This window comes from Stenotrophomonas sp. STEN009 (assembly GCF_056760395.1).
On sequence record NZ_JBRRES010000036.1, the window covers coordinates 1 to 42,153 of the forward strand.

A 42,153-nucleotide genomic window follows, 5' to 3' on the forward strand; every position below is an offset into this window, starting at 1 on the left:
TTAAAATTTTTTTTTTGGGGGTTAAAATGTTTTGGTTTAGGGGGTATTTGCTGGAAATTGCCCCCGCGGTCATGGCCCTGCGTTACCCGTGGGGTTTCGTACCCGGTTTGGGGGGGGCATTGCCCGGCGGACGCGGTGGCCCGCAAAGCAGAACCCCCGGCCGGGCCGGGGGTTCGAGGTCATACGCTTTACCAGTCGCCGGCGCCCGGCACGTGGTGGTCGCGCGCGCGACGGCGCATCAGCAGGTTCAACCATTCCACCAGCACCGAGAAGCCCATCGCGGCGTAGATGTACGGCTTGGGCACGTGCACGTCGAGGCCGTCCAGGATCAGCACCGCGCCGATCAGCAGGATGAAGGCCAGCGCCAGCATCTTCACCGTCGGGTTGGCGTCGATGAAGCGCCCCAGCGGATTGGCCGCCAGCAGCATGACCAGCACCGACAGCAGGATGGCAGCGACCATCACCGGGATGTGGTCGGCGATGCCGACGGCCGTGATCACCGAGTCCAGCGAGAACACGATATCGATGATGGCGATCTGCAGGATAACCATGCCGAACACGCCCGACGCCTTGCTGGTCGCCGGATTCTCGTCTTCGCCACCGGTGATCAGTTCCTTGATCTCCATGTAACCCTTGATGATCAGGAACAGGCCACCCACGATCAGCACCAGGTCGCGGATCGAGATGCCCATGCCGGCCACGGTGAACAGGTTGGCGGACATGTGGGCCAGGTAGGCCAGCGACACCAGCAGTGCGATACGGGTGATGCAGGCCACGGCGATGCCGAGCTTGCGCGCAAAGGGACGGCGCTCTTCCGGCAGCTTGCTGACCGCGATGGAGATGAACACCAGATTGTCGATGCCGAGCACGATTTCCAGCGCGCTCAGGGTGAACAGGGTCACCCAGGCGTTGGGGTCGGCGAGGAACTCAAAGGACATGGAAACTCTTCAAGGCAGTGGGGGAATGGGGGTTCAGCCGTAGCGGCCGGCCAGTGCATGCGGGACCACGACCAGGGCCCAGCACAGCAGTACGTTCATCATCAGCACGAACACGGCGGCCGAACCCATGTCCTTGGCGCGCCCGGCCAGCTCGTGGATCTCGCTGCCGTAGCGCTCGATCACGGCCTCGATGGCGGAGTTGGCCAGTTCCATCGCCAGCACCAGCAGCATCGAGCCGATCAGCAGCGCGCGCTCCACCGGGGTCTGGCCGAGCCAGATCGCCACCGGGGTCAGCAGGACCAGCAGGTAGACCTCCAGCCGGAACGAGGACTCATGCAGCCAGGCAGCCCGCAGGCCCTGCCAGGACCAGCGCGCGGCCTGGAAGATGCGGCGCGGGCCGCGCGGCATGTGGCCGAACTGGTCAGCCACGGGTGGAGCATCCAGCAACGGGGGCGCGGCGCAGCGACCGCTCAGACGCACGGCAGGGAATCATGGGTGCACAGGGATGGGCAGACAGTCGCCATTTTGCCACAAGGCCGCCGGCCATACTCCGCGCGGCCGGGCCGAATGGCCTGCCGGGGACAAGCGCGGGCCGCGCCCGCCTCCTATGATGGCTCCCTCCTTCCTGCCTGGAGTGCACGATGTCCCACCGCCGTCCCGCTCTGCTGATGCTGGGCCTGCTGACCCTTGCGCCGCTGGCGCTGGCACGCGTTCCCTCGCCGTCGCCCCGCGTTCCCGAGCAGGTCTCCAACGTGGCCTGGGCCGCCGACATGGCCACCTTCGCCGCCGCCGACAAGGTCGCCCCGCCGCCTCGTGGTGGCATCGAGTTCATTGGCAGTTCGTCATTCCGGATGTGGGACAGCCTGGCGGCCGATTTCGCCGGCCAGCCGGTGTTCAACCGGGGCTTCGGCGGCTCGGAAGTCCGGGACAGCACCTGGTATGCCGGACAGATCGTGATCCCGTACGCGCCGTGCAAGGTCTTCCTGTACGCCGGCGACAACGACCTCAACAGCGGCCGCAGCGCCGTGCAGGTGCGCGACGATGTGGTCGCCTTCGTGCAGCGCGTGCATCGCGACCTGCCCAAGACCCGGGTGGAATACGTGTCGATCAAGCCCAGCCCGTCACGGGCGCACCTGCTGCCGGCGATCAACGAGGCCAACACGCTGGTCAAGGCGGCGCTGGCCAGGCTGCCCAACACCGGCTTCACCGACATCTACACGCCGATGCTGGGCGCCGACGGCCAGCCTGATCGCGCGCTGTTCCGTGAGGACATGCTGCACATGACGCCCGCCGGATATGCCATCTGGACCCGCGCGCTGGCACCGAAGGTGACCTGCGACTGAGACACTGCGCACGCCGGGCATGGCCCGGCGCTACCCCCGCCATTCCGCGGAGTGCCCGCTTCTGATCCGGCAAGAGCCCTCTAGCGGAAAATCACGGTGGCTTCGGTTCCCTGCCCGGGTTCACTGGAGAGGCTGACCTTCCAGCCGAAGCGATCGCACAGCCGGCGCACGATCGACAGGCCCAGTCCGGTGCCCTGCGGGCGACTGGGTTCGGCGCGGTAGAACGGCTCGAACGCGCGCGACAGGGCTTCGGCAGACATGCCGATGCCGGTGTCGCGCACCACCACCCGGTCGTCGCGCACATGCACGTCGATGCGGCCTTCGTCGGTATAGCTGCAGGCGTTGCGCACCAGGTTGCTGACCACCACCTGCAGCACCCGCGGCGGCGCATGCAGATTCACCGGTCCGTCGCTGTGCAGGTGCACCACGACCGGGCGCGTACCCAGCAGTTCGTTGGCGTTGTCCACCTCGTGACGGACGATGTCGTTGACATCGAACAGCTCGACCTGCGGCTCGACATCCGCCTCGCGGGCAAGGATCAGGAAGGCGTCGATCACCGCTTCCATGTCACGCCCTGCACGCTGGATGCGCTGCAGGCTGCGGCGCAGGCGCGGCTGCAGGGAATCATCCCCCAGCGCCATGTCGCTGGCCACGCGGATCACCGTCAACGGCGTGCGCAGTTCATGGCTGGCATCGCGGGTGAAGTTGCGTTCGCGGGCGACATGCGCGCTGACCCGGTTGGCCAGCGAATGCAGGGCCGCGGCGAGCTGCCGGGTCTCGCCCTGCATGTCCGCCGGCAGTTTGTTCGGTTCCAGATCGGCTGCCTCGGGGTGACCGGGATCCCAGCGCGACACGCGCCGCGCCAGCCAGTTCACCGGCGATACCAGACGCTTGGACGCGCGATAGGTGATCCAGCTGGCGCCATACACCGCCAGCAGGGTCAGCAGCACCGGCACGATGCCGAACCAGAACGCCAGCATTTCCGCGCGTGAGCGCAGGAATACCAGATACAGGCGGCCGGCCGGCCGCACATCGACCAGGACCAGCTGGTCATCCGCCGGCAGTTCGTGGAAACCGGGCTCCAGGTCGCGCAGGTTGGCCGGCAGCGACAACGCGGACTGGCCGCTTTCCAGCAGGTAGCCGCGGATGTTCTGCGTATTGGGGGGGGGCTGTGCGGGGGACGCGTCGTGCAGCGTCCAGTAATACGCCGCTTCCTCGCGCAGCGCTGCACCGACCAGGCTGTGCTTGATGACCAGCGACACCAGCCATGCGCCCAGCAGGATGCCCAGGCTGGCCAGCACTGCCTGCAGGATGAAGGCGATACGGATCTTGCGCGGCAGGCCGTGCGGCATTGCGGGGTCCCGGTCAGAGCGCTGCGATTATAGGCAGCGCACCGCGCCGTGGTCGTGCAGGGATGATGACCGCCGACACTGCCGGTCGGTCATCCCCTGCCCTGTTGCCCGTCCGCTACCGCACCGGGCCTGCAGCTGCACCGGCACGGTCCCTGCTCAGGCCATCGGCTGGGCGATGTCGGCAATGCGATAGCCGGCGCTCTGCACGGTATGCAGCAGCGGGCGATCGAACGGCTTGTCGATGATCTTGCGCAGGTTGTACAGATGGCTGCGCAGGGTGTCCGAATCCGGCAACCCGTTGCCCCAGATCTCGCGCTCGATTTCCTGGCGGGTGACAACCCGCGGCGATTCGCGCATCAGAATCGTCAACAGGCGCAGGCCGATCGGCGACAGCTGCAGTTCGGTGCCGGCGCGGGTGGCGCGCATGCTGACCGGATCGAGCACCAGGTCGGCGACCTTGAGCACTTCCGAACCCACCTGGCGGCGTTCGCGGCGGATCAGCGCGCGCAGGCGTGCTTCCAGTTCCTGGATCGCGAACGGCTTGGTCAGGTAGTCATCGGCACCGAAACCCAGGCCGGTGAGCTTGTCGTCCAGCGTATCGCGCGCGGTCAGCATCAGCACCGGCGTCGATTTGCGCGCATCGTTGCGCAGCCGCCGGCAGACTTCGATGCCATCCAGCCGCGGCAGCATCAGGTCCAGCACCACCACGTCATAGCTGTTCTCCGCCGCAAGCCGGTAGCCGTCCAGGCCATCCTGTGCATAGTCGACTTCGAAGCCACGACCTTCCAGGTATTCGCCGATCATCTCGGAGATGTTGCGGTTGTCTTCGACCACCAGCACCAAGCCGGAAGTCTCCTTCGTCTGACGCATGTGATTCCCTCTAACTTCAGCTTTGTGAAACATGCCGGATCGACGGTGGAGGCAATGTGAAGTTCCGTCAAGAGGTCCGATCCGCTGCTCAGAGCAGCGGCTTGAGCAGGGGCCAGACGTTGTCGAGCACCTTCGGCTGGGCCTGGGCGGTGGGGTGCAGACCGTCGGCCTGCATCATCCCCGGCTGCAGGGCCACCCCCTCCAGCAGGAACGGCAGCAGCGGCACAGCGTAGCGGTCGGCCAGCGCGCGGTAGGCGGCCGCCAGCCGCTGGCGGTACGCCGGGCCGTAATTCGGTGGCACATCGATGCCCAGCAGCAGCACCTTGGCGCCCGCCTTCTGGCTGGCCTGCACCATCTTTTCCAGATTGCCCTGCACCTGCGCCGGGGTCAGCCCGCGCAGGGCGTCGTTGCCCCCCAGAGCGATCACCACCACGTCCGGCTTCTCCTTCGCCAGCAGGCCCGGCAGCCGGGTCAGGGCGCCGGCGGTGGTCTCGCCGCTCATGCTGGCGTTGACGATCCGCGCCGGCGTTTTCGACTGCTGCCTGACCCGCTGCTGCAGCAGGCTGACCCAGCCGGCATCGGCAGGGATATTGTGGGCAGCACTGAGGCTGTCGCCGAGCACCAGGACGGTACCGGCCGGACCTTTGGCACAGGCCAGCCCGGGCAACAGCAGGAACCCTAGCAACAGCACCATCATCATGCCGGCTCGCCGGCTCCATCCCGTCTTGCGCATTGGAGTCTCCTCATCGACAGCCTGTCCCCCCGCAGCGCGCCCGTCGCCATCGCCGTCGACCAGGTCGGCAAATCCGTGCATGGCCCGGAGGGTGAAGTCCACATACTGGACAACATCACTTTGACGGTCCATGAAGGCACCAGCGTGGCCATCGTCGGCGCCTCCGGCTCCGGCAAGACCACCCTGCTCGGCCTGCTCGCCGGGCTGGACCTGCCCAGCCGCGGTCGCATCGCTCTGGCCGGGCACGACCTGTCCAGCCTGGATGAGGAAGCCCGCGCGCAGCTGCGTGCTCGCGAGGTCGGCTTCGTCTTCCAGAGCTTCCACCTGCTGCCGGCGCTGACCGCCGCCGAGAACGTCGCCCTGCCGCTGGAGCTGGGCGGGCGCGAGGATCGCGCGCGGGTGGACGCCGTGCTGGACCAGGTCGGGCTGGCCCATCGCCCCCGCCATTACCCGCGCCAGCTGTCCGGCGGCGAACAGCAGCGCGTGGCATTGGCGCGTGCCTTCGTCACCCGGCCGCGCATCCTGTTCGCCGACGAGCCGACCGGCTCGCTAGACCAGAGCACCGGCCAGCACATCAGCGACCTGCTGTTCGAGCTCAACGCCGGCAGCGGCACCACGCTGGTGCTGGTCACCCACGATCTGCGCCTGGCCCAGCGCTGCCAGCACATCCACCGCATCGACAACGGCCGCCTGCAGGCGGTCGCGCACGAGGCCCGCGCATGAACCTGCTGCGGCATGCGTGGCGCGCGCTGCGCCGCGAAGCCCTGGCCGGCGACCTGCTGACCGTGTTCGCCGCGCTGGTGCTGGGCGTGGCGGTGATGACCGCGGTCGGCACGCTGGTGAACCGGGTCAACCTGGCACTGACCGGCAGCGCTGCGGAGATGCTCGGCGGCGACCTCGGCGTCGCCGGTCGTGACGACCCGCCGGCCGCCTTCGCCGAAGAGGCCAGGCAGCGGGGACTGGCATCCACCCGCATGGCCAGTTTCGGCACCGTGCTGTTCCAGGGCGATGCCAGCCAGATGGCCAGCATCAAGGCGGTACAGGCCGGCTATCCGCTGCGGGGGACGCTGCGGGTACGCAGCACGCCCGGTGGTGCGCTGATCGACGATGCCGGCATGCCGCCGCAGGGCCAGGCCTATGCCGATCCCCGCCTGCTGCATGCGCTGGGGTTGAAGGCCGGCGATGACCTCGAGTTCGGCGCCGGTACGCTGCGCATCGCCGGCATCATCGAGGCCGAACCGGATGCCGGCGGCGACCTCCTCACGCTGTCGCCGACGTTGCTGGTCAATCGCGCTGATGTCGACGGCACCGGCCTGCTCGGTCCCGGCAGCCGCATCAGCTACCGGCTGATGTTCGCCGGGCCGGCCGACCGGATCGCGGCGTTCCGGCAATGGCTGCAGCCACAGGTGAAGGGCATGCGCCTGCTCAGCGTGGATGACACCCAGCGCGGCGTGCGCCAGGCGTTCGATCTGGCCGGGCGCTTCCTCGGCCTGAGCGCGCTGCTGGCGGTGCTGCTGGCCGGCGTTGCCACCGCGCTGGCCGCCAACCGCTTCGCCCTGCGCCGCATCGACCAGGTGGCGATCCTGCGTTGCCTGGGAGCACGCCAGCGCGACATCCTGCTGGGCCTGGCACTGCAGCTGCTGATGCTGGCCGTTCCGGCCTGCCTGCTCGGCATTGGACTGGGCATGGCCGCGCAGGAAAGCCTGGTACAGGTGCTGGGCAGCCTGATACCGCAGCGCCTGCCGCTGCCACAGGCAACACCGGCGCTGACCGGTGCAGGCATCGGTCTGTTGCTGCTGTTCGGCTTCGGCCTGCCGCCGCTGCTGCGCCTGCGCGGAGTGCCGCCGATGCGCGTACTCAACCGCTCCTTCGCTGCACTGCCGCCCGCCTCGCTGCTGGCCTACGTCGCCGCCCTGCTGGCCAGCCTGGTGCTGGCCGTGCAGGTGACCGGCGACCTGAAGCTGGCCCTGTGGGTGCTGGGTGGCCTGGCCGCTCTCGCCGCAGCGGCGGGCCTGGGCGGCTTTGTGCTGCTGCAGGTGCTGCGCAGCCTGCAGCACCGCCTGCACGGCAACTGGCGGCTGGGATTGGCCGCCCTGACCCGCCGCCGGATGCTGGCGGTGATGCAACTGGTGGGCCTGTCGCTGTCGCTGTGCGCGCTGCTGCTGCTGGCCGTGACCGGGCCGGGGCTGCTGCAGCAGTGGCGCGAGCGCCTGCCGGAGAACACGCCGAACTACTTCCTGATCAACATCCAGCCCGAACAACGCGACGGCGTGCTGGCAGCATTGCGCGCGCTGGGTGCTGCCGATGCCAGCATCGAACCGATGGCCACCGGCCGCCTGATCGCGATCAACGGCAAGCCCCCGGTGCGCGTGGACCAGGCGCAGGACGGCCAGGGGCGGGAAAACGGCCCGCGCGAGGACGACGACGAGAACCGGCCACTGAACTTCAGCTGGCGCAGCACCTTCCCGCCGGCCAATACGCTGCTTGAGGGCCACTTCTGGAAGGCGGACAGCACTGCGCCTGAAGCCTCGGTGGAAACCGGCTGGGCCAAACGCTACGGCGTCTCGACCGGCGACCGTATCGGCATTTCCGTGGGCGAGCAGCAGCGCGAGTTCACCGTGACCAGCGTGCGCAAGGCGGACTGGAACACGTTCCGGCCGAACTTCTTCGTGCTGTTGAATCCGAACGCCGTGGGCGACACCCCGCACAACCTGCTGTCGGCGTTCCACCTGCCGGCCGGCCAGGCAGCCGGGCTGGGCGAACTGGTGCGTGCACAGCCGAACCTGTCGCTGCTGGACGTGGATGCGGTGATCTCGCAGGTGCGCGACGTGATGGAACGGGTGGCACAGGCGGTGCAGCTGGTGATGGTGTTCAGCCTGCTGGCCGGCGTGCTGGTCCTGCTGGCTGCCCTGCAGGCCACGGCCGGCGAGCGCCGCTACGACAGCGCGGTACTGCGCACGCTGGGCGCGACCCGGCGCCAGCTGCGCGGTGCGGTGCTGGTCGAGTTCGGGGCACTGGGCACGCTCGCCGCGCTGCTGGCGGTGGGCGCCACGGCCGTGATCGGGCTGGTGGTGTCGCAGAAGGTGTTCGAGCTGCCGCTGCTGCCGCCGTGGCCGGGCCTGCTGCTGGGCGGCGTGGTCGGCATCGGGCTGAGCCTGCTGGCGGGCTGGTGGGGCACCCGGCGCATCCTGCATACCCCGCCCGCCCTGGCCCTGCGCGAAACCTGACGCAGGCGCGCCCCGGAAGGCGTGCCGGGCAAGCCCGGCACCCTTCCTTGCGGTAGATCCACGCCATGCGTGGATCCGGCTGTGGCCTCGAGCATGGCTCGACCCTACTGGGCCTTTTCCACGTACCTGACGAACACTTCGTCGATCTGCGCGTCCTTCACCTGCTTGCCGTCCTGCAGGTCCTGCGCCTGGGTGAACAGCGGAATGATCATCGCCATCCCATCCAGCTTGGTCTTCAGGTGCACGCCCGGAGCCTGGGTCAGGAAACCGTCCCAGCGCTGGCGGACCTTGGCCCAGTAGCCGGCGGTGGCCTTCCAGTAGTCGCGCGCCGGGGTGAAGTCGATCTCGGTGGTCTTCACGTAGTCGTTGAAGCCGAACTCACGCGCGATCTCCACCTGGCTGCCGTCGGCGTTGCGCTGCACCTTGGTGTTGAACTGCTCGTGGGTCCAGCCGTTCGGGGTGAGCGTGTGGCGGTTGACCACCGCCAGCGCGTTGTAGTCGCTGCGCTTGGTGTACTCACGGCGCGGCAGCGGGCGCCAGCTCAGGTCGCTGGTCCAGCTCGGCACGTTGTTGGTGTAGGTCCATTTGCCGGTGCCGCAGTAGCGCGGTGCATCGCTCACTTCATACACGCACTGGGTCCAGGCGCCCTGGTTCACCGCCGCCGGAATGCTGCGCACCCGCCAGGTCTGGTCGGCACTGAACTCGAAGCGGTTCGGGGCCTCGTAGACCCAGTCCTGGCGCCAGTGCTTGGTGATGTGGCCGCTCTTCTCGTCCAGCAGCAGGTGTTGCAGCACGATGCGCTTCGGGGTGTCCTCGACCACGATGACCATTTCATTGCCGCCGCTACGCATCGCCGGCGCGCGCTCGTAGCCCGGCTTCAGCAGCACGGTTTCGTCGAAGGCGAAATCCACGGTGTACTCGCCCTGCATGGCCAGGATGCTGTCGTGGTCGCGGGCGATGTCGGAGGGCTGCGCGCTGGCCACGCCGCTGCCTGCGAGCAACAGCAGGACGCTGGCTGTCTGGAATTTCATCGGGGTCTTCCTTCGGGGTTGCAGGTTCGTTGAGAGGCCATCCGTGGCCGTCGGGCGTTCCATCAGGAACAGATCAGAGGCGGATCAGCGGCTGGTCGCCGGGAATCCGTGGTGGCGGCCGGCGCGCGGCGTCGGCACAGCAGCAGTCGTCGATGGCCAGCTCGCCCTCTGCGCCTTCCAGGCGCGCGATGCGGCGTGCGGTGGCCGCGCCCAGCGACGACAGCGTCGACAGGCTGGCCGCCAGGGTGCGGCCGTCATCGGCGGCATGCAGGCGCAGCGCACACAGGCGCCAACGCTGGCCGCCGAGATGACCGGCCAGGCGCCGCCACAGGCGTTCACCGACACTGCCGTCGCTGTCGTGCTGTGGGCCCGGCGGCAGCGCGGCCACCAACCGGTCCCAGGCCAAGAAATCGCTGTCCGGCAGCAGGTACAGGCGCCACACGCAGCGGCCACGGCCGTCAAGGAAGCACAGGCTTTCGCGCAGGCCCTCGCTGTCCACGCCCTGGCAAGCATGCACGCGCACCGCCTGGCGCCAGCCGCCAAGCTCGTTGCCGTCGGCGTGGTAGAGACACAACACGGTGCCAAGCGTGGCCAGCTGTGCCGGGGTCGGCCATGCCGCGCGGTGTGGAGCGGCGATGGAGTCATTCCTGCGTGCGGACAAGGCTCGGCTCATGAGGTCACCAGGACACGGCAAGGCTGGCGGAGAAGGTACGACCCGGGCTGGTGTAGCGATCCAGCACGCGGCTGGTCGGCGACAGCGTCGTACCCACGTTGGACCAATCGATGTAGCGTTTGTCGCCCAGGTTGAACACGCCTACGTTGAAGGTCGCACCCGGGGCGAAGTTCCAATGTGCCATCAGGTCGGCCACGCCATAGCCGGCCGGGCGGTACACCGTGGCCGAGGCGACGCGGTCCTTGCGCTTGACGAACGTGCCGGCCAGTTCGACACCCCAGGCATCGGTGTCGTACATCAGGCCGACGGTGCCGCGCAGCGGGTCGACCGAATCCAGCGGGGTGTCCTCGGTCTTGTTGTCGCCGCGCGACCAGGCCACGGAACTGCGCAGTGCCCAGCCCTGCAGGGTCGGGCTGATCTGGCCGAAGTCGACGCCGGCCTTCAGTTCAGCGCCGTAGATGCGGGCGTCGGCGATGTTGCGCGACTGGAACACCATCAGGCCCTGCGCATTGGTGCCGACCAGCGACTGCGACTCGATGAAGTCCTTGTACTCGTTGTAGTAGCCGCTGACGCTGACGTAGGCAGCCGGCGACAGGAAGCGCAGGCCCAGTTCCATGCCATCACTGGTTTCCGGCTTCAGGTCCGGATTGGGAATGGCCGTGTAGCCGAAGGCGAAGTTGGTGAAGCCGAGATTGACGTCGTTGTACGGCGGCGAGCGGAAGCCGTGCGAGTAACCGGCAAACAGCGACCATTCGTCGGTGAAGCGATAGACCATGCCAAGCTTGGGCGAGACGCTGGTCTTGGTCAGCTTCGCCACCGCCACGCCGGGATTGTCCTCGGCGAAGATGTTGTCCACTTCCGGCTTCAGCTCGTAGCGGTCCACGCGCACGCCCGGCACCAACGACAGCTTGCCGCCAGCCATGCGCATTTCATCCTGCGCATACAGGCCCAGCTCGGTGGTCTTGCTGATCGGGAAATCGCGTACCGGGAACGCATCGGGCAGGATGGTGGTGCTGGTCTGGCCGTTGGCCAGTACCTGAAAACCATCGCGCTTCTGGCGGATCTCGGTGCGTGCACCCTCCAAGCCATAGGTCAGCGCGTGCTCGACGCTGCCGGTGCTGAAGGCCTTGTTGAACTGCGCCTGCAGGCCGTACACACGCTGGTCGAAGTTGAACTCGCGGTGGCGACGGCTGCGGTTGGCACGGTCCTCATCGGTGATCTGGGTGGTTTCGCTGTGCTGGGTATACAGCTGCCAGTGCAGGCTGTCGGCGAAGCCTTTGTCCAGCGCATCCATTTCATGCGCGAACGACACGCGGGTGCGGTTCTGCTTGTCGCGCGCCTTCATGCCGGTGGTGGTGGTACGGTCGATCGAAGACAGCACGTTGGTCTCGGTCTTGTCTTCGTTGCCTTCCACGGTCAGGCGGAAGCGCTGGTCCTCGCTCGGTGCATAGACCAGCTTGGCCAGGCCGCTGCGACCGTCGCGGTCCTGCGGGTTGGGGGCGGTGCGGGTGTTGTCGTTGCTGCGCACGTCACCCTTGTTGTCGGTTTCCTGGCCCTGGCGATGGTTGATGTTGACCATGCCGCTCCAGTGTTCGCCGCCGAACGCCGTGGTGACACCGCCGAGCAGGCCCTTCCATTCACCGTCGTAGCCGAACTTCAGGCCGACGTAGCTGTCCTTGCCATCCTTCAGGTAATCGGCCGGATCCTTGGTGACGAAGGCGACCACGCCGCCCAGCGCATCGGAACCGTACAGCGAGCTGGCCGGGCCGCGCACGATCTCCACGCGCTTGAGCGTGTCCAGATCGGTGAAGTTGCGGTTGGCGTTGGAGAACGAACCAATGTTGAAGCTGGTCGGCATCGCGATGCCATCGGTCTGCACCCGCACACGGTTGCCGTCCAGGCCACGGATACGGATGCTGCCCAGGCCGAAGCGCGCGGCGCTGCGGCTGACCGACAGGCCCGGCTCGTAGCGCAGCAGATCCTTGATGTCCTGGACCAGGTGCCGGTCCATCTGCTCACGGTCGATCACGTCCACCGTCGCGGCGACGTCACTCACTGCGCGCTCGGTGCGCGTGGCGGTGACCTGCACGCGATCGAATTCGCGCGCATCGGGCGCGGCGCTGGCGGCGGTGGCAGCGTGGGCGGACAGCGGGAGCGCCATCCAGACAGCAAGGCAAAGGGCGGTATGGCGGGTCATCGGGTTCGTTCGGTCAGGCAGGGGAACCCCCGGCCACCGGCACGCCGGAGCGTACGCGGTAGACCGAGGGGGAGAGAGCGGGAGCGGTCGGGTCGCCCACCCTGCGGGCGGCGCCCGGCAGGAGGGAGGGAGGCGGGCGACCAGGCCGCGTTACTTGGTCAGGATCAGCTTGTCGTTGCTGGTGTGCCGCAGGCGATAGAAGCGATCGCCGTGCTGGATCAGGATTTCACGACGGCCCTTGAGCAGGGCTTCGCTGTCGATGACCTCTTCCGGCGGAACGACGCGAACCGGACGATCGCGGAGGGTCAGTGTTTCAGGGCGCAGCAGTACAGGTTGAGCGTTCATGAGCATCTGGACTCGTGCGAGGGACGAGTTAAATGATAATGATTCTCAGTTGACAATCAACAACCATTCTCAATTTGATTGATGAGATTAATGATCGAAATCCAAAATTCGATAGATTTTGTGAATCGAATGGTGGGTGGCGGCGACCCTGGGGTCGAGCACAGCTCGACTCACCGGCGGGAAAATGCTGCGGGTCAGACGAAGGCGGCTTCGATCCGGGCCCAGCCGGCGGCGTCGATCTGCTCCAGCACTTCCAGGGCCTGCAGGTTCTGCAGCAGCTGCTCGACCCGGCTGGCGCCCAGGATCACGCTGGACACCTGTGGATTGCGCAGGCACCAGGCGATGGCCACGCTGGCCGGGGCGTGGCCAAGCTCGCGTGCCACCGCGCTGAAATGACGGACCTGGGCCAGGCGCGCCTGTGCATCGGCGCCCAGAACGAGATCCTGCAGCCACTCCATGCCCTCGCGGCCCAGCCGGGCGTCGGCCGGAATGCCACGGTCGTACTTGCCACTGAGCAGGCCGGACGCCAACGGCGAGAAGATGGTGGTGCCCAGGCCGGCCCCCGCGTACAGCGGGGCGTATTCGGTTTCCACCCGCTCGCGGTGCAGCAGGTTGTACTGCGGCTGCTCCATCGACGGCCCCTGCAGGTGGTGCCGCGCGGCGATGTCCAGCGCCTGCTGGATCTGTGCCGCCGACCACTCGGACGTGCCCCAGTAGAGCACCTTGCCCTGCCGGATCAGGGTATCCATCGCGTGCACGGTCTCGGCGATCGGCGCGTCGGGATCCGGGCGGTGGCAGTAATAAAGGTCCAGATAGTCCACCCGCAGGCGCTTGAGCGCGGCATGGCAGGCATCGGTGACGTGCTTGCGCGACAGGCCGCGCTGGGTCGGTCGCGGATCCTTGGCACTGCCGAAGAACACCTTGCTGGACACGCAGAACCCATCGCGCGGCAGGCGCAGGTCGGCGATCACATCGCCCATCACCTGCTCGGCGCGGCCATTGGCATACCCCTCGGCATTGTCGAAGAAGTTGATGCCATGGTCCCAGGCCGCGGCAACCAGGTTGCGGGCCTCGTCGCGCGGAATCTGGTCACCGAAGGTCACCCAGGCTCCGAAGGACAGGGCGGATATCGGCAGGCCGGTGGAGCCCAGGCGGCGGTAATGCATGCAAATCTCCTGCTGCGGGCCCGCATCCGGGCCGGAATCGAGCCCCATTCTACCCGTCGTGCCGACCGCAACCCCTTGCCGTTGCTGGCCCGATCGGTGCCGATGGCCGCGCGCACGCTGCTTTTCCTTGCCCCGGCCCCTGCCCTGCACTAGGCTTCCCGTTTTTCGCGACGCCCCAGGGGAGTCACTCACATGGTCGAAGGTTTGGGCAGGATCGGCTTCGGCCTGTTCGGGTTGGCGGTGCTGATCGGCATCACCTGGTTGTTTTCCAACAACAAGCGCGCGGTGGACTGGAAGCTCGTCGCCACCGGCATCACCCTGCAGATCGCCTTTGCGGCGCTGGTGATCCTGGTCCCCGGCGGCCGCGACGTGTTCGATGCGCTCGGCCACGGCTTCGTGAAGGTCCTGAGCTTCGTCAACGAGGGCTCGAAGTTCATCTTCGGCTCGCTGATGGACGTCCAGAACTACGGCTTCATCTTCGCCTTCCAGGTGCTGCCGACCATCATCTTCTTCTCCGCGCTGATGGGCGTGATGTACCACCTGAACGTCATGCAGGCGATCGTCCGGGTGATGGCGTGGGCGATCACCAAGGTGATGCGCGTGTCCGGTGCCGAAACCACCAGCGTCTGCGCCAGCGTCTTCATCGGCCAGACCGAGGCGCCGCTGACCGTGCGCCCATACATCGCCAAGATGACCCAGTCCGAGCTGCTGACCATGATGATCGGTGGCATGGCCCACATCGCTGGCGGCGTGCTGGCGGCCTACGTGGGCATGCTCGGCGGGGGCGACCCGACCCAGCAGGCGTTCTACGCCAAGCATCTGCTGGCGGCCAGCATCATGGCCGCACCGGCCACGCTGGTGGTGGCCAAGCTGCTGATCCCGGAAACCGGCACCCCGCTGACCCGCGGCACGGTGAAGATGGAAGTGGAGAAGACCTCCAGCAACATCATCGACGCGGCGGCGGCCGGCGCCGGCGACGGCCTGAAGCTGGCGCTGAACATCGGCGCGATGCTGCTGGCCTTCATCGCCCTGATCGCCCTGCTGAACGCCCCGCTGACCTGGCTCGGCGAAGTGACCGGCCTGGCCGCACAGATCGGCAAGCCGACCAACCTGTCGACCATCTTCGGCTACCTGCTGGCACCGATCGCCTGGGTGATCGGCACCCCGTGGGCCGACGCCACCACCGTGGGGTCGCTGATCGGACAGAAGGTCGTGATCAACGAATTCGTCGCCTATACCGAGCTGTCGCAGATCGTGAACGGCCAGGTCGCCGGCGTGACCCTGTCCAATGAAGGTCGCCTGATCGCCACCTATGCGCTGTGCGGCTTCGCCAACTTCAGCTCGATCGCGATCCAGATCGGCGGCATCGGTGGCCTGGCCCCGGAACGTCGCCACGACCTGGCCAAGTTCGGCCTGCGCGCGGTACTGGGCGGTACCATCGCCACCTTCATGACGGCGACCATCGCCGGCGTGCTGACGCATTTCAGTTGAACCCTAGTTCGAGAAAAGATTCCCTATGAGCAGCAGTGTCGTTGTCGTCGGTTCCTTCAATGTCGATCACGTGTGGCGGTGCGAGTCGCTGCCGGCACCGGGCGCGACCATTGCCGGCCGCTACAGCACCGGCCCCGGTGGCAAGGGCTTCAACCAGGCCGTGGCCGCATGCCGCGCGGGCGCCGACACCCACTTCGTGTGCGCCCTGGGTGATGACGCCGGCGGTGCCACCGCCCGCGACCTCGCCGGCCAGGACGGTTTCGCGCTGATCGCCGAAGCCAGCAGCGAACCGACCGGCACCGCCGGCATCTATGTCGATGCACGGGGTCGCAACACCATCGTGATTGGCCCGGGCGCCAATGCCGCCCTGAGCACCGATTTCCTGCAGCAGCAACAGGCGCTGCTGACCGGTGCCCGGGTGGTGCTGGTGCAGCTGGAGTCGCCGGTGCAGACCATCGAGGCGGCACTGGCTGCCGCCCGCGAGGCCGGTGTCACCACCGTGCTCAACACCGCACCGGCCGACGCCCCCTCGACCATCGGCCTGCTCAAGCTGGCCGATGTGATCACCCCGAACGAGACCGAGTTCGCCGCCCTGCTGGGCCGCCATGTCGGCGAGCGCGTGGATGCCAACGACGTGGCCGCGCTGGATGGTGCCAGCCTGCATGCGCTGTGCCGCAAGCTGGTCGGCAACGGTACCGTGGTGGTGACCTTGGGCTCGGTGGGCGTGTTCGTTTCGCACGCCGATGAGAACCTGCGCGGCGACACCCAGCCGTACTACCGCGTGGGTGCCGAGCAGGTGCAGGCGATCGATACCACCGGTGCCGGCGACGCCTTCAACGGCGCGCTGGCCGCCTCCCTTGCCCAGCTGCCGGAGGCGCCGTTCGCACGCCATGTGCGCTTCGCCAACCAGTTCGCGGGCCGCTCGACCGAGAAGGAAGGCGCCGCAGCGGCGATGCCACGGCTGACCCCGGCCGACGTGGAAATCCGGTAGGTCCACGCCGCAGCTGCATGAACCGGCCCGGGCGCGCAGGTGCCCGGGCCTTTTTCTGCCTGCGCCCATGCAGGGCACGCAGCCCTGCCCCAGCCGCCCAGGATGACCCGCCACTGGGGGCGGCGGAAGCAACCGTCAAGCATCTGCTGATGCCCGTACGGCATGAGGTCGGTCCGGATCGGCCTGAACCGGCGCCTCGCCGACCCGGCCATGTGACCGCCTGCGGCCTACAATGGGCGTATGCAGATCGGCCCCTACACCATTGCTCCCAACGTCGTGCTGGCGCCCATGGCCGGCGTCACCGACAAGCCGTTCCGCCTGCTGTGCAAACGGCTGGGCGCGGGCCTGGCCGCCTCCGAGATGACCATCAGCGACCCGCGCTTCTGGAACACGCGCAAGTCGATCCACCGCATGGACCATGAGGGTGAACCGGCACCGATCAGCGTGCAGATCGCCGGCACCGAGCCGCAGCAGCTGGCCGAGGCGGCGCGTTACAACGTCGACCATGGTGCGCAGATCATCGACATCAACATGGGCTGCCCGGCCAAGAAGGTCTGCAATGCCTGGGCCGGTTCGGCGCTGATGCGTGATGAATCGCTGGTGGCGCGCATCCTTGCTGCCGTGGTCAACGCGATCGATGTGCCGGTCACGCTGAAGATCCGCACCGGCTGGGACTGCGACCACCGCAATGGGCCGCTGATCGCGCGCATCGCCGAGGACAGCGGCATCGCCGCCCTGGCTGTGCACGGCCGCACCCGCGACCAGCACTACACCGGCCAGGCCGAGTACGCCACGATCGGCGAGATCAAGGCCGCGCTGCGCATTCCGGTGATCGCCAATGGAGACATCGATTCGCCGCGCAAGGCCGCCTTCGTCCTGCAGCAGACCGGCGTGGACGCAGTGATGATCGGTCGCGCGGCGCAGGGCCGGCCGTGGATCTTCCGCGAGGTGGCGCACTACCTGGCCACCGGCGAGGAACTGGCCCCGCCGTCACTGGCCGAAGTGCGCGATATCCTGCTTGGCCACCTGCACGCCCTGCATGCCTTCTACGGCGAGCCGCAGGGCGTGCGCATCGCGCGCAAGCACCTGGGCTGGTACGCCAAGGACCGGCCCGAGAATGCGGCGTTCCGCGCCGTGGTCAACCGCGCCGAAGATCCGCAGAGCCAGATCACGCTGACCACCGAGTACTTCGACCGACTGATCGCCGGGCAACCGGCGCTGCCGTCGGCTGCCTGACCCCGCACGCCCCGCAGTCGACCCTGCACGACGCACCACGAGCCCGCGACCATGACACCGCCGATTTCCTCCCCCACCTACCTGCACGGATTTTCCGGCACCGAACAGCAGCGCCTGATGACCCAGGCCCGTCTGCTGGAATCGAGCATCTTCGGCCAGATCGACTACGGCAGCGCACGACGCCTGCTGGAAGTCGGCAGCGGCGTGGGCGCGCAGACCGAGATCCTGCTGCGCCGCTTCCCGGACCTGCACGTGACCGGCGTGGACCTGAGCGAAACGCAGCTGGCGACCGCCCGCGAGAACCTCGCGCGCACGCCGTGGTGCAGCGATCGCTACACCCTGCAGCAGGCCGATGCAGGCGAGCTGCCGTTCGAGGCACGCAGCTTCGATTCGGCATTCCTGTGCTGGGTGCTGGAGCATGTACCTTCGCCGGCCCGCGTGCTCAGCGAAGTGCGCCGCGTACTCGCACCGGGATCGCCGGTCTACATCACCGAAGTGATGAACGCATCGTTCCTGCTCGATCCGTATTCGCCGCACATCTGGCGTTACTGGATGGCATTCAATGATTTCCAGTACGACCACGGCGGCGATCCCTTCGTCGGCGCCAAGCTCGGCAACCTGCTGCTGGCCGGTGGTTTCCGCGATGTGCATACCGAGATCAAGACGATCCACCTGGACAACCGCGAGCCGGCGCGGCGCAAGACGATGATCGCGTTCTGGGAGCAGCTGCTGCTGTCGGCCGCCGAGCAGCTGCTGCAGGCCGGCACCGTGGACGAGGATACGGTGGAGGGCATGCGTCGCGAGTTCCGGTTGGTGCAGAACGATCCCAATGCCGTGTTCTTCTTCTCGTTCGTGCAGGGCCGCGCGACGGTGTATTGACCGGCGCCTGCACCGCTGCGCTGCGGCAGTGCCACGCGCCGCATGGCTGGCAACCCGCTAGAATCGTCGCGGGCTGGCGTCGAGGACGGGCGCGCGCTGGACCCGGCCCCTTCCGCGTGTGCGGCAACGGGACCACCGAGCTCCGCGCCTGAAGGGCTTCCTGATGACAGCACGCGCAACGACTCCGGGTAGCACGCTGCCCCTCGCCGCCCGGGAAGGCGGCCTGCTGGATGGCCTCGACTCCCGCCAGGCCCGTCTGTGCCTGGGCATCGTGGCGGTGCTGTGCCTGCTGTATGTCGCATTTGCACTGACGCCCTCGTCGTATGCGATGGCCAGCCAGTACCTGGGGCTGGCGCCGATCGAGCCCCTGCTCGGCAAGGCGCGGGGCATCCGCATGGACGAGTGGATGGTCTACACCCCTTACGTGCAGATCGCGGTGGCCAACGACTTCGGCGCGACCAACGCGTTTTCGCCGTACCACGAGACGCTGCGCTCGTTCCAGGCGCTTCCGCTGCTGGACTGGGGCCTGCTGTTCAAGCCGTACCACTGGGCCTTCTTCATCCTGCCACCGGCCAACGCCTACTCGTTCTTCTTCATGTTCATGGCGATGGCGTTCCTGTGCGGCTGGGCGCTGTTCCTGCGCCAACTGCGGGTTCCGCCGCTGGCGGCCGTGCTGGTCGCGCTGACCCTGTACTTCTCGCCCTACGTGCAGGTGTGGTGGACGACCAACTGGGGCGCGTTCGCGCTGGCACCGTGGGTAGCCGTGGCCTGGCTGCGGATCGACAACCGCTGGCTGCGCATCCTCGCCAGCGCCTACGCACTGGTGGTCTGGCTGCTGGCCGTGGCCTACCCGCCCTTCATCATTTCAGCGCTGCTGGCCATGGGCGTGCTGGTGCTGGCCTTCCGCCGCGATGCGTTGACAGTGGCACGCCTGCTCGATGCGGCGGTCGCCGGCGGCCTGGCGTTGCTGGCGTTCCTGGGCTATTTCCACGAAGCGATCGAGATCGTCCGCAACACCGTCTATCCCGGCCAGCGCGAGAGCGCCGGCGGCGGGGTCAGCCCGGTCGCGCTGCTCACCCACGGGTTCCCCAACCTGATGACGCGCGGGTTCTATCCGCTGCCTGCGTTCGAGCCGTCCAACGCCTGCGAGATCGCAGTGTTCAGCAGCCTGCTGCCGCTGTTCACCGCCATCCTCGCCGACTGGACGCAGGTGCTGCGCTGGGCGCGCGGCCACCGGCTGTCGCTGGCGGTGCTGGCCGCCGGCATCGCGCTGGTCGCCTGCTGGATCTTCCTGCCGGTGCCGCTGCGGATCGGCCAGCTGACCGGACTGTCGATGGTGCCGCCCACCCGTGCGTTGCTGGCATTGGGCCTGCTGCTGAACATCGGCTGCGCGATCGTGCTGGTGCGCGGCGGGGTGCGCCTGGGCCGCGGCCGCCTGCTGCTGCTCGCGGCCCTGCTGCTGGCGGGATGCCTGCTCAAGTTCGCCTTCGGCCAGGGCAGTTTCAGCCGGCTGCATGCCACGGCCGATGCATGGCCACTGCTGTGCGTGGGCGTGCTGGCCTTCGCCGCGCGCCGCCCGCGGTTCGCCGCGCATCCGGTGGCGCTGGTGCTGGCGGTGGCCGCGCTCGGCAACGTGCTGACCAACGGGCTGTTCAATCCGGTGCAGTCGGCCCGGCCGATCTTCGACATGGACCGCAGCGCCGTGCTGGCGTCGATGCAGGCGCGCGGTGCACGGCAGGCTGCGGACGGAGCGCTGGTGGTCGAAGGGCGCTACGGTGCGCTGCTGTCCGGCGTCGGTATCCCGGCAGTCAACCACACGCTGTATTTCCCGCAGCTGGCGTACTTCCGCGCGCGCTTCCCGGACATGCCCGAAGACCGCTTCAACACCACGTTCAACCGCTATCACCATGTGATGGTCAGCGACGTCGCCGAACCCCGTTCGATGTACGCCGACCTGGTGGAAGTGCCCGCAGCCGCGATGCTGGCCGCGCCCGCGCAGCCGCCGGCGACGCCGCAGCCCTGAGGACGATGCAGATGAACGCCTACGCGCGCCCGGCCACGCCACCGAAGATCGCCGTCATCATTCCCTGCTACCGGGTGACCCGCCACGTGCTCGGCGTGCTCGCAGCGATCGACGATGCGGTCACCGCGATCTACTGCGTTGATGATGCCTGCCCGGATGGCAGCGGCCGGATGGTCCAGGACAGCACGCGCGATCCCCGGGTCAGGGTGCTGTTCCATGCGCAGAACCGCGGCGTCGGTGGTGCGATCAAGACCGGCTACCGCGCGGCCATCGCCGAGGGCATGGACATCCTGGTGAAGGTCGATGGCGACGGCCAGATGGATCCCACACTGCTGATGGACTTCGTCGCTCCCATCGTCGAGGGCAACGCCGACTACACCAAGGGCAACCGCTTCTGGAACCTCAGCCACATCCGTCGCATGCCGCTGCTGCGGCGGATCGGCAACCTCGCGCTGTCGTTCATGAGCAAGGCGTCTTCCGGCTACTGGCAGGTGTTCGACCCGACCAACGGCTACACCGCCATCCACGCCCGCGTTGCCAGCCACCTGCCCCTGGATGCGATCAGCGACCGCTACTTCTTCGAGACCGACATGCTGTTCCGCCTCAACACGGTGCGTGCCGTGGTGCAGGACGTGGCGATGGACGCGCGCTATGCCGACGAGACCAGCAACCTGCGCATCAGCCGGGTACTGGGCGAGTTCGCCTTCAAGCACGTGCGCAACACGCTCAAGCGTGTCGGCTACAACTATTTCCTGCGCGACCTGACCATCGCCTCGCTGGAGCTGATCGCCGGGCTGGGACTGCTTGCCTTCGGTGGCGTGTTCGGCGCGTACCACTGGATCGCATCGGCATCGGCGGAGGTTGCGACGCCGGTCGGTACGCTCGTGATCGTCATGGTTTCGCTGATTTCAGGTCTGCAGTTCCTGCTGGCATTCGTCGGCTTCGACATCGCCAATGCGCCGCGCCAGGTCCTGCATCGCTCGATCCAGCTCAACCGCACAGCACCGCCGGCCTGACGCCGGCACAGCATCCCCGCCTGCCGATCAATCGCCCGCGTGCACCGGGGCACTCCCGCCGGTGGCGCCCGTCGCTGCCGGCGCATGCCAGATCCGCTGCCACATCGCGGCCAGCCTGACGCCGACATCGGCGCGCGCCGCTGGGCTGCTGTAATCCGTGCGCCGCTGCTCGGGCACGATCGCCTGCCAGCGCCCATCGACCTGCCGTGCCACCGCGAAGTTGAAGGTGTAATCCGGCTCCAGGCCCATGCGCAGATCACTCAGCACCAGCATTCCGTCCACTATCTGCGCACGCATGAAGCCACGGTTGAACCACTGCAGGCGTTGAACCGCCGGAATCGACTGCGCTTCACGCAGGGCCTGCACATTGGACGGGTGGCCTTCAAACTGCATCGGGCCGCGGTCGGCCACCAGCGAGCGATCGCCGACCACGTAACCGTTCGGGGTCATCGCCACCACCCGCCACAGCAGGGTGTTGAACGGCATCGGCACCGAGAATCGTGGTGCATCGCCCAGCCCCATGGCCGCAAGGCTCTGCTGGGCGGCACGGTCGACCTGAGCCTTGGCCAGCAGGCCCCATCCCAGGTAGCCGGTACTGAGCACCAGGGCGAGCCCGAGCACCTTGCCGGCCCACGGCCGCGCGCGCCCGAACCACGCCAACACGCAGCCCAGCAGCAGCCACACCGTGTACGCCGGATCGATGATGAAAACACTCGAGCCCATGGTCGGGTGTGGCCGCAGTGGCCACCACAGCTGGGTGCCGTAGACGGTGAGCGCATCCAGCAGCGGATGGGTGACCAGCGCCAGCTGGATGGCCCAGAACCAGCGCAGCGGCGACTGCGCCACCCGCCCCCCGCCGTAGCGCTTGAACAGCCACCAGATCAGCGCCGCCACCCAGGGCAGCACCAGCAGCGAATGGCTGAAGCTGCGGTGGTCGACCATCACCGCTACGGGATCCTCGGCAGTGAAGCCCAGCCACAAGGCATCCAGATCCGGCAGGGTGCCGAGTGCGGCACCGGCCAGCAGGGCCGCGCGGCGATGTCCGGGCGGGGCGATGGCAGCGGCTACGGCGCCGCCGAGAACGATCTGGGTCAAGGAATCCATGGCCCGATGCTAACGGCTTTGCAGGGCGACGGAAGAGCCAGGACGGTGGCCGGTGTCGCTGGGCTCAGGCAGCCGCCGCGCGCCGGGCTGCGCCGGGCAGCTCCACCAGCGTCCGCCCATGGTGATCGAGCAGGCGCAGCGCGCCGTCATGATCTTCGGCCAGCGCGGTCAGGCTCTCCACCCAGTCGCCGTCGTTGGCATAGACCAGGCCGTCGCGCTCGACCAGCGCCGCACGGTGGATGTGCCCGCAGATGATGCCGTCCAGGCCGCGCCGGCGCACGTCGTCCAGCCCGGCCTGCACGAAGCGCTCGATGTAGCGCTCGGCCGCACCACTGCGCTTCTTGAGGAATTCCGACAGCGACCAGTAGCGCATGCCCAGCCGACGGCGTACCGCGTTGAGCGCCTGGTTGCCGGTCAGGATGCGGTAGTACAGCCAGTCGCCGAACTTTTCCTGCAGGCCGCCGAAATGGGTGACACCGTCGTAGTCGTCACCATGGGCGACCAGCAACCGTCGCCCGTCGGCGGTCACGTGGATCGCGCGACGGCGCACCTGCATCGCCGGCAGCATCAACCCGCAGACATGGCGCAGCGAGGCATCGTGATTGCCGGGGATGTAGATGATCTCGGTACCGTTGCGACGCAGTGCATGCAGCGCCTGGATGACGTCGCTGTGCGACTGCCGCCAGTTGGCGCGGTGATGCGCCATCCACCACAGGTCGATGATGTCACCGACCAGGTACAACCGTTCACAGCGAAGCTGGGCGAGAAACACGGCCAGTTCGGCCGCGTGGCAGTGACGCGACCCCAGATGCACGTCGGAGACGAACACGGCGCGACGGTGTGGCGACAACGTCGCCAGCGCGCTCATGCCTGCGCTCCGGCATCGCGCAGGTAGCGCTTGCGCTTGTGCGGTCGGATCGCGCACAGGTCCACCTCGATCAGACCGTCGATCGAGTCGCTGAACGCCGGGTCGACACCGAACGCAAGGAAGCGCGCGCCACCGGGCTCGCACAGGTCGGTGTACTGGCGGTACAGGGTCGGCACGCCGGTCCCGAGTGCGGCCAGGTTGGCCTTCAGGACATCGAAGGCTGCGCCCGCATCCAGTTCGCCGAAACTGGGCGGTGCCGCGAAGTACTGGAAGGGCCGGTTCGACTCGGCCAGGCCGGCGATGCCGCCGTAGTAGCGCTGGTAGTAGGCCACCAGTTGTTCGCGCGCATCGCGCGGCAGCGCCGCACTGATCGATACCGCACCAAACAGGTAGCGGATACCGGGCCGGCACTGCAGGTAGGCGCCGATTCCCTGCCACAGATAGTCCAGGCTGCGGCTGCCCCAGTAATCGGGCACCACGAAGCTGCGGCCCAGCTCCAGCCCCTCGGCGATATGGGTGATGGCATCATCGGAATAGCGGAACAGCGACGCGCTGTAGAGCCCTGCCAGCCCGCGCCGGGCCAGCGCGTGCGCGCCCCGCATGATGCGGTACGCGCCCGCGATGCGCTGCGCGGCAGCGTCCCAGATCACGATGTGCTCGTACTGCGGATCGAAGGCGTCCAGGTCGCGGCTGTGGCCGGTACCCTCGCCCACCTGGCGGAACGTCAGCTCGCGCAGGCGTCCCAGTTCCAGCAGCAGCGGCGAGTCGGCGCTGCAGCTGGCCAGCAGGATCTGCTTGCCGTCGGCGGTCTGTCCGAGCCGGACAGCGCCAGCGATGGCGGCCGCCACCTGCGACGGCGGCACCGGTGCGGCCAGTGGTTCGGGGCCGGCGCTGGCAGTCTCGCCGGGGCGCAGGTCGCGGCCCAGCGCATACACCGCGCGCCGTACCGCCAGCAGCTGCTCGCCCGGGTCGCCCTGTCCCAGCTGCATCGGTTCACCGACGCGCAACCGCAGCGGCCGACCACGCCGCGCGAACATCTCGCGCGCCAGCAGCGCGGTGCCGGCTGGCTTGAACAGGGTCGAGGCGCCGTAGAACAGGGCCGAATTGCGTGCCTCCACCCTCACCGGCAACACCGGGGCGCCGGCGGCCCGGGCGAACCTGACGAACCCGCGCTGCCAGCGACCATCACGGATGCCGCGCAACGACAGCCGGGATACCTCGCCGGCCGGAAACACGATCACGCACTGCTCGGCGGCCAGCGCCTGCTCCACCGCCTGCAGGCTGCCGCGCTGGACCTTGCCGCCGAGGATGCGGACCGGCAGCAGCAGGTCCTGCAGGGGACCGATGGCGCCCAGCAGATCGTTGGCCACGATCCGCACATCGCGGCGGATGCGGCCGACCGCGTCCAGCAGCGCCAGCGCGTCGAGTGCACCGGACGGATGATTGGCCACGATCAGCAGACGGCCCGTGGCCGGAATGCGGGCCAGGGCGGCCGGATCCACCTGGTACTGGCCGTCCAGGAACTCCAGTCCGGCGGCCACGAAGCCGAATCCGCGCACGTCCGCGTTGCGCCGCAGGAAGTCCTCCACCCGGTCCAGCCGCGACCAGCGACCCACACTGCGCAGCAGTGGCCGCGCGAGCTGGCCGCGGCGGCCGTGGAACCACTCCGGAAAGCGTTGCTGCAGACGCTGTTCGAGTTCCTGCATGGCGTGCTCACTGATACCCGGCGGCCGGATTGGCCGACAGCCTGCGCCTGGCACGCGGCAAGCAGATGGCGGTTTCGGGGCAGAACGATGACGGCCGGTCCCGCTCCGGCAACGCCGGAACCGCCCCTTCCCCCCCGCAACACGGCCTTGCGGCAATGGTCACGCCAGTGGAACACTGCCTGCGCACCGTGTCCTGCAGACGCCCGCCAGGCCTTGTGCCAGAGGGCACGTCACCTTAACCACCGGCAACCCGTACGGGTTCACAATGCACAGGCGGCGCACCCCGTGTATGATGCGCGCCCATCTTTCCATCCGAATCAAGGGATATTAAGCCTGATGTCCAGCTACCTGTTCACCTCCGAATCGGTCTCCGAAGGCCATCCGGACAAGATTGCCGACCAGATCTCCGACGCGGTGCTGGACGCGATCCTGACCCAGGACCAGCGCGCCCGCGTGGCCTGCGAGACCATGGTCAAGACCGGTGTGGCCATTGTTGCCGGTGAGATCACCACCAGCGCCTGGATCGACCTCGAAGCGCTGACCCGCAAGGTCATCCTGGACATCGGCTATGACAGCTCCGACGTCGGCTTCGACGGCGCCACCTGCGGCGTGCTGAACCTGATCGGCAAGCAGTCGCCGCACATCGCCCAGGGCGTGGACCGCAAGAAGCCGGAAGAAATGGGCGCGGGCGACCAGGGCCTGATGTTCGGCTACGCCACCAACGAGACCGACAGCTACATGCCGGCCGCGATCCACCTGTCGCACCGCCTGGTCGAGCAGCAGGCCAAGATCCGCAAGAAGAAGAACTCGCCGCTGTCGTGGCTGCGCCCAGACGCCAAGAGCCAGGTCACCCTGCGCTACGAGAACGGCGAAGTGGCCGCCATCGACGCGGTGGTGCTGTCCACCCAGCACGCCCCGGGCATCAAGCAGAAGGACCTGATCGAGGCCGTCCGCGAAGAGATCATCAAGCCGGTGCTGCCGGCCAAGTGGCTGCACAAGGGCACCAAGTTCCACATCAACCCGACCGGCAAGTTCGAGATCGGCGGCCCGGTGGGCGACTGCGGCCTGACCGGCCGCAAGATCATCGTCGACACCTACGGCGGCTGGGCCCGTCACGGTGGCGGCGCGTTCTCCGGCAAGGATCCGTCCAAGGTTGACCGCTCGGCCGCCTACGCTGCCCGCTACGTCGCCAAGAACGTGGTCGCCGCCGGCCTGGCCGACCGCTGCGAAGTGCAGGTCTCCTACGCCATCGGCGTGGCCGAGCCGACCTCGATCTCGGTCACCACCTTCGGCACGGGCAAGATCAGCGACGACAAGATCGAGAAGCTGATCCGCAAGCACTTCGACCTGCGCCCGTACGGCATCATCAAGATGCTGGACCTGATCCACCCGATGTACCAGCAGACTGCGGCCTACGGCCACTTCGGCCGCAAGCCGAAGGAGTTCAGCTACCTCAACGGTGCCGGCGAGACGGTCAACGCCACGGCCTTCTCCTGGGAGAAGACCGATCGTGCCGCCGCCCTGCGCGCCGATGCGAAGCTGAAGTAAGACAGACGAAGGGCCGCGCAAGCGGCCCTTCTGCTTTGTGGAGCCGAGCCCATGCTCGGCTTTCTTTTGCCTGCGCCGAGAGCAGCCGAGCACGGCCCGGCTCTACACGAGCTGCGCCACGCCGATACAATCGGTGCATGTCGACCGAACTCAAAACCCACCAGCTGTCCATGACCGTGCTGATGTCGCCGGAGATGGCCAACTTCTCCGGCAAGGTCCACGGCGGCGCCATCCTGCGCCTGCTCGACCAAGTTGCCTACGCCTGCGCCAGCCGCTACGCCGGCAGCTACGTGGTCACCCTGTCGGTGGACCAGGTGATGTTCCGGCAGCCGATCGCGGTGGGCGAACTGGTGACGTTCCTGGCCTCGGTGAACTACACCGGCACCTCGTCGATGGAGATCGGCATCAAGGTGGTGGCCGAGGACATTCTCAAGCGCAGCGTGCGCCACGCCAACAGCTGTTTCTTCACCATGGTGGCGGTGGACGAAGAGGGGCGGCCAACGCCAGTCCCCCCGCTGCAGCCCGCCAGTTCGGACGAGAAGCGCCGGCAGGCCGCCGCGCTGATCCGGCGCCAGCTGCGGCAGGAAATGGAGCAACGGCACCTGGAACTGCTGGCGTCCAATCCGCCTTCGCCTGAAGAGTGAGAGCGTGCGGGGCAAGCCCCGCACCCACCGAGGCGGGTAGCGCCGGGCCATGCCCGGCGGATGCGGATCACCCGGTGTTCTGCACGCCCTGCGAAACACCATTCACGCAGGCCACCAGCGCGCGCAGCAGTTCTTCGTCCTCCCGCCCGCTTTCGCGCCAGCGCTGCAGCAGGTCCACCTGCAGCACGCTGATCGGATCGACGTAGGGATTGCGCAGGCGGATCGACAGCGCCAGTCGCGCATCGTGCTCCAGCAAGGTCTGCTGGTCCATCAGTGCCAGCAGCCAGCGGCGGGTCAGCGCCAGTTCGTGCTGGATCTGCGGGAAAAAGCGCCCGTGCAGGTCACCGGAGAGACGCGAGAACTGTTCGGCGATGGTGATATCGCCCTTGGACAGCACCATTGCGATGTCGTCCAGGAAGGTGCGGAAGAACGGCCAGTCGCGCGCCATGTCGCGCAGGACAGGTTCATGGCCGGCATCCACCGCCGCCTGCAGGCCGCTGCCCACGCCATACCAGCCGGGAATCACCGCGCGGGCCTGGCTCCAGGCGAATACCCACGGGATCGCACGCAGGTTGCCCAGTGCCGCATCCTGGCCGAGACGACGCGACGGCCGTGAACCCAGCGTCATCCGCTCGATCACATCGATCGGCGTCGCCGTACGGAAGTAATCCATGAAACCGGCCTGGCCGACGAAGGCGCGATAGACCTCGCTGCTGGCGGCGGCGACCACGTCCATCACCGGTCGCCAGCCCTCCTCGCGAGGTTCCGCGGCACGCGGACGCAGACTGGCCCGCAGCACCGCACCGGTGGCCTGCTCGAGCGATCGCAGCGCCAGCGCGCGGATGCCGTACTTGCGGTGGATCACCTCGCCCTGCTCGGTCACGCGCAGGCGACCATCGATGCTGCCACGTGGCGACGCGTCCACCGCGTGCGTGGTCTTGCCACCGCCCCGGCTGATCGAACCACCACGGCCGTGGAAGAAGGTCAGGCGGATGCCGGCCTCCGCCGCCACGTCCAGCAGTTCCACCTGCGCACGCTGCAGGCCCCAGCGCGAAGCGGCGATGCCGCCGTCCTTGCTGCTGTCGGAATAACCCAGCATCACCATCTGCACATCACCGCGTGCCCGCAGATGAGCGCGATAGACCGGATCGGCCAGCAGGTCACGCAGCGTCGCAGTACCGCGCTTGAGATCGTCCACCGTCTCGAACAGCGGTGCGATGTCCAGCGGCACCGCGCCGTCCTCGTCAGCCAATCCGCCACGGCGCGCCAGCGCCAGCACGGCCAGCACATCGCTGCGATCATGTGCCATCGAGATGATGTAGCTGCCCAGCGCCTCGCTGCCATGCCGCGCGCGCGCGTCGGCCAGCGCCGCGAACACCGCATCCAGTCGCTGGTTGCCCTCGTCGTCACCCACCGGCAGCGGCTGCTCGCCGCTGGCGTGTGGGCCGAGCAGGCCGGCGCGGGCCAATGGATCCAATCCTTCCCAGGCCGCTTCGCCGCCCAGCACCGCCGCCAGCGCGCGCGCATGCACGCTCGATTCCTGCCGCACGTCCAGCCGCGCCAGATGGAAGCCGAACGTCTTCACCCGCCACAACAGTCGCTGCACGGCGAATCCGCCGGCATGCTCGCCACGGTTGGCACGCAGGCTGTCGAGGATCAGCTGCAGATCGTCGATCAGCTCGTCCGGGCCTGCATAGGCTCCCTCTGCATCGTCCAGGGTGGCCTGCAGGCGCGCACGCATGCGGTCGTTGAGCAGCCGGTACGGCATGTCGGCGTGCCGCGGGCGCGACTGCACCTTCGGCAACAGCTGCTGGTAGTGCGACACGCGCGCCTGCAGCGCATCGCTCACGCCCACCCGCTCGGTGGACTGGCTGAGCAGGCTGGCCAGCTGCAGCAGTTCCTTCTGGTAGCGCCCCAGCACTGCCTGTCGCTGGGCATCGAGCGTGCTGCGGATGGTGCGGGCGTCCACGTTCGGGTTGCCGTCCATGTCGCCGCCCACCCATGTGCCGAAACGCAGCAGGCGCGGCAGCGCCAGTTCTTCGCCATAGGTATCACGCAGCGCCTGCTGCAGGGATTCGTACAGCACGGGTATCACCCGGTACAGCACCTGCACCAGATAGAAGCCGACATGCTCGCGCTCGTCATCGACCGTCGGCCGCACCGGCGAGGAGTCGGTGGTCTGCCAGGAAGCGGTCAGCGCCATGCGGAAGCGTGCAGCATCCGCTGCCGCCTCGCCCGGCGTGCGCTGGCCGTCGAGGTTGTCGACCAGGCTGGCCACCATCAGCTGCTCTTTCTCCAGCAGTGCGCGGCGCACGGCTTCGGTCGGATGCGCAGTGAACACCGGTTCGATATCGATGCGCGGCAGCCACTGCGCCAACTCATCCAGCGTCACGCCCTGCGCCTTCAGGTGCTGCAGCGCATCCTGCAGGCCATCCGGCTGCGGCGCGGCAGTACCGGCGCGCTGGTAGTCGCGGCGGCGGCGGATGCGGTGCACGCGCTCGGCAATGTTGACCACCTGGAAGTAGGTGCTGAATGCCCGCACCATCGTCTCGGCCTGCTGCGGCGTACGACCGGCCAGGCCATTGGCCAGCTCCGACAGCGGGGCCTGGTTTTCGCGGCGGGCGATGGCCCGCGTGCGCACATCCTCGACGTCGTCGAGGAAGGTTGCCGAAACCTGCTCGACCAGCAGGTCGCCGACCAGCGCGCCGAGCCGGCGCACGTCATCGCGGAGCGGAAGATCGGGAGAAGCAAACTCGATGCTGCTGCGGTACTCGTTCATCGGCGACGCACGGGCCTCGGTCAACGGATCCTGGATCCAAGCCTATCCCAGATCGGGGGCTGTGCTGCGATGCAGAAATGGTTTCATCTGCATGCAACGCCAGCGCTGCCGATGTGGAATGCAACCGCGTCGGGGGGGCCCCCTCGCAGGGGCCGCCGGCATGCACGTGTCAGCGCTTCTTCTTCGCCTTGCCCGAGGCTGCCGGGCCGATGGTCTGCTCCAGCCAGCGCTCGCTCTCGGCCAGCATGGTCATGATCGATTCGCGTGCACGATAGGCGTGCGATTCGTTCGGCAGCATCACCAGGCGCGCCGTCCCTCCGAGTCCCTTCACCGCAGCGAACATGCGCTCGCTCTGCATCGGGAAGGTGCCGGAATTGTTGTCATCCACGCCGTGAATGAACAGGATCGGATCCTTGATCCGGTCCGCATAGTTGAACGGCGCCATCTTCTGATACACGTCCTGCGCCTGCCAGTAGTTGCGCTCTTCGGCCTGGAAGCCGAACGGCGTCAGCGTACGGTTGTAGGCGCCACTGCGGGCGATGCCGGCCTTGAACAGGCGCGTATGCGCAAGCAGGTTCGCGGTCATGAACGCACCGTAGGAATGGCCGCCGATGGCGATATGGTCGCGGTCGGTCACGCCACGGCGCACCACTTCGTCCACCGCAGCCTGGGCATTGGCCACCAGCTGTTCGATATAGGTGTCGTTGGGTTCCTTGTCGCCCTCGCCGATGATCGGCATCGAAGGACTTGCCAGCACCACATAGCCCTTGGCCAGGAAGGCCTGCGGGCCCCAGTAGCTGATCGCGTTGAAACGGTACGGCGAATCGGTGACCTGGCTGGCGGCCGCGGCGCTCTTGAACTCGCCCGGGTAGGCCCACATCAGCAGCGGGCGCGGGCCGTCGCGCGTGGGATCGTAGCCCGGCGGCAGCAGCAGCGTGGCCGTGAGGTCCACGCCGTCGGCACGCTTGTAGCGGATCTGCTCCTTCTGCACGCCTTTGAGCTGCGGCAGCGGATGCGGGAAGTGGGTCAGCGCGCGCGGTGCCGCGCCGGCATCGGTGAGCGACTGCACATGGAAGTTGGTCGGCTCGTCCGGGCTTTCACGGCTCAGCAGCAGCGAGCTGCCCTGATTGTCCAGCAATGCCACCGGCACCGAATAGTTCGGCGCCTGCGAGTGGAACAGGCGGGAGGCCTTTCCGCTGGCGATGTCGAAGCGGTCCACGAACGGACGGTCACCTTCCGGCGAAGCACCGGCACCGACCAGATACAGGCTGCCACCATCGGGGCTGGTCTGCAGCAGCGAGCGGCCGCGATCGTCGCTGGACAGCTGGGGCCGGCCCGGATCGGAATAGCGGTCCTGCGCATCACGATCCCACAGCAGGCGCGGCTCGGTACCGGCGTTGTCCGGGGCAATCAACCAGGTCTTGGTCCTGCGGGTCTTCCACCACGACTCGGTGAGCAGGGCCAGGTCGCCACGGCCCCAGCTGATGCCGGCCAGACGGCTGCCGAGCTGGGCCAGCGTCACCGGCGGCCTGTCGAACGGGGCGGCCTGCATCAGCACGGCGTCGCGCACCTTGGCGTCGCGGTTCGGATCACCACCGTCCTGGGCCTCGGCCCAGACCAGCGTGGCATCGGCATCGCCGCGCCAGATGATGTCGCGTACGCCGGTCACTTCGGCGTCGTTGCCGGTCGGCAGGCCTTCCACCAGCGGGCGCACGGCCACGGTGTGCACCAGTTGGCCGCTGGCACGGTCGATCACTTCAATGCGGCGCGGGAAGCTGCTGACCGGCACCACATAGGAGTAAGGCCGCTGCACCGGCTGGCGCAGCACGAAGCGGCCATCCGGCGATACCGAGAAGCCCATGAAGATGCCCGCCGCGCCGATCGCGCGGGTGCGGCCATCCAGGCTGACTTCCATCGGCTGGGTGGTGGCGTAGTAGTCGAACTGGCGCGCGTCGGCCTCGTTCTTCAGCAGGTCCTGATAGGTACGGATCGACACCACGCCGCCGCCCTGGCTGGTCTGCTGCACGGCGGGGCCGGTGGGAATGCCGTCGGCGGCCGGGGCGGCGCCGAGGTTGGCCGGGCGGGTGAACACCACCAGACCACGGCTGTCCGGCAGCCACTGGTAGCCGCTGCCGATCACCGTGTTCAGGCCGGCGACCAGGCGACGGGCGCTGCCGGCGGCCACATCCACCAGCCACAGTTCATTGGCGCCACTGGCGGCGTCGACCTGATTGAAGGCCAGCCACTTCTGGTCCGGCGACCATGCCAGGCTGGCAATCGACAGCGTGCCCGGCAGGCCGCTGATCTGCCGCTCCCTGCCGTCGGCCACGCTCATCAGCCACAGCTTCTCGCCGAAGCTGAAACGGCTGTCGGAGAACGTGCGCGGGTTGATGCGCAGCCCTGCCAGCTTCAGTTCCGGCTGGGCCACCACCTGGATCGACGGCAGCGACGGCATCTGCATCAGCGCGGCCACATCGCGGCGCGGCGACAGGTACAGCGAGGGCGCACGCGGGGCGTCGACCACCGCCTGCAGCTCGGCCGAGGGCAGCTCGTAGCCGTTTGCCCCCTGGGCCTGGGCCGCCGCAGGCTGCGGCGCTGCCGCCCAGGCCAGCGGGGCCACCGCCAACAGGGCCATGGACAGGACCAGGCCGGTCAAGCGCCGGTTGCGGCGTACATGCGTGCTCATCGTTCCACCTGAGGGTGCGTTAAAACCCGACCTTAACAGTCCGTGCACAGGCGCCCATCTGCCGATGGTTGGGTCACGCCGATGAAACACCGGGCGCGCGATATAATGGCCGTTCTCCCCTCCCGAGGGGCGCTGCGACCGGACCCCCATGAGGCCGGCCAGGCTCGGTGAGGTGGCTCTGTAACAACGGCGCCCGGCTAGATGCGAGCACCCGCTCGCCCACAACCGGAGCTACTGCATGAACGCTGTTGCCAAGACCTTCTCCACCGAAGGCGATTACAAGATCCGCGACATCACCCTGGCCGACTGGGGCCGCAAGGAACTGGACATCGCCGAGCATGAAATGCCGGGCCTGATGTCGATCCGCCGCAAGTACCAGGCCGAGCTGCCGCTGAAGGGCGTGCGTGTGACCGGCTCGCTGCACATGACCATCCAGACCGCGGTGCTGATCGAAACGCTGAAGGACATCGGCGCCGACGTGCGCTGGGCCTCGTGCAACATCTTCTCGACCCAGGACCATGCGGCTGCGGCCATCGCCGCCACCGGCACCCCGGTGTTCGCCTGGAAGGGCGAGACCCTGGAAGAGTACTGGGACTGCACCCTGGACGCGCTCACCTTCACCCTGGCCGACGGCACCCTGACCGGTCCGGAGCTGGTGGTCGATGACGGTGGCGACGTCACCCTGCTGATCCACAAGGGCTACGAGCTGGAAAACGGCAGTGACTGGGTCAACACCGCCTCCTCCTCGCACGAGGAACAGGTCATCAAGAACCTGCTCAAGCGTGTGGCCAAGGAGCGCCCGGGTTACTGGGGCCGCGTGGTCAAGGACTGGAAGGGCGTCTCCGAAGAGACCACCACCGGCGTGCACCGCCTGTACCAGCTGGCCCAGGCCGGCACCCTGCTGATTCCGGCGATCAACGTCAACGATTCGGTCACCAAGAGCAAGTTCGACAACCTGTACGGCTGCCGCGAGTCGCTGGCCGATGGCCTGAAGCGTGCCATGGACGTGATGCTGGCCGGCAAGCTGGCCGTGGTCTGCGGTTACGGTGACGTCGGCAAGGGCTGCGCCGCCTCGCTGCGTGCCTACGGCGCACGCGTGGTCGTGACCGAAATCGATCCGATCTGCGCCCTGCAGGCAGCGATGGAAGGCTATGAAGTCAACACCATCGAATCGACCCTGGGCCGCGCCGACCTGTACGTCACCACCACCGGCAACAAGGACATCATCCGCATCGAGCACCTGAGCGCGATGAAGGACCAGGCCATCGTCTGCAACATCGGCCACTTCGACAACGAGATCCAGGTCGATGCGCTGGTGTCCTACCCGGGCATCAAGCACGTCAACATCAAGCCGCAGGTCGACAAGTACGTCTTCCCGAACGGCAATGCGATCTTCCTGCTGGCCGAAGGCCGCCTGGTGAATCTGGGCTGCGCCACCGGCCACCCGAGCTTCGTGATGTCCAACAGCTTCGCCAACCAGACCCTGGCACAGATCGACCTGTGGGCGAACAAGGACAGCTACGAGAAGAAGGTCTACCTGCTGCCGAAGAAGCTGGACGAGGAAGTGGCACGCCTGCACCTGGAGAAGATCGGCGTGAAGCTGACCACCCTGACCCAGGAACAGGCCGACTACATCGGCGTGCCGGTGGAAGGCCCGTTCAAGCCGGACCACTACCGCTACTGATGCCGCGCCCGGGGTGTCGATTCCCTTTCCGCAGGAAAGGGCCCCGGCCCCAGCAGCGGAAGCAGAAAGAACGGGCGCCTTCGGGCGCCCGTTCTGCATTCGGCACGCCGGTAGCGCCGGCCCATGAGCATCCCGGTAGCGCCGGGCCATGCCCGGCGGGTGCAGGGTGCCTGCTCATCGACACGCAGGCAATACGATCTCCACGCCACCGGGCGTGGTCCGGCGCTACCAGATCATGGCAACAGCCTCGGTCAAGGCAGCCGCGTCGCCCCACGCTACGATGCGCCCATGACTCCGGCCATCACCCTGCTCAAGCGCGAGAAGATCGCCCACACCGTACGCAGCTACGTGCACGATGCCCACGCCGAGTCGTATGGTGGCGAAGCCGTCGACAAGCTGGGCCTCGATCCGGCACAGGTATTCAAGACCCTGCTGGCCAGCACCGAAACCCACGAGCTGCTGGTGGCGATCGTGCCGGTGGCCGGCCAGTTGGACCTGAAGGCGTTGGCGGAAGCAGCCGGCTGCCGGAAGTGTGAGATGGCCGCTGCCGACGCCGCCCAGCGCGCCACCGGCTACGTGGTCGGTGGCATCAGCCCGCTCGGGCAGAAGAAGCGCCTGCGCACGTTCCTGGATGCCAGTGCGCAGGTGTTGCCCAGCCTGCATGTCAGCGCCGGGCGTCGTGGACTGGAAGTGGAACTGGCGCCGGCCGACCTGCTGCGCCTTACGGCCGGCCATTACGCCGCCATCGGCAAGGCCCGCTGATGCGCTGGCCGTGGTCCGCAGCGCCGATGCCCCGGCTCGACGATGCACAGGCCGACGTGCTGCTGCAGGATCTGCTGTCGCCCGACGCCAGCCGCATCACCGACGCCGCGCGCACGGTTGCGCGGTTGTTCACCCCCTCCTCGCTGGAGGCCCTGGCATCGCACGCCGACCTGATCGAGCGACGCTGCCAGCCCATCGAACTCGGCGGCATGCTGGTCAGCAACCAGGCGCACCTGAAGGCGGCGCTGCGGCGATTGCGCTACTGGCAGGCGCGCGAGGGTTGCCTGTGCGCGCTCAACCCCACCTACCCGTTCTTCGATCCCCGGCGCCTGATCGAACAGGGCCACATGCAGCTGCTCTCGTTGCAGGAGGCCGAGGATGGTTGGGGCGATTGCCACATGGTCGCCTGTGCACACTGCGGCCAGCACTGGCAGGCAATCGACCGCGAATACCATTACCCGTGGTGGGAATGGCTTTCCGGCTGAGCGCGGCCGGACGCACGTGACCGGGCTTACGGCCGCCAGTTGGCGTTGTTCTCCCAGAACGCCACCGAACGCTGGTAGGCCTCACGGTCCAGCGGCACGCCGGAACCCCCCTCCTCCACACCGAGCGCATTGCGCATCATCGTGATCGGCGCCATCGGCACTTCTTCCGGTTCGGCGGTGTAGATGCAACCGACGATGCCCCAGTCCGCATCGATCGGTGAGCCCTCTTTGGCCAGCTGCTCGGCGCTGTACAGGATCACCACCAGGTAGTTCGCACGCGGCGATTCGACGCCTTCGAACCAACGCACCAGCACCGGCAGCTCATCGCGGTTGCGCGCTTCGTAGCCGCTGCGCAGCAGGTGGCGGTTGGCATCGGTGACCGGCACGGTCAGGCAGCGCGTGCTGGTCCAGTTCTCGTAGACGAACAGCTTGCAGAACGGCGCGTAGCCGTCGAGCACCTTCAGCGGTGCGTGTGCGTTGAGATACGCCTCGAACTGCTCGGCAGTGCAGTCCTGGATGGTGTTGCCGCGCGGCACGCGCGGGAACAGGCGGGGACGGGCGAAATCGGTAAGGACGATGGACATGGTGTGCGGCGTGATCAGGAATTCAGTGGCACAGGGTACCCGCCCTTCCCCCTTCGCGGCAGGCGCTTCACACATTCATTGCACATCCATCTTGATGAAGCGATATACTGGTTCGCACCCGCCGCCATCGCCCGTGCCATGACCGCCATCAGCTTCGAGTTCTATCCGCCCAAGACCGACGAACAGCGCAGCCAGCTCGACCGTGCCGCGGCGAAGCTGAAGGACTACGCGCCCGAGTACGTGTCCTGTACGTTCGGCGCCGGTGGCTCGACCCTGAGCTACACCTCCGAGACCGTGCGCCATCTCAACCAGCACCACGGCTTCGAGGCGGCGCCTCATCTCTCCTGTGTCGGCGGCACCCGCCAGGAAATCCGCGAGCTGCTCAAGCTGTACCGCGCGATCGGCTGCCGCCGGCTGGTCGCACTGCGCGGTGACCTGCCCTCGGGCATGGGCTTTCCTGGCGACCTGCGCTACGCCGCCGAACTGATCGCCTTCATCCGTGCCGAACATGGCAATGCCTTCCGCATCGAGGTCGGTGCCTACCCCGAAACACATCCGCAGGCCTCCGATGCCCTGGCCGACCTGAAGCACTTCAAGGCCAAGATCGATGCCGGCGCCGACGCGGCGATCACCCAGTACTTCTTCAACCCCGACGCCTACTTCCACTTCGTGGATGAAGTGCGCCGGCTTGGCGTGGACGTGCCGATCACGCCCGGCATCATGCCGATCGCCAACTTCAGCCAGCTGCGCCGCTTCTCCGAGCAATGCGGTGCCGAGATCCCGCGCTGGATCGGCCGCAAGATGCAGGCCTACGGCGATGACGCGGCATCGGTGCGTGCATTCGGCGCCGAAGTGGTGGCCAAGCTGTGCCAGCGCCTGATCGAAGGCGGCGCGCCGGGCCTGCACTTCTACACACTGAACCTGGCCAAGCCGACAACGGCCGTGTTGAAACTGCTGCAGGGCTGAAAGCACGCTGCACGCGTGCATTCGGCGCTACCCTGCGTCGATGAGATCCATTTCACTCCTGCTGCTGCCGCTGCTGCTGTCCGCTGCGCCCGGCGTTGCCCACGGCCAGGCCTCGCGCCTGAACCGCTGCACCGATGCACAAGGCCAGAGCGTCTACACCGACCGGCCCTGCGACAGCATCGGCGCGCGATCACGGCTGCCACCTCCCGCTCCTGCCGGCAACCACCTGCCGCAGGACTCGCTGGGGGCGCGCTGCCCGCGCCGCCTGAGCGAGCTGGTACAGGCCCTGCGCACCGGCATTACCGGCAACGACGTGAACCGCTTGTCCTCACTCTATCTCTGGGGGGCGGTGTCCGACGCGGGCGCGCAGCGCATCCTCGGCCAGCTGGAGTCGCTGGCGCGGCGGCCACTGGTGGACGTCGTGCCGGTCTATCCGCAGCAGGCACAGGCCGTTCTCCAGGACGAGGATCCTGCACTGGCCGGATCCGCGACCGAGCCCTCCGCATCGCGCCATCCCGTAGGCCTGCGGCTTGAGCAGACGCTGCCTGGCAGCGCCACCCGCGCCGCGACGGTGCTGGGACTGCGACGTCAGTACGGCTGTTTCTGGATCACATTGTGATCGCTAGGGGTCCGATCCCGGCAATGGGGTCAGAGCCCGGCTGCGCGGGGATCTGACCCGCGAGCGTGCTCTACTCCGGCCACAGGCTGCGGATGGCGGCGATGCCCTGCCCACCATGGCGGCGCGCCTCAGCGACCTGGCCGCGTGCCATCCCACCCAGCGCGTAGATGGGCAGCGATACCTGTGCACGCAGGGCGGCAAACGCATCCCAGCCCAGCGGCGTTGCCTCGGGATGGCTGGCGGTCGCCTGCACCGGCCCAAGCACGGCGAAGTCGCATCCCAGCCGTTGTGCGGCCTGCAGCTGCTCAAGATCGTGGCAGGAGGCTCCCACCAGCTGCCCATCCGGCAACGGTCGCGCCTGCAGGGACAACAGCTGTTCGCTGCCCAGATGCACGCCGACACCCAGCGAGCGCGCCAGTTCGATATCGCGGTTCAGCAGCCACTGCACCCCGCGCCGGTGCGCGCGCAGCGCCTGCTCGATCAGGGCCTGACGGCGAGGATGCTGCAGCGGCAGGCGCAGCTGGATGCGCTGCTGGCCGCCACTGACCGCGCGCTGCAGCCGTTCCTGCCACTGCCGTTGACCGGCATCGTCCTCACCCGGTGCAGGGGTGACCAGGTAGCAGTCGGGCTCGCGCAGTGCCGCCACCACCGGCAGGTCGGCCGGCGGCATCGAGTAGCGTCCGAGCTTGTCCTGCGCGACCCAGGTGATGGCCTGGCCTTCGCGACCGCGCGGTGTGCCCTTCCAGCTGCGGACGTGCCGCACTTCCAGCGTCAGGTGCTTGTCCGGGTACCGCTGTGGCACGTCCATGATCCAGTCGCCGACCTCGGCTTCGATGCCCAGTTCCTCGCGCAGTTCACGCACCAGGGCCTGCGCGGAGGTTTCGCCCGCTTCGCGCTTGCCGCCGGGGAACTCCCACAGGCCGGCCATGTCGCGGTTCTCGGTACGACGGTTGAGCAGCACGCGGCCACGGGCGTCGGTGATGACGGCCGCCACGACATGGATCGATCGGGTGGGGGAAGGCATGCAGGGAGCATGCCTACAACAGGGGGACCGGCGCAATCGCGGATCGCGTACTTTCCTGCCCCAGAACGGGAGAGCCCCGCTTTCGCGGGGCTCTCTGGCCGGTCAGCTCAGCTGGCCGTGGCAGTGCTTGTACTTCTTGCCACTGCCGCACGGGCACGGATCGTTGCGGCCGATCTTGGCTTCTTCGCGCTGCACCTGGGCCACGCCCTGCTGCGCGGCCTGCACCTGCGCCGCTTCCTCGTCGGCGCTGTAGCCGCCGGCGTCCTGGTGCTGGAACTGCGACTGGCGCAGGCGTGCCTCGACCTGCTGGCGCTCGGCCGCTTCCAGTGCCTGCACTTCCTCGTCGCTGCGGATGCGCACGCGGGCGAGCAGGGTCACCACTTCGCGCTTGACGTTCTCCAGCATGTCCGAGAACAGCTCGAAGGCTTCCTTCTTGTACTCCTGCTTCGGCTGCTTCTGCGCGTAACCCCGCAGGTAGATGCCCTGGCGCAGGTAGTCCATGCGTGCCAGGTGCTCCTTCCAGCTCTGGTCCAGCACGGTCAGCATCACATGCTTTTCCAGCGCGCGCATGGTCTCGTCGCCGACGCTGGCTTCCTTCTCGGCGAAGTGCTGGTTGACGCGCTCCTGCACCTTGGCGGCGATGGTTTCGGCGTCCAGTTCCTCGTGCGACTTGACCAGGTCGGTCAGCGACATCTGCAGGCCGAACTCCGACTCCAGGGTCGCTTCCAGGCCACGCAGGTCCCACTGCTCGTCTACCGAGTTCGGCGGCACGAAGCGCGCAACGATGTCGAAGACGACGTCGTCGCGGATGCCATCGACGTTCTCCTTCACCGATTCGGCGTCCAGCAGTTCATCGCGCTGGGCGTAGATGACCTTGCGCTGGTCGTTGTTGACGTCGTCGAAGTCCAGCAGGTTCTTGCGGATGTCGAAGTTGTGGGCCTCGACTTTGCGCTGCGCCTTCTCGATCTGGCGGCTGACCAGGCGGTCTTCGATGACGTCGTCTTCCTTCATGCCCATCATGCGCATGGCCTTCTGCACCCAGTCGGAGGCGAAGATGCGCATCAGGTTGTCTTCCAGCGACAGGTAGAAGCGGGACGAACCCGGGTCGCCCTGGCGGCCCGAACGGCCACGCAGCTGGTTGTCGATACGACGCGATTCATGGCGCTCGGTGCCGACGATGTGCAGGCCGCCTGCCGCCTTCACTGCTTCGTGGCGCTGCTGCCAGTCGGCCTTGATCGCCGCCTTCTGTTCATCGGTGGCATCTTCGCCCAGCGCATGCAGCTCGGCTTCCAGCGAACCACCGAGCACGATGTCGGTACCACGACCGGCCATGTTGGTGGCGATGGTCACCGCGCCGGGACGACCGGCATTGGCGACGATGGTCGCTTCGCGGTCATGCTGCTTGGCGTTGAGCACTTCGTGCTTCACGCCCGCCTTGCGCAGGTGCTCGGACAGCATTTCCGAGGTTTCGATCGAGGTGGTACCGACCAGCACCGGCTGGCCGCGCTTGGCGCATTCCTCGATGTCGGCCAGCACCGCGTTGAACTTGCCCTTGCGGTTGAGGAACACCTGGTCCGGGCTGTCCTTGCGGATGGTCGGGCGGTTGGTCGGGATCACCACCACTTCCAGGCCGTAGATGCTCTGGAACTCGAATGCTTCGGTATCGGCCGTACCGGTCATGCCGGACAGCTTCTTGTACATGCGGAACAGGTTCTGGAAGGTAATGCTGGCCAGCGTCTGGTTCTCACGCTGCACCGGCACGCCTTCCTTCGCCTCCACCGCCTGGTGCAGGCCGTCGGACCAGCGGCGACCGGCCAGGGTACGGCCGGTGAACTCGTCCACGATCACCACTTCACCATCGCGCACGATGTAGTCCACGTCACGCTGGTAGATGGCATGCGCGCGCAGGGCGGCGTTGAGGTGGTGGACCACGGTCAGGTTCTGCGCCGCGTACAGGCCTTCGGTGTCGCCGTTGAGGATGCCGGCCTCGACCAGCAGCTGTTCGGCGTGCTCCATGCCCGCTTCGGACAGGTGCACCTGCTTGCCCTTCTCGTCGACCCAGAAGTCGCCCTCGCCGTCTTCCACTTCCTGCTTGACCAGGTTCGGCACGATGCGGTTGACGCGGATGTACAGCTCCGGGGAATCGTCGGCCGGGCCGGAGATGATCAGCGGGGTGCGTGCTTCGTCGATCAGGATGGAGTCGACTTCGTCGACGATGGCGTAGTGCAGGCCGCGCTGATAGCGATCGGCCTTGGACAGCGCCATGTTGTCGCGCAGGTAGTCGAAACCGAATTCGTTGTTGGTGCCGTAGGTGATGTCGGCGGAATAGGCTTCGCGCTTGTCGCTGTGCGGCATGCCCGGATACACCACGCCCACGCTCAGGCCCAGCCAGTTGTACAGCTTGCCCATCTGCGCGGCATCGCGGCGGGCCAGGTAGTCGTTCACGGTGACCACGTGCACGCCCTTGCCTTCCAGCGCGTTGAGGTACACCGGCAGCGTGGCCACCAGGGTCTTGCCTTCACCGGTACGCATTTCGGCGATCTTGCCCAGGTGCAGGACCATGCCGCCGATCAGCTGCACGTCGTAGTGGCGCATGCCGAGCACGCGGCGACCGGCTTCGCGGCAGACCGCGAATGCTTCCGGCAGGACCTTGTCCAGGGCCTCACCGCCGGCGATGCGCTGCTTGAACTCCGGCGTCTTGGCCTGCAGCTGCTCGTCGGAAAGCTTCTCGATCTCCGGCTCCAGCGCATTGATCTTGGCGACGATGCGGTTGAGCTGGCGCAGCTGTCGTTCGTTACGACTGCCAAATACGCGGGTAAGCAGGCTGTTGATCATTGAAGGAACCGGGTTGGATGGACACGACGCCCGGCCTTCCCTGGGGAATCCGTCCGCCGCAAACGAAACAGGGCGCTTGGCGCCCTGTCGATGGCAACACCCATTGTAGCTTGGGACGGCCGGGAGGGGTTTCAAGCGTCCCGTGCGGCGTGATCGGCCCGGATCCGGCAGACCGGGGTTGAGCAAAGGGGTCAGATCCCTTTCGCCGTGGCGAAAGGATCTGACCCCAAGGAGGGTGGCGGGGGGGCCAGGCCCCCCCCGGGAAAACACCCCGCGGGTTAAACCCCCCCCCCGGGGGGGCCCCGCCCCCCGGGGCCGGGGCGGGGGGGGCCACCAAGGCGGTTTAGA

34 protein-coding genes and 1 riboswitch are annotated in these 42,153 nt (G+C 67.6%); of the genes, 16 read left to right on the plus strand and 18 right to left on the minus strand.

Annotation, left to right across the window (positions count from 1 at the left end; genetic code table 11):
• Window positions 1-188: 188 nt before the first annotated feature.
• Window positions 189-938: a TerC family protein gene (locus ACVOMM_RS15420; protein ID WP_004144462.1), complete on the minus strand. Its 750-nt coding sequence runs from the start codon at window positions 936-938 to the stop codon at window positions 189-191.
• Window positions 939-971: 33 nt separating this feature from the next.
• Entirely contained in the window at window positions 972-1,367 is a 396-nt protein-coding gene (locus tag ACVOMM_RS15425; protein ID WP_053516413.1) for a diacylglycerol kinase, read from the minus strand.
• Between the two features lie 212 nt (window positions 1,368-1,579).
• Here ACVOMM_RS15425 and ACVOMM_RS15430 point away from each other — a divergent pair, with 212 nt between their 5' ends.
• Window positions 1,580-2,281 (plus strand): SGNH/GDSL hydrolase family protein, encoded by a 702-nt coding sequence (locus ACVOMM_RS15430; RefSeq protein ID WP_180875720.1) that lies wholly within the window; start codon window positions 1,580-1,582, stop codon window positions 2,279-2,281.
• 80 nt (window positions 2,282-2,361) lie between these two features.
• On the opposite strand, the gene ACVOMM_RS15435 is transcribed toward ACVOMM_RS15430, so the two are convergent.
• The 3 genes from ACVOMM_RS15435 to ACVOMM_RS15445 all read right to left on the minus strand — a co-directional run bounded on the left by ACVOMM_RS15435 (window position 2,362) and on the right by ACVOMM_RS15445 (window position 5,236).
• Window positions 2,362-3,633: a sensor histidine kinase gene (locus ACVOMM_RS15435; RefSeq protein WP_053516416.1), complete on the minus strand. Its 1,272-nt coding sequence runs from the start codon at window positions 3,631-3,633 to the stop codon at window positions 2,362-2,364.
• A gap of 156 nt (window positions 3,634-3,789) precedes the next feature.
• The gene (locus ACVOMM_RS15440) at window positions 3,790-4,503 is read right to left on the minus strand and encodes a response regulator transcription factor (protein WP_002811889.1); all 714 of its coding nucleotides are present in this window, start codon (window positions 4,501-4,503) and stop codon (window positions 3,790-3,792) included.
• An 88-nt stretch (window positions 4,504-4,591) separates the two neighbouring features.
• Window positions 4,592-5,236, minus strand: coding sequence for an arylesterase (locus ACVOMM_RS15445; RefSeq protein ID WP_053516417.1), 645 nt, complete (start codon window positions 5,234-5,236; stop codon window positions 4,592-4,594).
• Between the two features lie 75 nt (window positions 5,237-5,311).
• Between ACVOMM_RS15445 and ACVOMM_RS15450 the strand changes: the two genes are divergently transcribed.
• Both ACVOMM_RS15450 and ACVOMM_RS15455 read left to right on the plus strand, forming a co-directional pair.
• Window positions 5,312-5,959 (plus strand): ABC transporter ATP-binding protein, encoded by a 648-nt coding sequence (locus ACVOMM_RS15450; RefSeq protein WP_481526472.1) that lies wholly within the window; start codon window positions 5,312-5,314, stop codon window positions 5,957-5,959.
• Entirely contained in the window at window positions 5,956-8,463 is a 2,508-nt protein-coding gene (locus ACVOMM_RS15455; protein WP_481526473.1) for an ABC transporter permease, read from the plus strand. The genes ACVOMM_RS15450 and ACVOMM_RS15455 overlap by 4 nt, the downstream gene beginning before the upstream one ends.
• A 104-nt stretch (window positions 8,464-8,567) precedes the next feature.
• Here ACVOMM_RS15455 and ACVOMM_RS15460 read toward each other — a convergent pair whose 3' ends face one another.
• The 5 genes from ACVOMM_RS15460 to ACVOMM_RS15480 form a co-directional block, all read right to left on the minus strand.
• A complete protein-coding gene (locus ACVOMM_RS15460; protein WP_180875716.1) occupies window positions 8,568-9,494 on the minus strand; it encodes a DUF6607 family protein in 927 nt (308 codons plus the stop codon).
• A 73-nt stretch (window positions 9,495-9,567) separates the two neighbouring features.
• Window positions 9,568-10,167 (minus strand): ChuX/HutX family heme-like substrate-binding protein, encoded by a 600-nt coding sequence (locus tag ACVOMM_RS15465; RefSeq protein WP_065175798.1) that lies wholly within the window; start codon window positions 10,165-10,167, stop codon window positions 9,568-9,570.
• Window positions 10,168-10,171: 4 nt separating this feature from the next.
• Window positions 10,172-12,364, minus strand: coding sequence for a TonB-dependent hemoglobin/transferrin/lactoferrin family receptor (locus tag ACVOMM_RS15470; RefSeq protein WP_481526474.1), 2,193 nt, complete (start codon window positions 12,362-12,364; stop codon window positions 10,172-10,174).
• A 150-nt stretch (window positions 12,365-12,514) separates the two neighbouring features.
• A complete protein-coding gene (gene hemP, locus ACVOMM_RS15475; protein ID WP_005412278.1) occupies window positions 12,515-12,709 on the minus strand; it encodes a hemin uptake protein HemP in 195 nt (64 codons plus the stop codon).
• Between the two features lie 194 nt (window positions 12,710-12,903).
• Window positions 12,904-13,875 (minus strand): potassium channel beta subunit family protein, encoded by a 972-nt coding sequence (locus ACVOMM_RS15480; protein ID WP_111186340.1) that lies wholly within the window; start codon window positions 13,873-13,875, stop codon window positions 12,904-12,906.
• 192 nt (window positions 13,876-14,067) lie between these two features.
• On the opposite strand from ACVOMM_RS15480, the gene ACVOMM_RS15485 reads away from it, so the two are divergent.
• From ACVOMM_RS15485 to ACVOMM_RS15510, 6 genes are all read left to right on the plus strand, one after another.
• A complete protein-coding gene (locus ACVOMM_RS15485; RefSeq protein ID WP_053516424.1) occupies window positions 14,068-15,366 on the plus strand; it encodes a NupC/NupG family nucleoside CNT transporter in 1,299 nt (432 codons plus the stop codon).
• A gap of 25 nt (window positions 15,367-15,391) precedes the next feature.
• A complete protein-coding gene (locus ACVOMM_RS15490; RefSeq protein WP_053516425.1) occupies window positions 15,392-16,357 on the plus strand; it encodes a ribokinase in 966 nt (321 codons plus the stop codon).
• Between the two features lie 240 nt (window positions 16,358-16,597).
• The gene (dusB, locus tag ACVOMM_RS15495) at window positions 16,598-17,593 is read left to right on the plus strand and encodes a tRNA dihydrouridine synthase DusB (RefSeq protein ID WP_481526475.1); all 996 of its coding nucleotides are present in this window, start codon (window positions 16,598-16,600) and stop codon (window positions 17,591-17,593) included.
• Window positions 17,594-17,644: 51 nt separating this feature from the next.
• A complete protein-coding gene (locus ACVOMM_RS15500) occupies window positions 17,645-18,472 on the plus strand; it encodes a methyltransferase domain-containing protein (RefSeq protein ID WP_053516428.1) in 828 nt (275 codons plus the stop codon).
• Between the two features lie 163 nt (window positions 18,473-18,635).
• Window positions 18,636-20,495 carry a DUF7657 domain-containing protein gene (locus ACVOMM_RS15505; RefSeq protein ID WP_445393858.1) on the plus strand — a complete coding sequence of 620 codons (1,860 nt, stop codon included), beginning with the start codon at window positions 18,636-18,638 and terminating at the stop codon, window positions 20,493-20,495.
• Between the two features lie 11 nt (window positions 20,496-20,506).
• A complete protein-coding gene (locus ACVOMM_RS15510; protein ID WP_253119389.1) occupies window positions 20,507-21,511 on the plus strand; it encodes a glycosyltransferase in 1,005 nt (334 codons plus the stop codon).
• Between the two features lie 27 nt (window positions 21,512-21,538).
• Here ACVOMM_RS15510 and ACVOMM_RS15515 read toward each other — a convergent pair whose 3' ends face one another.
• The 3 genes from ACVOMM_RS15515 to olsF all read right to left on the minus strand — a co-directional run bounded on the left by ACVOMM_RS15515 (window position 21,539) and on the right by olsF (window position 25,189).
• Entirely contained in the window at window positions 21,539-22,615 is a 1,077-nt protein-coding gene (locus ACVOMM_RS15515; RefSeq protein WP_481526476.1) for a metal-dependent hydrolase, read from the minus strand.
• A gap of 64 nt (window positions 22,616-22,679) precedes the next feature.
• Window positions 22,680-23,483 (minus strand): UDP-2,3-diacylglucosamine diphosphatase, encoded by an 804-nt coding sequence (locus tag ACVOMM_RS15520; protein ID WP_074901785.1) that lies wholly within the window; start codon window positions 23,481-23,483, stop codon window positions 22,680-22,682.
• On the minus strand, window positions 23,480-25,189 hold the full coding sequence (olsF, locus tag ACVOMM_RS15525) for a bifunctional ornithine lipid synthase OlsF (protein WP_053516432.1): 1,710 nt from the start codon (window positions 25,187-25,189) through the stop codon (window positions 23,480-23,482). Before olsF ends, ACVOMM_RS15520 begins: the two co-directional genes overlap by 4 nt.
• Before the next feature lie 336 nt (window positions 25,190-25,525).
• Here olsF and metK point away from each other — a divergent pair, with 336 nt between their 5' ends.
• Together metK and ACVOMM_RS15535 are read left to right on the plus strand one after the other, a co-directional pair.
• Window positions 25,526-26,737 carry a methionine adenosyltransferase gene (metK, locus tag ACVOMM_RS15530; protein WP_053516433.1) on the plus strand — a complete coding sequence of 404 codons (1,212 nt, stop codon included), beginning with the start codon at window positions 25,526-25,528 and terminating at the stop codon, window positions 26,735-26,737.
• Window positions 26,738-26,874: 137 nt separating this feature from the next.
• A complete protein-coding gene (locus tag ACVOMM_RS15535) occupies window positions 26,875-27,381 on the plus strand; it encodes an acyl-CoA thioesterase (protein ID WP_053516435.1) in 507 nt (168 codons plus the stop codon).
• A 67-nt stretch (window positions 27,382-27,448) separates the two neighbouring features.
• Here ACVOMM_RS15535 and ppc read toward each other — a convergent pair whose 3' ends face one another.
• Both ppc and ACVOMM_RS15545 read right to left on the minus strand, forming a co-directional pair.
• On the minus strand, window positions 27,449-30,160 hold the full coding sequence (gene ppc, locus ACVOMM_RS15540; RefSeq protein WP_461289946.1) for a phosphoenolpyruvate carboxylase: 2,712 nt from the start codon (window positions 30,158-30,160) through the stop codon (window positions 27,449-27,451).
• A 169-nt stretch (window positions 30,161-30,329) separates the two neighbouring features.
• A complete protein-coding gene (locus tag ACVOMM_RS15545) occupies window positions 30,330-32,846 on the minus strand; it encodes a S9 family peptidase (RefSeq protein ID WP_481526477.1) in 2,517 nt (838 codons plus the stop codon).
• A 118-nt stretch (window positions 32,847-32,964) separates the two neighbouring features.
• Window positions 32,965-33,048: riboswitch (S-adenosyl-L-homocysteine riboswitch) on the plus strand.
• A 36-nt stretch (window positions 33,049-33,084) separates the two neighbouring features.
• On the opposite strand from ACVOMM_RS15545, the gene ahcY reads away from it, so the two are divergent.
• From ahcY to ACVOMM_RS15560, 3 genes are all read left to right on the plus strand, one after another.
• Window positions 33,085-34,530: an adenosylhomocysteinase gene (gene ahcY / locus ACVOMM_RS15550; protein ID WP_065182797.1), complete on the plus strand. Its 1,446-nt coding sequence runs from the start codon at window positions 33,085-33,087 to the stop codon at window positions 34,528-34,530.
• Window positions 34,531-34,818: 288 nt separating this feature from the next.
• Window positions 34,819-35,292: a Cys-tRNA(Pro) deacylase gene (ybaK, locus tag ACVOMM_RS15555; RefSeq protein ID WP_053516440.1), complete on the plus strand. Its 474-nt coding sequence runs from the start codon at window positions 34,819-34,821 to the stop codon at window positions 35,290-35,292.
• The gene (locus tag ACVOMM_RS15560; RefSeq protein ID WP_481526478.1) at window positions 35,292-35,777 is read left to right on the plus strand and encodes a hypothetical protein; all 486 of its coding nucleotides are present in this window, start codon (window positions 35,292-35,294) and stop codon (window positions 35,775-35,777) included. Before ybaK ends, ACVOMM_RS15560 begins: the two co-directional genes overlap by 1 nt.
• 26 nt (window positions 35,778-35,803) lie before the next feature.
• On the opposite strand, the gene ACVOMM_RS15565 is transcribed toward ACVOMM_RS15560, so the two are convergent.
• Complete coding sequence (locus tag ACVOMM_RS15565) at window positions 35,804-36,361, minus strand: DUF3228 family protein (RefSeq protein WP_065175850.1); 558 nt, start codon at window positions 36,359-36,361, stop codon at window positions 35,804-35,806.
• A 138-nt stretch (window positions 36,362-36,499) separates the two neighbouring features.
• Between ACVOMM_RS15565 and metF the strand changes: the two genes are divergently transcribed.
• Both metF and ACVOMM_RS15575 read left to right on the plus strand, forming a co-directional pair.
• Complete coding sequence (metF, locus tag ACVOMM_RS15570) at window positions 36,500-37,327, plus strand: methylenetetrahydrofolate reductase [NAD(P)H] (RefSeq protein WP_053516480.1); 828 nt, start codon at window positions 36,500-36,502, stop codon at window positions 37,325-37,327.
• Window positions 37,328-37,367: 40 nt separating this feature from the next.
• Entirely contained in the window at window positions 37,368-37,946 is a 579-nt protein-coding gene (locus tag ACVOMM_RS15575) for a DUF4124 domain-containing protein (protein ID WP_065175808.1), read from the plus strand.
• 70 nt (window positions 37,947-38,016) lie between these two features.
• Here the strand turns inward: ACVOMM_RS15575 and ACVOMM_RS15580 are convergent, their stop codons facing one another.
• Together ACVOMM_RS15580 and secA are read right to left on the minus strand one after the other, a co-directional pair.
• Window positions 38,017-38,970, minus strand: coding sequence for a Nudix family hydrolase (locus ACVOMM_RS15580; protein ID WP_065182800.1), 954 nt, complete (start codon window positions 38,968-38,970; stop codon window positions 38,017-38,019).
• Between the two features lie 102 nt (window positions 38,971-39,072).
• A complete protein-coding gene (secA, locus tag ACVOMM_RS15585; RefSeq protein ID WP_053516445.1) occupies window positions 39,073-41,805 on the minus strand; it encodes a preprotein translocase subunit SecA in 2,733 nt (910 codons plus the stop codon).
• Window positions 41,806-42,153: the final 348 nt, after the last annotated feature.

Coding starts and splice junctions, on each gene's coding strand:
- ACVOMM_RS15420 (WP_004144462.1), bottom strand. CDS start 938: ATGTCCTTTGAGTTCCTCGCCGACCCCAACGCCTGGGTGACCCTGTTC.
- ACVOMM_RS15430 (WP_180875720.1), top strand. CDS start 1,580: ATGTCCCACCGCCGTCCCGCTCTGCTGATGCTGGGCCTGCTGACCCTT.
- ACVOMM_RS15435 (WP_053516416.1), bottom strand. CDS start 3,633: ATGCCGCACGGCCTGCCGCGCAAGATCCGTATCGCCTTCATCCTGCAG.
- ACVOMM_RS15440 (WP_002811889.1), bottom strand. CDS start 4,503: ATGCGTCAGACGAAGGAGACTTCCGGCTTGGTGCTGGTGGTCGAAGAC.
- ACVOMM_RS15445 (WP_053516417.1), bottom strand. CDS start 5,236: ATGCGCAAGACGGGATGGAGCCGGCGAGCCGGCATGATGATGGTGCTG.
- ACVOMM_RS15455 (WP_481526473.1), top strand. CDS start 5,956: ATGAACCTGCTGCGGCATGCGTGGCGCGCGCTGCGCCGCGAAGCCCTG.
- ACVOMM_RS15460 (WP_180875716.1), bottom strand. CDS start 9,494: ATGAAATTCCAGACAGCCAGCGTCCTGCTGTTGCTCGCAGGCAGCGGC.
- ACVOMM_RS15465 (WP_065175798.1), bottom strand. CDS start 10,167: ATGAGCCGAGCCTTGTCCGCACGCAGGAATGACTCCATCGCCGCTCCA.
- ACVOMM_RS15470 (WP_481526474.1), bottom strand. CDS start 12,364: ATGACCCGCCATACCGCCCTTTGCCTTGCTGTCTGGATGGCGCTCCCG.
- hemP (WP_005412278.1), bottom strand. CDS start 12,709: ATGAACGCTCAACCTGTACTGCTGCGCCCTGAAACACTGACCCTCCGC.
- ACVOMM_RS15480 (WP_111186340.1), bottom strand. CDS start 13,875: ATGCATTACCGCCGCCTGGGCTCCACCGGCCTGCCGATATCCGCCCTG.
- ACVOMM_RS15485 (WP_053516424.1), top strand. CDS start 14,068: ATGGTCGAAGGTTTGGGCAGGATCGGCTTCGGCCTGTTCGGGTTGGCG.
- ACVOMM_RS15490 (WP_053516425.1), top strand. CDS start 15,392: ATGAGCAGCAGTGTCGTTGTCGTCGGTTCCTTCAATGTCGATCACGTG.
- dusB (WP_481526475.1), top strand. CDS start 16,598: ATGCAGATCGGCCCCTACACCATTGCTCCCAACGTCGTGCTGGCGCCC.
- ACVOMM_RS15500 (WP_053516428.1), top strand. CDS start 17,645: ATGACACCGCCGATTTCCTCCCCCACCTACCTGCACGGATTTTCCGGC.
- ACVOMM_RS15505 (WP_445393858.1), top strand. CDS start 18,636: ATGACAGCACGCGCAACGACTCCGGGTAGCACGCTGCCCCTCGCCGCC.
- ACVOMM_RS15510 (WP_253119389.1), top strand. CDS start 20,507: ATGAACGCCTACGCGCGCCCGGCCACGCCACCGAAGATCGCCGTCATC.
- ACVOMM_RS15515 (WP_481526476.1), bottom strand. CDS start 22,615: ATGGATTCCTTGACCCAGATCGTTCTCGGCGGCGCCGTAGCCGCTGCC.
- ACVOMM_RS15520 (WP_074901785.1), bottom strand. CDS start 23,483: ATGAGCGCGCTGGCGACGTTGTCGCCACACCGTCGCGCCGTGTTCGTC.
- olsF (WP_053516432.1), bottom strand. CDS start 25,189: ATGCAGGAACTCGAACAGCGTCTGCAGCAACGCTTTCCGGAGTGGTTC.
- metK (WP_053516433.1), top strand. CDS start 25,526: ATGTCCAGCTACCTGTTCACCTCCGAATCGGTCTCCGAAGGCCATCCG.
- ACVOMM_RS15535 (WP_053516435.1), top strand. CDS start 26,875: ATGTCGACCGAACTCAAAACCCACCAGCTGTCCATGACCGTGCTGATG.
- ppc (WP_461289946.1), bottom strand. CDS start 30,160: ATGAACGAGTACCGCAGCAGCATCGAGTTTGCTTCTCCCGATCTTCCG.
- ACVOMM_RS15545 (WP_481526477.1), bottom strand. CDS start 32,846: ATGAGCACGCATGTACGCCGCAACCGGCGCTTGACCGGCCTGGTCCTG.
- ahcY (WP_065182797.1), top strand. CDS start 33,085: ATGAACGCTGTTGCCAAGACCTTCTCCACCGAAGGCGATTACAAGATC.
- ybaK (WP_053516440.1), top strand. CDS start 34,819: ATGACTCCGGCCATCACCCTGCTCAAGCGCGAGAAGATCGCCCACACC.
- ACVOMM_RS15560 (WP_481526478.1), top strand. CDS start 35,292: ATGCGCTGGCCGTGGTCCGCAGCGCCGATGCCCCGGCTCGACGATGCA.
- ACVOMM_RS15565 (WP_065175850.1), bottom strand. CDS start 36,361: ATGTCCATCGTCCTTACCGATTTCGCCCGTCCCCGCCTGTTCCCGCGC.
- metF (WP_053516480.1), top strand. CDS start 36,500: ATGACCGCCATCAGCTTCGAGTTCTATCCGCCCAAGACCGACGAACAG.
- ACVOMM_RS15575 (WP_065175808.1), top strand. CDS start 37,368: ATGAGATCCATTTCACTCCTGCTGCTGCCGCTGCTGCTGTCCGCTGCG.
- ACVOMM_RS15580 (WP_065182800.1), bottom strand. CDS start 38,970: ATGCCTTCCCCCACCCGATCGATCCATGTCGTGGCGGCCGTCATCACC.
- secA (WP_053516445.1), bottom strand. CDS start 41,805: ATGATCAACAGCCTGCTTACCCGCGTATTTGGCAGTCGTAACGAACGA.